This is a genomic window from Gelidibacter sp., assembly GCF_035515035.1.
Lineage (GTDB): Bacteria > Bacteroidota > Bacteroidia > Flavobacteriales > Flavobacteriaceae > Gelidibacter.
Genome location: NZ_DATJCA010000165.1, coordinates 1 through 44,202 on the forward strand (window position 1 = coordinate 1; position 44,202 = coordinate 44,202).

The 44,202-nt window shown below is 39.3% G+C and carries 43 protein-coding genes; 23 read left to right on the forward strand and 20 right to left on the reverse strand.

The annotated features are described in order from the left end of the window. The 9 genes from VLZ86_RS13785 to atpD form a co-directional block, all read right to left on the reverse strand. Positions 1-633: F0F1 ATP synthase subunit gamma (locus VLZ86_RS13785; protein ID WP_325452324.1), on the reverse strand; the 633-nt coding region annotated here is incomplete at its 3' end. Beyond that, positions 626-2,164, reverse strand: coding sequence for an alternate F1F0 ATPase, F1 subunit alpha (locus VLZ86_RS13790; protein WP_325452326.1), 1,539 nt, complete (start codon positions 2,162-2,164; stop codon positions 626-628). The genes VLZ86_RS13785 and VLZ86_RS13790, both read right to left, overlap by 8 nt. After that, a complete protein-coding gene (locus VLZ86_RS13795; protein ID WP_325452328.1) occupies positions 2,151-2,921 on the reverse strand; it encodes a F0F1 ATP synthase subunit delta in 771 nt (256 codons plus the stop codon). Before VLZ86_RS13795 ends, VLZ86_RS13790 begins: the two co-directional genes overlap by 14 nt. 7 nt (positions 2,922-2,928) lie before the next feature. Further along, positions 2,929-3,195: a F0F1 ATP synthase subunit C gene (locus VLZ86_RS13800; protein ID WP_325452330.1), complete on the reverse strand. Its 267-nt coding sequence runs from the start codon at positions 3,193-3,195 to the stop codon at positions 2,929-2,931. Between the two features lie 199 nt (positions 3,196-3,394). Next, on the reverse strand, positions 3,395-4,078 hold the full coding sequence (locus VLZ86_RS13805; RefSeq protein ID WP_325452331.1) for a F0F1 ATP synthase subunit A: 684 nt from the start codon (positions 4,076-4,078) through the stop codon (positions 3,395-3,397). Beyond that, a complete protein-coding gene (locus tag VLZ86_RS13810; RefSeq protein ID WP_325452333.1) occupies positions 4,068-4,379 on the reverse strand; it encodes an ATP synthase subunit I in 312 nt (103 codons plus the stop codon). The genes VLZ86_RS13805 and VLZ86_RS13810 overlap by 11 nt, the downstream gene beginning before the upstream one ends. Further along, a complete protein-coding gene (locus VLZ86_RS13815) occupies positions 4,372-4,695 on the reverse strand; it encodes an AtpZ/AtpI family protein (protein ID WP_325452335.1) in 324 nt (107 codons plus the stop codon). The genes VLZ86_RS13810 and VLZ86_RS13815 overlap by 8 nt, the downstream gene beginning before the upstream one ends. A 2-nt stretch (positions 4,696-4,697) precedes the next feature. After that, positions 4,698-5,084 (reverse strand): F0F1 ATP synthase subunit epsilon, encoded by a 387-nt coding sequence (locus VLZ86_RS13820; protein ID WP_325452337.1) that lies wholly within the window; start codon positions 5,082-5,084, stop codon positions 4,698-4,700. Between the two features lie 18 nt (positions 5,085-5,102). Then, a complete protein-coding gene (gene atpD / locus VLZ86_RS13825) occupies positions 5,103-6,512 on the reverse strand; it encodes a F0F1 ATP synthase subunit beta (RefSeq protein WP_325452339.1) in 1,410 nt (469 codons plus the stop codon). 319 nt (positions 6,513-6,831) lie between these two features. Between atpD and VLZ86_RS13830 the strand changes: the two genes are divergently transcribed. Beyond that, entirely contained in the window at positions 6,832-7,938 is a 1,107-nt protein-coding gene (locus VLZ86_RS13830) for a mechanosensitive ion channel family protein (RefSeq protein ID WP_325452341.1), read from the forward strand. Between the two features lie 82 nt (positions 7,939-8,020). Here the strand turns inward: VLZ86_RS13830 and VLZ86_RS13835 are convergent, their stop codons facing one another. From VLZ86_RS13835 to VLZ86_RS13845, 3 genes are all read right to left on the reverse strand, one after another. Continuing rightward, positions 8,021-8,734: a VIT family protein gene (locus VLZ86_RS13835; protein WP_325452343.1), complete on the reverse strand. Its 714-nt coding sequence runs from the start codon at positions 8,732-8,734 to the stop codon at positions 8,021-8,023. A gap of 91 nt (positions 8,735-8,825) precedes the next feature. Further along, positions 8,826-9,212 carry a hypothetical protein gene (locus VLZ86_RS13840; protein ID WP_325452345.1) on the reverse strand — a complete coding sequence of 129 codons (387 nt, stop codon included), beginning with the start codon at positions 9,210-9,212 and terminating at the stop codon, positions 8,826-8,828. 380 nt (positions 9,213-9,592) lie between these two features. Further along, on the reverse strand, positions 9,593-9,979 hold the full coding sequence (locus tag VLZ86_RS13845; RefSeq protein ID WP_325452347.1) for a hypothetical protein: 387 nt from the start codon (positions 9,977-9,979) through the stop codon (positions 9,593-9,595). A gap of 387 nt (positions 9,980-10,366) precedes the next feature. Here VLZ86_RS13845 and VLZ86_RS13850 point away from each other — a divergent pair, with 387 nt between their 5' ends. Then, positions 10,367-11,524: a hypothetical protein gene (locus VLZ86_RS13850; protein WP_325452349.1), complete on the forward strand. Its 1,158-nt coding sequence runs from the start codon at positions 10,367-10,369 to the stop codon at positions 11,522-11,524. 140 nt (positions 11,525-11,664) lie between these two features. Here VLZ86_RS13850 and VLZ86_RS13855 read toward each other — a convergent pair whose 3' ends face one another. Then, the gene (locus tag VLZ86_RS13855) at positions 11,665-12,471 is read right to left on the reverse strand and encodes an aspartate dehydrogenase domain-containing protein (protein WP_325452350.1); all 807 of its coding nucleotides are present in this window, start codon (positions 12,469-12,471) and stop codon (positions 11,665-11,667) included. A 319-nt stretch (positions 12,472-12,790) separates the two neighbouring features. On the opposite strand from VLZ86_RS13855, the gene VLZ86_RS13860 reads away from it, so the two are divergent. From VLZ86_RS13860 to pgi, 13 genes are all read left to right on the forward strand, one after another. Beyond that, positions 12,791-13,936, forward strand: a complete 1,146-nt coding sequence (locus VLZ86_RS13860; RefSeq protein ID WP_325452354.1) for a hypothetical protein — start codon at positions 12,791-12,793, stop codon at positions 13,934-13,936. A gap of 202 nt (positions 13,937-14,138) precedes the next feature. Continuing rightward, positions 14,139-14,789 (forward strand): ribulose-phosphate 3-epimerase, encoded by a 651-nt coding sequence (gene rpe, locus VLZ86_RS13865; protein ID WP_325452356.1) that lies wholly within the window; start codon positions 14,139-14,141, stop codon positions 14,787-14,789. Between the two features lie 146 nt (positions 14,790-14,935). Then, entirely contained in the window at positions 14,936-15,964 is a 1,029-nt protein-coding gene (locus tag VLZ86_RS13870) for a class I fructose-bisphosphate aldolase (protein WP_325452358.1), read from the forward strand. Positions 15,965-16,034: 70 nt separating this feature from the next. Next, complete coding sequence (locus VLZ86_RS13875) at positions 16,035-16,382, forward strand: phosphoribosylpyrophosphate synthetase (RefSeq protein WP_325452360.1); 348 nt, start codon at positions 16,035-16,037, stop codon at positions 16,380-16,382. A gap of 222 nt (positions 16,383-16,604) precedes the next feature. Further along, positions 16,605-17,906, forward strand: coding sequence for an NAD(P)/FAD-dependent oxidoreductase (locus VLZ86_RS13880; protein WP_325452362.1), 1,302 nt, complete (start codon positions 16,605-16,607; stop codon positions 17,904-17,906). Between the two features lie 4 nt (positions 17,907-17,910). Continuing rightward, a complete protein-coding gene (gene tkt / locus VLZ86_RS13885; RefSeq protein ID WP_325452364.1) occupies positions 17,911-19,920 on the forward strand; it encodes a transketolase in 2,010 nt (669 codons plus the stop codon). 219 nt (positions 19,921-20,139) lie between these two features. Then, positions 20,140-20,613, forward strand: a complete 474-nt coding sequence (locus tag VLZ86_RS13890; RefSeq protein ID WP_325452366.1) for an RpiB/LacA/LacB family sugar-phosphate isomerase — start codon at positions 20,140-20,142, stop codon at positions 20,611-20,613. Positions 20,614-20,874: 261 nt separating this feature from the next. Continuing rightward, a complete protein-coding gene (tal, locus tag VLZ86_RS13895; protein ID WP_325452368.1) occupies positions 20,875-21,966 on the forward strand; it encodes a transaldolase in 1,092 nt (363 codons plus the stop codon). A gap of 3 nt (positions 21,967-21,969) precedes the next feature. After that, a complete protein-coding gene (locus VLZ86_RS13900) occupies positions 21,970-22,590 on the forward strand; it encodes an HAD-IA family hydrolase (protein ID WP_325452370.1) in 621 nt (206 codons plus the stop codon). A 2-nt stretch (positions 22,591-22,592) separates the two neighbouring features. Further along, positions 22,593-24,014, forward strand: a complete 1,422-nt coding sequence (gene gndA, locus VLZ86_RS13905; RefSeq protein ID WP_325452372.1) for an NADP-dependent phosphogluconate dehydrogenase — start codon at positions 22,593-22,595, stop codon at positions 24,012-24,014. 20 nt (positions 24,015-24,034) lie between these two features. Further along, positions 24,035-25,558, forward strand: a complete 1,524-nt coding sequence (gene zwf, locus VLZ86_RS13910) for a glucose-6-phosphate dehydrogenase (RefSeq protein WP_325452374.1) — start codon at positions 24,035-24,037, stop codon at positions 25,556-25,558. A 2-nt stretch (positions 25,559-25,560) separates the two neighbouring features. Then, the gene (gene pgl / locus VLZ86_RS13915) at positions 25,561-26,283 is read left to right on the forward strand and encodes a 6-phosphogluconolactonase (protein ID WP_325452376.1); all 723 of its coding nucleotides are present in this window, start codon (positions 25,561-25,563) and stop codon (positions 26,281-26,283) included. An 82-nt stretch (positions 26,284-26,365) separates the two neighbouring features. Continuing rightward, positions 26,366-28,018 carry a glucose-6-phosphate isomerase gene (pgi, locus tag VLZ86_RS13920; protein WP_325452378.1) on the forward strand — a complete coding sequence of 551 codons (1,653 nt, stop codon included), beginning with the start codon at positions 26,366-26,368 and terminating at the stop codon, positions 28,016-28,018. 54 nt (positions 28,019-28,072) lie between these two features. On the opposite strand, the gene glk is transcribed toward pgi, so the two are convergent. The 4 genes from glk to VLZ86_RS13940 form a co-directional block, all read right to left on the reverse strand. Continuing rightward, entirely contained in the window at positions 28,073-29,149 is a 1,077-nt protein-coding gene (glk, locus tag VLZ86_RS13925; protein WP_325452380.1) for a glucokinase, read from the reverse strand. Between the two features lie 243 nt (positions 29,150-29,392). Beyond that, on the reverse strand, positions 29,393-30,436 hold the full coding sequence (locus tag VLZ86_RS13930; RefSeq protein ID WP_325452382.1) for a hypothetical protein: 1,044 nt from the start codon (positions 30,434-30,436) through the stop codon (positions 29,393-29,395). 38 nt (positions 30,437-30,474) lie between these two features. Beyond that, positions 30,475-31,236, reverse strand: a complete 762-nt coding sequence (locus VLZ86_RS13935) for an HAD-IIB family hydrolase (protein ID WP_325452384.1) — start codon at positions 31,234-31,236, stop codon at positions 30,475-30,477. Then, positions 31,233-32,237 (reverse strand): type I phosphomannose isomerase catalytic subunit, encoded by a 1,005-nt coding sequence (locus tag VLZ86_RS13940; RefSeq protein WP_325452386.1) that lies wholly within the window; start codon positions 32,235-32,237, stop codon positions 31,233-31,235. The genes VLZ86_RS13935 and VLZ86_RS13940 overlap by 4 nt, the downstream gene beginning before the upstream one ends. Before the next feature lie 489 nt (positions 32,238-32,726). Here VLZ86_RS13940 and VLZ86_RS13945 point away from each other — a divergent pair, with 489 nt between their 5' ends. The 8 genes from VLZ86_RS13945 to VLZ86_RS13980 all read left to right on the forward strand — a co-directional run bounded on the left by VLZ86_RS13945 (position 32,727) and on the right by VLZ86_RS13980 (position 41,946). Next, positions 32,727-33,287 (forward strand): helix-turn-helix transcriptional regulator, encoded by a 561-nt coding sequence (locus VLZ86_RS13945; RefSeq protein ID WP_325452388.1) that lies wholly within the window; start codon positions 32,727-32,729, stop codon positions 33,285-33,287. A 234-nt stretch (positions 33,288-33,521) separates the two neighbouring features. Next, complete coding sequence (locus tag VLZ86_RS13950; RefSeq protein WP_325452390.1) at positions 33,522-33,860, forward strand: cupin; 339 nt, start codon at positions 33,522-33,524, stop codon at positions 33,858-33,860. 23 nt (positions 33,861-33,883) lie between these two features. Further along, the gene (locus tag VLZ86_RS13955) at positions 33,884-34,543 is read left to right on the forward strand and encodes a PIG-L family deacetylase (RefSeq protein WP_325452392.1); all 660 of its coding nucleotides are present in this window, start codon (positions 33,884-33,886) and stop codon (positions 34,541-34,543) included. After that, positions 34,540-35,682: a glycosyltransferase family 4 protein gene (locus tag VLZ86_RS13960; RefSeq protein WP_325452394.1), complete on the forward strand. Its 1,143-nt coding sequence runs from the start codon at positions 34,540-34,542 to the stop codon at positions 35,680-35,682. Before VLZ86_RS13955 ends, VLZ86_RS13960 begins: the two co-directional genes overlap by 4 nt. Positions 35,683-35,689: 7 nt before the next feature. Beyond that, complete coding sequence (locus tag VLZ86_RS13965; protein WP_325452396.1) at positions 35,690-36,880, forward strand: glycoside hydrolase 100 family protein; 1,191 nt, start codon at positions 35,690-35,692, stop codon at positions 36,878-36,880. Between the two features lie 103 nt (positions 36,881-36,983). Continuing rightward, positions 36,984-39,215, forward strand: coding sequence for a glycosyltransferase family 4 protein (locus VLZ86_RS13970; RefSeq protein ID WP_325452398.1), 2,232 nt, complete (start codon positions 36,984-36,986; stop codon positions 39,213-39,215). A gap of 593 nt (positions 39,216-39,808) precedes the next feature. Next, entirely contained in the window at positions 39,809-40,672 is an 864-nt protein-coding gene (locus VLZ86_RS13975) for a cupin-like domain-containing protein (protein ID WP_325452400.1), read from the forward strand. Positions 40,673-40,956: 284 nt separating this feature from the next. Beyond that, positions 40,957-41,946, forward strand: a complete 990-nt coding sequence (locus VLZ86_RS13980; RefSeq protein ID WP_325452403.1) for a DNA topoisomerase IB — start codon at positions 40,957-40,959, stop codon at positions 41,944-41,946. Between the two features lie 133 nt (positions 41,947-42,079). Here VLZ86_RS13980 and VLZ86_RS13985 read toward each other — a convergent pair whose 3' ends face one another. From VLZ86_RS13985 to VLZ86_RS13995, 3 genes are all read right to left on the reverse strand, one after another. Then, entirely contained in the window at positions 42,080-43,054 is a 975-nt protein-coding gene (locus VLZ86_RS13985) for an MlaD family protein (RefSeq protein ID WP_325452405.1), read from the reverse strand. Positions 43,055-43,059: 5 nt separating this feature from the next. Then, entirely contained in the window at positions 43,060-43,812 is a 753-nt protein-coding gene (locus VLZ86_RS13990; protein ID WP_325452407.1) for an ABC transporter ATP-binding protein, read from the reverse strand. A gap of 1 nt (position 43,813) precedes the next feature. Then, positions 43,814-44,202 (reverse strand): ABC transporter permease (locus tag VLZ86_RS13995; RefSeq protein WP_325452409.1); only part of this gene is annotated, 389 nt, incomplete at its 5' end.

The window sequence follows — 44,202 nt, forward strand, 5'->3', positions numbered from 1 at the left end:
AACTTGTGGCACATTCTGGGACGGCCATTCCATGGTTGCTATGTCCTCTTCCCATTTCTTATCGGGTGGAAACAACTGTTGGCTTTCCGGTCGGTAATTGGCGCCTTCCGTTGGCGTATTGTGAAAAATATAAAAGCTGTAAAACTGATCTTTCTCACGATAGGCTTCACTTTTAATTAAAATTTGGTTGACCAAAGGAGTGATCGCAGTCACAGAATTTGGGACCGTAAAACGTTTGGTAGGTGAGAATTTCCCATCCAGAAGCAAGCCATACACTCTTTCGCCAACGACCCAAATTTCCGTCTGTCCAGGAAGTTCTTTGATGATGTCTTGCGCATAAGAACTTATGGAATCGTTGAACCGTCCCACCAATCCCTGATCCGATCCAAAAATAATGGCCACGGATTTTGATCTATTCTTATCATGATGATCGGCTATCAACGAAATCCTTTCCTTTTTAAAACAGGCGTGGATCCCAAGGGAAATGGTGCGGTAATAATCCTGTAAAGAGTTTACTGACATCTCGTATTGGGTGATATTGGACGTGGCCATAGCCTTCATCGTTCTGACCACCGACGCCATATCGCCCGCGCTTTGCTGTCTTCTTTGGAGATTGATTAAAGTATCACTCATGGTTCTCGAGTTCAGGAATATTTATGATGGCATCCTTTGCCAATGCGACGAGAGTAGCTTCATCAGTCTCGCTCAAGGCCTCAGAGGCAAAGATCCGTCGCAACACGGCATCAGGTATTTGGGACGATTTCTTTTTTATCAGATGTTCAGCCTTCGTGATTTTATCAAGAGGAACAGTGTCAAAAACACCATGGATCAGCGCCATCAACACCAAAAGTTGCTCTGGTACAGAAACAGGCTCCATTTCAGGCTGTTTAAAAATCAACCGAATTCTTTTTCCTCGCTCAATCATTTTTTGGGTATCGGCATCCAAACGGGTTCCAAAACGCGAAAATGTTTCCAATTCTTCAGATTGGGCGTAGGCAAGTTTCAAATTCCCAGCAATTTTCCGATAAGCTCTCAACTGTGCCTTACCGCCTACCCGAGACACTGATTTCCCGATATCTACCGCTGGAAGTAAACCTAACTCGAACAATTTTGGCGAGAGATAGATCTGGCCATCGGTAATTGAAATAATGTTTGTGGGGATATAGGCCGAGATATCCTGCGCTTGCGTTTCTATAATGGGCAAAGCCGTTAAAGATCCGCCACCATTGGCTTCATTAAGATGGGTTGATCGTTCCAGAAGTCTGGAATGGATATAAAAAATATCGCCGGGAAACGCTTCTCTCCCAGGTGGTCGACGCAGTAAAAGTGACAATTCGCGATAGGCGCGCGCATGCTTGGTCAGATCGTCATAAACAATTAAAACGTCGCGTCCTTGCTCCATAAAATATTCTGCAATACTAGTGGCCGCATAGGGTGTTAAATATTGAAGCCCAGGCGAACTGTTACCTTCAGAAAATACAACCACGGTATAATCCATGGCGCCTTTCTCCTGAAGTTCAGAAATCACTGTGGCAACCGCAGCGGTACGTTGACCGATCGCACAGTACACGCACAACACGTTTTTATCGTGTTGATTGAGAATGGTATCAACGGCAATAGAGGTTTTCCCCGTTTGTCGGTCGCCTAAAATCAATTCACGTTGCCCACGTCCAATGGGAATGATCGCATCAATGACTTTAATTCCGGTTTGTAATGGCGCATTCACGGCTTCGCGACTCATAATAGGTGGCGCAGGCCTTTCAATCGGATAACGGTGTTGAAACGAAATGGGACCTTTATTATCCATCGGATTTCCGAGCGAATCGACAACCCTACCAATTAGACCTTCGCCCACAGGAATATCGGCAACCCGATGGGTTCTTAAAACAGGATCACCTGCTTGGAGCCGATCGTTTCTGCCCAAAAGCACCACGCCTATTTCATCTTCATCGAGATTAAAAGCCATGCCGTACAAATTATTGGGAAACTCCAATAACTCCTCAAAACCTGTTCCCGGTAAACCAGTGACCGTGGCAATACCCGCAGAAATATTCTTTACAACTCCGATCTCACGAAATTGAATCGCGGGATCATAATTTTGCTTGCTGTCGCTTATCTCCAGAAAGGTATCCTCTAATATTTGGTCTAAATCAGTCGATCGCATTTTCTTTTTCCTTTGTGATGATACTCTCTTTTTTTAAGGCTTCCAGATAGGAATCAATAGTCCATGACAATTGGTAACTTGCCGTTTCTATCTTAATGCCACTCACCAATTCCGGTTCCAATTCATATCGAAAATCATTTTGCCTTTCGGTGATTTTTTCCATTGCTTTTTCGAGTTCCTGTTTCGAACTATCCGCTAAATCAAACACACTTTTAATGGTAATGGGACCTTCGTTATTTTTGAGCGCGTCCATAAATTTTGTTTTAGCCGCCCCATCCAAATTCCTTATTTTCTCAATAAATACAGTGACCACTTGTAGCTCAAGACTGACATCCGCAAGATCCGAAAGCGTTTTTCTCGCAATTTCAAAAACGGCATCCTTTGTTTTTCTCTTGAGCCGATCAACTATTTCCTGTTCTTGCTGCTTGAGCGATTCCTCGAATTTCGAGCGCAATACCGTAGATTCCTTTCTCACTTCTTCCAATAGACGTTGCTTTTCAGAATCAATCTGTTCGTGGACTGCATTCATTTTCGCGACACGTTCTTTATCGAAAGCTTCATTCTTTTGACGGAACAGATCTTGATCCTTCTTGGCTTCTGCTTTTTTCGTCGCAGCGTTCTCAAGTTGAGCAGCAATCTTATTTTCCCTAGCATCAATAGCGTCTAATACCGGTTTGTATAAAAACCGTTTTAAGAGCCAAACTAAAATAAGAAAATTGACTATTTGTGCTATGACTGTAAACCAGTTGATTTCCATAAAATGATTATGCTATAAAATGATTCCAAAATGGATTCGCAAAAATGAGAATCATCGACAGCACAAAACAATAAATAGCTGTCGATTCAATCATGGCCAAACCCACAAATAATGTTCTGGTAATTGTTGGTGCGGCATCGGGTTGTTGCGCAATAGATTCCAATGCTTTTGAAACCGCTCTTCCTTCTCCTAATGCAGGCATCATACTGCCAATGCCTGTTGTAATTCCTGCAGTGATTATTGATGCCACTGCGATAATAGTTACGCTATCCATGTTTTATAAATTTTAGTTTCTTGTTTAAAGTTTCTCGTTTAACGTTTTCTTGTTTATCCATGGCCCCACTTCGCTTTCATCTTCAAATTCAAATTCAATTTTGTTCGAGTTAAAGTTCAAAGTTTTTGTGACTCATAGTTAGAAAAATACTTTCTCTACCCTCTCCCACTCCTCACTTCCCACCGCTCCACACTAATCCCTAATCCCCCTCTATCTCCTTCTCCTCCTGCGTAGCTGCCGCAATATACACCGTTGCCAAAATCGCAAAAATATAAGCCTGTATCATTCCCGTCAACAAGCCTAATGCGCTCATGATCATCGGAAAGAAAAATGGTACTATAGAAATCAAAACCGTAGCGATCAAACCGCCACTCATGATGTTTCCAAACAATCTGACCGCCAATGCCAGTGTTCTTGAAATCTCACTGATAATATTGAACGGGAGCATAATAAAGTTAGGTTGTAAATAAGAACGCAAGTACCCTTTGAGTCCACCTCCAGCAATTCCAAAAACGGGAACCGCAATAAATACGGATATCGCCAAGGCTGCTGTGGTAGAAAGCGATCCTGTTGGCGCTTCATACCAAGGCACTATGGTCAACAGATTTGAAACGGCGAGAAAAAGAAATAAGGTGCCGATAAAGCCGATGTATTTATCAGGTTTTTTCAATCCCACTTCCTTTATTTGATCTCGGATCATAATGACCAGCATCTCCAAAACATTCTGCCAGCGAGAAGTCTTAATTTCCGATTTTAAATTTCGGGTGCTCAGCCACGCACCTAGGGCGAGCAGAAGCATCAATGCCCACGTGGTAACGATAGTGAGGTTGATATTAATAAACCCGTACTCCCAAAATATCATTTGATCCGGACTAATTCTCATGGCTAACTTCTTTTATGAATAGTTTTGTCTGCGTGAGTTTTTTTGTGATGTTGGTAATCACAATTCTAGCTATTAAAAAGCCGACGAGACAGGATATCAGTTTTTGCCAACTATCCCCGCCTACAAAATAAAACCCGGTCAGGATAATCGCTATTCTTAATATCAAACTACCAAAAAATATTAGGGTCGCCCTTTTTGAGCCCAAACCTTTATTCACGGTGAGCCAAAGTCCCCCAAAAAATATAACCCCCAATAACATTCCAGCCAATACCGCTGGAAGTAGTCTTAGTATGTCATTCATTTCCATCTTTATTTTTTTTATGAATTTCCTTATTTTCTTTCTGGATCCAGCTCCACGCAATCAAACACCCCAACATCAATCCCGCAACCAAGAGACTCAGGGTCCAAGAGAAATCTTCTTTGGAGGTTTTATCGAGCCAAATCCCCAAGGCCGCACCCAATATCGTGGGCACCGCAATAGACCAACCGATCATTCCAAATAAACCCAGCCCGGACCAAACGCTTTTATTTTCGCGTTGTGCCTGAAGTTTTCGTTCTTCCTTATCGCCGACTACTTTCTCAAAGGAGCGGTTCTTATTTGGTTTTTCCTCTTTCACAATTATCTTCTCAAATTTTGAAAATTTCGTAAAAAGCCAGTTTCTAATTTTGCCATCACATTCCGGGCATGTATTTCCAGTTCATCCAGTTCTACCATTTCTTTTTCAACCATGGCCCTCAACTTTCCTAGAGGTGCATTTCCAATGGCATGCCTAACCGATATCGACACCTGTGCTCCTGCTTTTATCAGAATACCATCGTTCACCGCAATATATTTCTCTCCTTCATCCTCTGTTTCATAAACTAAAATCCCCGTCACCAACGCGGCTGTGCAATCAAGTCTGCGAGGTAAAATACCATAAGAGCCGTCCGTAGTTTCCACCACAATCCGTTTCACGTTTTTTATTTCCGCAAAAACGCCATAGGGTAGTAGAATCTTAAGTTGCATTAAATTAGTTTCCATCATCTATGCGTTTACTGGTTCTTTCTTTTTTACTTCGTCAATTGTCCCAATCATATAAAAATCACTCTCAGGATAGTCATTAAATTCATCATTTAAGATGCGCTCACAGCCATCCAAGGCATCTTTCAAACTCACGTTTTTTCCTTTGTATTGGGTAAATTGTTCTGTTGTAAAAAACGGTTGGGTCAAAAATCGTTCAAGTCGCCGGGAACGGTTCACTGTTTTTTGATCGTTTAACGAGAGCTGCTCCAAACCTAACATGGCGATAATATCCTTAAGTTCTTCATATTCTGCCAAGGTCTGCCTTATTTTTTGTGCAATCGTGTAATGCCGTTCCCCAATAATGTGAGGTGTCGCCATTTTGGAACCCGATTGCAACAAATCGATGGCCGGGTACATCCCCTCACTCGCTCTTTTTCGGGACAAGGTTATCGTGGCAGATAAATGGGAAAACGTGTGTACTGCAGCTGGATCCGTCAAGTCGTCCGCGGGCACATATACCGCCTGAATGGACGTAATCGCTCCTGTTTTTGTATTCGCGATGCGTTCTTCCAATTGCGATAGTTCGGTACTCATGGTGGGTTGATATCCCAATCGGCTGGGCATCTGTCCCAACAATCCGGAGACTTCCATTCCCGCTTGGATGAACCTGAACACATTGTCTATCAATAATAACACATCTTTATGTTCGTCGTCCCTAAAATATTCCGCCATGGTCAGTGCCGCATGGCCTACGCGAAAACGGGCTCCAGGCAGTTCGTTCATTTGTCCGAAGATCATGACCATATCCTCTAAAACACCCGCTTCTTTCATTTCCTGGTACAGTTCCAGACCTTCCCGACTCCGCTCACCAATTCCACAAAACATACTGACGCCTTGATGGTTTTTCACCATATTGTGGATCAGCTCGGTCAACAGAACAGTTTTCCCAACGCCAGCACCTCCAAACAAACCTGCTTTTCCGCCACGTTCCAAAGGCAGTAAAACATCAATGGCCTTAATACCAGTTTCAAAAACTTCTGATGTGGTGGAGCGTTCGGTCAATGGTGGCGGTTGATTGTGAATGCTGCGCCGTTCCATGTTTGGTGGCAATTCGAAATCGTCAAGCGTATTTCCGAAAACATCAAACATATGCCCCAAGGTTTCTGGACCAACCGGCACTTTCAATGGTGCATAGGTCGAAACGGCTTTCATTCCTCTTTCCAAGCCTTGGGTTGGGTTCAACGCGATGCATCGAATATGTTGATCATCAAGCTGCATATGCACCTCAAGAATAATCTCTAGATCCTTCCCGGTTTTTACCACCATATTAATGGAAGGCAGGTTGTTCTCAAATTTTATATCCACCACGCTACCGCGCACAGCAACCACGTGACCTATACTTTTATTTTGAGAAGTGATTTCGTTTTGCATGAGGTATCTGAAATTTTATAAAATGATCAAAATTATAAGTGATAAGGTTTCTGTAACAGCGTTATCAGCTGCCCAAAGAGACCTTAAACTTAGTTTCCATTCAAATTTTATATATGTAAATATATTGAACTTTAAATCCGCGTGAAATGATCTATATCATGTCATACCATTTCGTCAAGGGTTAATTTTGATGGATCCAAGATAAGAACCGAAATCTTCTGAAAATACTGAAGGCGAGGATATCAAAAACCTTATACATTAAAATCTAGTGGTGGAAATAAAGTAACCCTATAAGATTTCAAAAAACTAAATTGTGATTATGAACAAATTTTCAGAAACCTATCAAGCGGATCTAATTTACGCCACAATTGTTATTGCATCCGTGGTGGTGCTTTATCTAATAACACGATTTCTCAGGGGCTGGTTCACCAATAAAATCCAAGAAAAACTTCCGGGAGCATCGGTACGGCCAATAAATCTAATTAAACATATCCTAACAGCACTCTGGGTACTTTTGGGCATAACAGCACTTGCTTTTATCTTTATTGAAGTAGATAGGGAATTTATCTTAAGACGGTATTTTAAGCTATTTCTTTATATAGGGGTGATATCCGTGGTGACCATTATTGCGTTAATGCTCAGTAATTTATGGTTCAAGTATAAAATTCAACAAAAACTTGAAGAAAAAGAAGACCCCACCAATTATAAGTTTTTCCGCTATGTTGTGATCATTCTTATTGGTCTTATTGGCGCTTTAATTGGGTCGTTGGCTTTTCCTTCGCTAAAAGGTGTCGCGCAGACTACTTTGGGAGGCGCGGGTATTATTGCATTGATTGTTGGTTTTGCCGCCCAAGAAGGCTTAGCAAATATCACTGGAGGTTTCTTTATTATTGCATTTAAACCCTTTAGAATTGGTGATCGCGTTAAGGTTTCTGATACGATGGTTGGTACGGTAACCGATGTTACGCTGCGTCATACGGTCATTAGAAATTTCGACAATAAAATGATCGTCATTCCCAATTCGATCATCAATAAAGAAAAATTAATAAATTACGATTTGGGTGAGCACACCTTATGTGAACACATAGAAATAGGGATTTCTTACGACAGTAATATAGATTTGGCAAAAAAGATTATGCAGGAAGAATGCGAGAACCACCCCTTAATTCTTGACACCCGTTCCCAATTTGATATCGAAAATGGCAAACCCTTGGTGAGAACAGCGCTAACTGAACTAAACGATTTTTCAATGACCATTAGGGCGTGGGCATGGGTACGTAACCATTCCGATTCATTTTCGTTAAAATGTGATGTATTGGAAAGTATAAAGAAACGCTTTGATAAAGAGGGTATTGAAATTCCTTATCCATACCGCACGATCGTCATGAAAGCAATGAAGGACAAACTTATTGAGCCTTTAGGATAGCATATCTCATCGGGACATTTATCTGGATCCATTGATTTTGAAACCCTTCACGCCAAGATAACCCTTCACGAGAAATAGTATACTAAGCATCCATTCCGAAGAAATGACCAACCAATGCACTTAGGCCCATTGCTAAAGTACCCCAAAAGGTAATTCTGAAAATGGCTTTCCAAATATTGGAACCTCCGGTTTTTGCAGCAACGATGCCCAAGATTATTAAAGAAAAAATAGCGGATCCATACAAGGTATATTCCATACTTTTTTCAGGAAGAAAGATGGTTACGATAAGCGGAAGACTTCCTCCAAGCACAAATGCCGCACCTGACGCTAAGGCAGATTGCAAAGGTTTTACTTGACTGATTTCATTAATTCCCAATTCATCTCTAACATGGGCTGCTAAAGCGTCTTTTTCTGTAAACTCCCTAGCTACTTGGAGCGCCGTTTCTTTGGCCAAGCCTCTTTTTTCATAAATTCCCGCTAATTCGAGCAACTCCAAATTGGGCATTTCCTCCAATTCCTTTTTTTCTCGCTCTATTTCAGCATTTTCAGTATCTGTTTGAGAACTTACCGAAACAAATTTACTGGCAGTCATGGATACAGCTCCTGCCACCAATCCGGCCAATGTCGCAAATACGATAAAATCTCTCGTATCACTGCCAGCAGCAACGCCAATGGCAATACTGGCAGTGGATAAAATCCCGTCGTTAGCACCAAGAACCGCTGCTCTTAACCACCTGCTGCGTTCTATATACGGCTTGTCTAAAGAAGTATCCAAATCTGTTGATTTCTTGTCCATCTAACTCTGTAATTTAAATTCTTTTCAGCATTATCCAGAGATGGCATATGCGTTCTTAATTGTAGACCTCTTTCGGTTTACCTACAAAATATTATAAGTTTTTCTCTAAAAATCTAAACACGTCTTTTTTAAGCTCGGCATATATTTCTCTTTGGATTTCCATTCGGTTTCTAAAGGCCTTATGTTGTTTGACCAATTCTGAATCGTTTTTTAGTTTTCCAGCATCACTTTGTGCAATTATATACACTTCTTGCCGTTCAAGAGCTTCAAGTAAATCCTCTATCACTCCGCCATGAAAAATAAACTGTTTCTGATAATCTCCTATCCGGTCAAGTACTTCTTTCTCTCCCCAGCGTGTGATAAATTCACTTAATTTGATGTTGAAAGATTTTAACTCCTCTTTCCAAAAGGCAATTTCTCCTTTCCATTGTTGGTGTTCAAACTCTCTATTCGAATTATATAAAATTGGTTTTTCCATGATAAAATGTGTTTAAAGTTGACTTCTCAAAGCTTCAATCTGGCTTTTACTCCTTAAATTCCCCCAAATTAATTTGAGCTAATTTGTAAAATCAATGCTTTAATAAGTCGGTATTTTGAGGCTGAATAAATTTTAAAAAGTCAGTAGTTAACAGGATGATTAAAAATCATCATCGTCTACAATTTCAAAGGTATCTGAAATTGCTATAATTTGAAATGACCCAGGTCACTCTCAATTAAAACTTAAACTGTTTCGGCAATTTCTTCCTTTTATGGATTCTCATTTATTGAAAGAACTGATCCCATCTGCATCTTGTTGTTTTTAAAGAGATAGGATAACGACCATAAACTACAAGAGGTTTTCATCATATAAACTTCCATTTATAGCTTCATGATATCTGTAGGCGTTTCCACTAAAATGGTTTTACTGCCCCGCAAAGCAATTGGCTGTTTCATAATTTCTGGATGGTTTTGAATCATGGTGATCCAGTCTTCACAGGAAAAATCTTGTACGATAAATTTATTTCTGTATTTATAATGCTCCTGATTGACCAAATCTTGAATTTCAATACCTAAGCGGTTTACCAATTCTGCAATTTGAGTACCGGTTATGGTGCATTTTAAAACATCTATTTCCTCTATAGCAAGACCATGCGTCTTGGCATACGCCAACGTTTGTTTTCCTCTTTGGGACTTGGAATTATAAAACAAGGTAATTTGTCTTTCTGATGTGGATATTACACCCTTATGAGCTATAGATTTATTCATTTTTTAATTTTTTATATTAATTAGTAATTCTTTGAAACCATTTTGGATTCATTTTATTGAGATTTTATAACTATTTATAAAACTTATAAAACCTTTTTCCATTTACCAACATACAGCTGAATTTCGGGAATTGAAATGATCAGGGTCAGTCCGCCGACAATTTCCCATTACACACTTTTATTATTCTTTCTCTTCTATAATCCCAACTTAAGCATCTCTTCCCTTTTAAATATGATTCAAGCGCCATCAATATAAGTCTGCACATGACCCCATCATCGATCAACTGACCTAAGTCATTTCACCCTAGAATTTTTAAATGTACCTTGGAAAGTACTAGTAAAGAAGTATTAAGCTTCTAATAATTATTAATCGTTAAACCAAAAGAATATGACACTGATAACAAGAAAGAACATTGCCGAATTACACGACGTAAATCAAGAAAACTGTATTTCAATTTTTATTCCGACACATAGAGCGGGTGAAAAAGTATTACAGGAAGAAGATCCACTATCTCTAAAAAACCAATTGAAAGACGTCAAGGATAAGTTGGCAAAGAAGGGACTTAATGAGGACGGGATCAATAATATAACCCAACCTGTGCAGGACCTTATAGATAATAGTTCGTTCTGGAGAGAACAATCGGATGGCCTAGCCATATTTGCAGCCGATGGTTTTTTTGAAAGCCACACGCTACCCGTCCATTTCGAGGCGTTTAACTATGTATCAAATTCCTTCTATTTAAAACCGTTGATGCCCATGTTTGTAGGCGACGGAAGTTTTTATTTGATAACTCTTGATCGGGATAATGTGAAATTATTTGAATGTATGAGACACAGCTTTACCGAAATTGATATAGAAGATTTGATCCCAGAAACCAAACAAGATCGTGTAGGTTTTGATTATGAAGAAAAAAACCTTCAATTCCGATCAGGCGCTACAGGATCTGGCCAAACCATGTATCACGGACAAGAAGCAGCTACTGGTAAGAGAAAAAATGAAATCAAGAAGTATTTTAGGGCCATAAACGATGGTCTTGTCACTATTTTTAGAGAAGAGACCATGCCCTTGTTAATTGCTGCGCAAAGTCCACTTTTTGATATCTATAAAGAAGTCAATACCTATAACCATCTTATTGAAGAAAGTCTCACCATCGATTTTAGTGACACCGATATGTTCGAGATCCATGAATTGGCATGGGAACGAATGGAACCTGTATTCGATCAAGAACGAAAAGATCATATTGCACGGTTTTTGGATGAACAAGGTAAAGGGACAACGTCAATTGGGATAGGCAAAATTTTACCAGCAGCCATCAATGGCCAAATTGAAACTTTATTCTGTGAGAATCAAGAAGATATTTTTGGACAATACAAAGAAGAAAATGGCGTCATAACGGTTACAGAAGGAGAAGATAATGGTAAAAATATTTCATTAATGAATTTGGCGGCAATAAAAACTTTCCTTAAAGGTGGTGCTGTTTATTTATTGGAGAAGGAAGAGATGCCTAATCCAAACTCAAGGGTAAATGCGCTTCATAGATATTAAGATTGAAAATATTTATGACTAAAAATCATGGTGTTCAATCGCAGTAGATTATTCGGATGGGCGATCTTTTGAAGATCGTATAGATTTATAAGTAAAAAAGGCTGGCTTTTTATAGTGAGCCTTTTTTGGTTGAACGTATCTTAAAAGACAATGGGAGCCACTAAGTTTTTAAGTAAACCAATCACACTATATGCAGCCAATGCACTCGACTTAGGATTGTCCTGAGATGGTGTCGTTTCAATAATTACCTCAATCTTAATGGTTTCTCCTTCGAGTTTGATGGTATGCTTGTTACTTTTAGACCCAGCAATACTATGGATAGCTATTTTAGTATTTTCAACTCCTGTCGTTGCTAAAGCAGTAGCCACAGCAACGTTAACATTTTTAGGAAAATGTTCAATGGCTTCTTTTGCGCTTCCGCTGAAAATAGCTTCTGACTGGTCTTCAGAAAGCTCTCTGCCTTTTAAAAATGGAGCGCCATTTAAGGATTGAGGTGATTTTTCTGTAGTCATACTTACTTTTACCTCGCCCATTAACATCGCAGATCTTAAAACATCAAAGCCACCTACTGCTCCTGATGGGATATGAACGCAACTATTATTTTGTAATGCTGTTTCTTTAACGGTATCATAAAATTCTTGATCAGCAAAAGCACCAATCGATAGGGGAATTAAATGAATCCCATTGGCTAAGATTTTAACCCCGATATCCTTAAACACCTCGGGAGAGGCGGCTTCAATAACATAATCTGGTTTATCGCTAAGAATATCATCCAAGGTTTTATAAGCTTTACAACCTATCTCATCTGCTAATTTTATGGCGTTTTCTAATTTCCCACTTAATACACCTAATATTTTATAGTTTTCACTCAAGTCCTGAGACACTGCTTTTCCAATAATGCTGCCTAATGCACCAGTCCCTATTATGACTAATTTATATTTCTTCATTTTAACTTCTTTATTTTAAGACTTAACCCAAATAAAATCTTCTAAGCTATAGGGTTGTTGATTAAATATACACGTTTTATTTTAGAGATTGAACATTCGAAGAAATAGCAAATTTATTAGTCCTAAAAAAAATTCATCGCTAATTAAAGTTCGCCCTCCTGAATCTTCCAATTTCTAAGCGCGTTATGGGCTTGATAAATCTAATAAACGCTAGCATTTCATTTAGTGTATGTCATATTTGTAATTTTTTTTATGTCTTCAAGTTCTATGAATCACTTTTTATTGTAACTTAACTCTCTAATCTTAAAACACATAGATCATGAAGAAACAAACATTACATAATTTATTGATGGTTTCGTTATGGGCATTCGCTTTAACGTCCTGTAGTAAAGAAGAAATTATCACGCCAGTTGAGCCAGCTTCAACAATTGAAGAAAGCCCAACAATTAATTCTAGAAGTGCATTGCCACAAAATGTTGTCGGCAATATCCATTGGAACATTTCAGAAAATCATGTTCACGATTTTTCTTTCCGTCGATCCACGGCGGTGACACCAAGTGAATGTGGAGATACGCCATTTGATGCTGTAACTTCATATTACAATGATGCCTTAATTAATGGTTTTCTGGAAAACTGGGATTATAATTTTGATGCTATTGATGTGATCTTAGGAGACTATTTTACAATCAACCAAATTGCGGCTCAAATTGAAAACATTAACACGGATACTTTTGGGGCTAATGGAGAGTACACTAACTTTATGAAACAACAAGTAAGAAGCCTAGAAAAATTTTGGGATATGCCTAATTTGATTAGCGTGAGAGGCCAACATACCGCCACCCTACAAGACTTAAGTTTTATCCGGTACGTATATGAAAATTACTCATCGGCTACGCCGCAAGAAATTGATTATCTTATTTCCATTGCACAACATTATAACGATTCAAGCGATCAAATACCTGAAAATCCATTCTATGCCGTAGATGGATTTGCCACATCAACGGGTGTTATTGTTATTGGTGATGGTTTGGTATCTATGCTCGCTGAAACTGGCTTAGATCCTCAGGTAGTGTGGTCAGGAATCCTTGCCCACGAATGGAGTCACCAAATTCAATTCCAAAATCGTGCTCATTGGACGTATCCCGTTCCACCATTTATCGGCATACCCGAATCTACCCGCATGACAGAGTTGGAAGCCGATTTCTTCACCGGATACTATCTCACCCATAAAAGAGGTGGTACCTATAATTGGAAAAGGGTTGAAGCTATGCTTTCTTCATTTTATAACATTGGTGATTGTGGTTTCCAAAATCCCAGTCATCATGGAACTCCAGACCAACGTCTAGAAGCTGCAAGACAAGGTTATTTACAAGCAAGTGCAGTTCAGAAAAAAGGACATCTTCCTGATGCCCAAACCATACATAATGCTTTTATTATGACTTTACCAAGTATTGTTGGGGAATGAAAACTAGTTCCTTTGAAATGATACACTCATACAATCAAACTAGCCATCTCTACGAGGTGGCTTTCCTTTTCAAACCATCTGACCATACGATGGGTTGATTTTTGTTTGGTCCCATTATCCAATCAATCAACAATCCGGGATTGACGCTAAATATCAACACCTTGTATGCTCTTTTTTTTTACCTTGTAGAAAACTTTTCCAAATGTCCACGCTAATCGCTCCTTCAATTCTATCCGGAGATTTTGCCAATCTGGCAAAAGACATTGAAATGCTCAACAAAAGTGATGCCGACCGCATCCATATAGATATTATGGACGGTGTTTTTGTTCCTAATATTTCCTTTGGATTTCCTGTACTCAAGGCTATCAAAAGATATGCATCAAAGCCTCTGGATGTCCATTTGATGATCATTCAACCAGAAAGATATATTAGCCAATTTAAGAAAGCTGGAGCCGACACGTTGATTGTCCATTTTGAGGCTTGCACACATTTGCATAATACTATTCAGGCCATTAAACGAGAAGGAATGCAAGCAGGTGTCGCCATCAATCCTCATACAACCATTTACAATCTCGACGCCATTGTTCAGGACATTGATCAACTGCTTATCATGTCCGTTAATCCTGGTTTTGGTGGACAAAAACTCATAGATCATACCTATATAAAAACTGAACTTGCGCGGGATTTAATTGAGAAAAGTCACTCAAAAGCGATTGTCGGAATTGATGGTGGCGTGGATTTGACCAATGCCAAAAAGCTTATTGCTGCGGGAGCTGACTTGTTGGTATCTGGTAGTTTCATTTTTGGCTCTAACAACCCTACCAAAACCATTTCTGATTTGAAGGTAAAATAAAGCTTACCATATCGGAATTTTCCTGGTATCCTGTTTTTGAAGTGAGAATAATGTAAGTTTTACCTCGGATTGTATAAATTCCGCGAAGGATTGATGTCTATCTTTAAGACGATATTATCTAATAATTCTGTAAAATTCAACTCCATATGATGATTACAAAACTTCTAAAAAACACGATTGAGGATTTATTTGCCAATGGTAAAGGGATTCTTGCCATGGATGAAAGCACCCCAACTTGTGACAAACGTTTTTCGTCCAACGGAATTCCACAAACCTTGGAAATGCGACGCAATTACCGCGAACTCCTCGCTACAACACCAGGACTTAATGAAAGCATCGGGGGTGCCATTTTGTATGATGAAACCATCAGACAACAAACAAAAGATGGGGAGCCAATAGCTTCTGTATTGATGAATGCCGGCATTATCCCTGGAATAAAAGTAGATTTGGGGGCTAAAGATTTGGCTGGTTTTCCCAATGAAAAAATTACAGAAGGTTTGGATGGATTGCGGGAGCGATTGGCAGAATATAAATCCTTGGGCGCCCGTTTTGCCAAATGGCGGGCGGTCATCACAATTGGAGATGGCATCCCAACTAGAACCTGTATTGACGCCAATGCCCATGCCTTAGCAAGATATGCTGCTTTATGCCAAGAGGCAGGCTTAGTTCCTATTGTAGAGCCAGAAGTTCTGATGGATGGAAATCATTCAATGCAACGCTGTTACGACGTTACAGAACACGCGTTGAAAGCCCTTTTTGATCAATTGTACTTCTTTCACGTTGATCTTGAAGGCATCATTTTAAAACCAAATATGGTACTTGCCGGAAAAGATAGCAAAGAAAAAAACAGTATCGAGGAGGTTGCCCAAGCCACTGTAAACTGTTTCCTTTCGTCGGTTCCTGCGGCCGTTCCTGCCATTGCTTTCTTATCAGGAGGACAATCGCCACAACAGGCCTCTCAACATTTAAATGCCATAAACAAAGACTATAAGGAACGCCTTCCTTGGATTGTTGCGTTTTCTTTTGCAAGAGCCATTCAACAACCTTGTTTAGAGGCTTGGAAAGGCCAGAGCTCCAACTTGGAAGCAGCTCAAAAATTACTTTACCACCGTGCAAAGCTCAGTGCTGCCGCAAGACGTGGAGAGTATAAATTGGCCATGGAAGATCATGGGTGATTTCAAATTTCATTAGGCCATATAAAATCAGTAGCGATAAACTTAAAATAAGGAATAAAAACAAAAGACTATGGACTCTGAAAAATTTAACTCTCTTATGGGCAGCATGACCACGCTCTCAGAGGTGACAAACTTGTTGAATGAAAGAGGTTATACTAAAAATCTCAGGTTAGAAACAAACCATCTCGTTTGTGAGGGAACTGAGATCAAACTATTTCCAGGCCAATTTATCGTAGATAAGCATTACCGCTTTGAAGGCCCAACTGATCCTGGAGATGAAGCCATTGTATTTGCCATTTCATCATCAAAACATCATCTAAAAGGCATCTTGATAAACGGCTATGGAATTTCCAGCGATACTATTTCAGATGAAATGATAGAGGCTTTGGATGAAAGGAATACAGAATATAAAACTTAGACGACGGGTTTACTGCTTAATCACAAAAACGCATTTGAGTGGGAATTTTGTAAATTATACAGCGGTTTCTGTAAGTCATTTTGAAAATTATAAAGTATCTTTAGTATTCTTAATTTAAGAATAACGCAGGTATTTATTAATCCGAAGGATTATATATAGATGTCTTCTCGATTGAAAGAATTCTTCTATTTCTTGTTATTCACTGCAGAATAGACTATTTAAATGGCGAAAACACCTAAAATCATTATCGTTGGCGCAGGGTTTGGCGGCGTCAAAATGGTAAAATGCTTACACAAGCAACCGGTAGAAGTGCTTTTGATCGATCGGAACAACTACCACAACTTTCAACCTTTAATGTACCAAGTGGCCACTGGAGGTTTGGAACCTGGAAATATAGGATATCCCGTAAGGCGGATTTTCAGAAAGTATAAGAATGTTGGCTTTCGAATGGCAGAAGTTTTGAAAATAGACATTCAAAATAATACAATCTCAACTTCCATTGGAGAAATGACGTATGATTATTTGGTGCTGGCATCGGGAAGTGAAAATAACTTTTTCAATTTCGAACCCGTTAAACATAAATTACTGACCCTAAAATCACTGCCAGATGCCCTACAAATACGGAATTTGATATTTCAGAATCTCGAACGGGCCTTGGCTGAAAACAGAAAAGAATCCTTAGAAGAGATCATGAATATAGCCATTGTGGGTGGTGGACCGGCAGGAATTGAACTTGCAGGGGCTTTGGCAGAAATGAAAAAATACGTCATCCCCAAGGAATTTCCTGAATTGGAACTCTCTAGAATGAGTCTTAATTTATACCAATCCGGACCAAAATTACTTGCAGCGATGTCAGAGGAAGCTTCTGAAAAAGCCCTTGAATATTTGAAAGAAATGGGTGTGAACGTCTTTCTTAATACTCGGGTTCGTGACTATAAAAACAATGCTATCATTTTGGAAGACGGAAGTCGTTTTATAACCAATACGGTCATATGGACCGCAGGAGTTAAGGGTTCACCTATCGAGGGTTTTCCAGAAGAAGTGATCCTAAGGGGCAACCGTGTATCGGTCAATGAATATAATCAGGTGATAGGAATCCAAAATGTTTTTGCTATCGGAGATGTAGCGGCACATAGCTCTACTGAGGCATTAAATGGACTGCCTATGTTGGCACCTGTGGCGCAACAACAAGGAAAGCATCTAGCGAAAAATATTTTAAGGCATCTAAAAAATGAAGCGATGCTGACTTTTGAATACCGAAATAAAGGATCAATGGCCACAATCGGAAGAAAAAAAGCGGTAGTGGATTTACCGAACTTCAAGTTTCAAGGAGGCTTTGCATGGTTTGTCTGGATGTTTGTTCACGTGTTTTCCTTGGTTGGATTTCGAGATAAAACGGTGACTTTAATCGATTGGGTCGTGAGTTACTTTAACTACGACCAGCCTTTGGGAATGATTTTAAGATCAGGAGAATTTAAACCAGATCCGGTACAGAAAGAAATTAAGGAAATAGAAGAAGTATAAACCCATGGAAACTAAAAACATAATTCAAAAATGCATTGACACCGTAAGAATTCTATCTGCCGATGCAGTTCAAAAAGCAAATTCCGGACATCCAGGGACGCCCATGGCACTTGCGCCATTAGGTCATTTATTGTGGTCGGAAATCATGCATTACAACCCAAAAAATCCTAAATGGGCAAATCGCGATCGGTTTATTCTTTCCTGCGGACACGCTTGCATGTTACAATACAGTTATTTATACTTAACCGGCTATGACGTCACCCTTAAAGACCTTAAGAATTTCAGACAGTTGCATAGCATTACCGCTGGCCACCCTGAATATGGTTTGATGCCAGGCATCGAAGTGACTACAGGTCCTTTGGGTCAAGGGTTTGCCAATGGTGTGGGCATGGCAATTGCCGAAAAATACATGGCGGCACGCTACAATCAGCCAGATTTTAACCTCATTGACTATAAGATTTATGCCATCTGCAGCGATGGGGACCTGATGGAAGGCGTTGCGGCAGAAGCTGCTTCTCTTGCCGGTCACCTCGGTTTGGGTAATATGATCTATTACTATGACAGCAACCACATTACCATTGAGGGCGACACTGATCTCGCTTTTGATGAAGATGTGGCTAAACGCTTTGAAGCTTATGGCTGGCATGTTCAAAAAGTAACAGACATTAACAATTTAGATGCCCTTTCAAAAGCAACAAAAAATGCCCAAAACGAAACCACTCGTCCCTCACTGATTATTGTGAACAGTATTATCGGCTATGGAAGTCCCAATAAACACGGTACTGCTGCAGCACATGGATCACCTTTGGGTGAAGAAGAAATACGATTGGTCAAAAAAATTCTCGGATTTGACCCGGACAAAAACTTTTTTGTTCCACATGACGTTTTAGACCATTACCACAAAACAGCTCAGGAATCTGCAGAACATGAAAAAGTATGGAACGAACTCTATAAAAACTATAAAAACCGACATCCTGATCTTGCCAAAGAATACGCAACCATTAGTGACGGCAAGTTACCTGAAGGATGGGAAGCACAACTTCCCATATTTAAAGCAGGAGAAAAAATGGCCACTCGGAAAGCTTCTGGTAAAACCCTGAATGCCATTGCAGACTACTTACCGCAACTAATTGGAGGCTCCGCCGATTTAGCCCCGTCAACTGATACGAATCTTGATGCTTACCAATCCTTTTCAGAAAAACATCCTGGCGGTCGCAATTTTCATTTTGGTATTCGCGAACATGCCATGGGAGCCGTACTCAACGGGAGGGCACTCAGTAACTACCTCATTCCCTACGGCGCTACATTTTTGATTTTCTCCGATTATATGCGTCCACCATTGCGATTGGCCGCAATTATGAAAATCCGCCCGATAATGGTCTTTACACACGACAGTATTGGATTAGGCGAAGATGGCACCACCCATCAGCCTGTCGAGCAATTGATAGGACTTCGAACAGTACCAAATATGACCGTCATACGTCCTGCGGATGCCAACGAAACCGCACACGCATGGCGTACAGCAATCCTCCACACCGATGGACCCGTTTCCATTGTTTTAACCCGACAGGGTATTCCCATCCTCGATCAACAAAAATATACCAGCGCTAAAGAATTGGAGAAAGGTGCCTATATTCTTTCGGAGGCTGAAGGGAAACCAGAAATTATATTGATAGCCACAGGTTCAGAAGTCCATTTGATCTTGGAAGCACAGGAACAATTGAAAAAAAGTAACATTCAAGCGCGCGTCGTGAGCATGCCTTGTTGGAGTTTATTCGATCAACAAAGCACGGCTTACCGTGATAAGGTTTTACCTAAAAATATACAGAAACGATTGGCAGTAGAAGCTGGTTCGTCTATAGGATGGTTAAAATATACAACGGATGAAGGTGATGTTATCGGGATCGACAAATTCGGAGAATCGGCACCTGGGGATGAAGTTATGAAAGAATATGGTTTTTCTATTGAGAATGTCGTAAAACGAGCGAAGGCCTTGCTTTCAGTCAAGAATTAAACCGCTAAATATGGTTTTTAATGGAAACTGAAAGCTTGTTAAATTTGTGAAAATGAGTAGAAGTTAATGTAAACGCGATGGTAAGTGAAAATGGTTTCGTGAGAATCAGTGTAATTAAAGTCTAAAAAATTTAGAAGCTAAGTCACATAACAATTACCAAATCCATCTTTACGGACCTAGCGTAATCATCTTCTGCCTTTCGGCTAAAAACAAAATGCAATGCAAAAAAAATCACATAAAAAAATAGGAATCTGTGCAGATCACGGCGGATTTGAACTCAAAGAAAAAATTAAAACCTTTCTCATCGAGAATCAATTCCTGCCCGTGGATTTCGGCGCTAAACGATTGGACGAAACTGATGATTATCCCGATTTCGTCATTCCATTGGCCAAATCAGTCGCAGCAAAAGAGGTTTTTCGTGGTATTGCCATTTGCGGAAGTGGTGTAGGTGCCTGTATTGCGGCCAATAAAGTTTCTGGAGTAAGAGCAGCATTGATAACGGAACATTTTTCGGCACATCAAGGAGTTGAAGATGATGATATGAACCTTATTTGCCTAGGCGGTCGGATAACGGGATGTGCCAGCGCAGAAGAATTCGTCTTGACATTTTTAAACGCCACATTCATTGGCGCAGAAAGACATGTCCGACGCTTAGGGAAAATTCAGAAATTGGAAGGAGAGGAATTAGGATGAGGGATTCGAGATTAATGCATCATTATAGATGACGGATGACATTTCAAGGCATGAGTGATGAGTTATGAGTTATGACCGATGCCTGAAAACGAAAAACAGAAGATTGAAGACTAACTGTCAACATTAATCAGGACATTCAGAAACTAAGAACGAAAGCTAATCCAATGCATTCTTTTGTCTAATATCGATTTACAAATTAGATAACTATTCTGGTTTAAAAACGAATAATAATAATAATAATAATAATAATTAATTCAAAATATGAACCCTTTAAATAAAATTCAGCAACACGGTCAAAGCATCTGGCTCGATTTACTCGATCGTGAGATTATGAACTCAGGGAAACTGCAAAGTCTAATTGATGACGATGATTTGCGTGGCCTTACCTCCAACCCTTCTATTTTTGAAAAAGCCATTAGCGGAAGCGACGATTATGATGATGACATGGCACTCCTATTCAAAAAACATGATAATAACTCCGCCATCTTTTTCGATATGGCGATTGATGATATTCAAAGAGCAGCAGATATTTTCAAGCCTGTGTTCGATAAAACCAAAGGTAAAGATGGCTTTGTCAGTTTGGAAGTTTCTCCCTACTTGGCTCTGGATACTGATGGCACCATTGAACAGGCCCGTGAGCTATGGCGAAAAGTAGATCGGAGAAATGTCATGATAAAAATCCCAGGTACAAAACAAGGTCTGCCTGCCATACGCGAATGCATTCGGGAAGGAATCAACATCAATGTCACACTTCTTTTTGGGCTGCCACGCTATCGCGAAATTACCGAAGCTTTTATGGGCGGACTGGAAGATCGGCTCAAAGAAGGCCATTCCATAAAGGACGTCGCCTCTGTTGCGAGTTTCTTTCTCAGCCGAATTGATGAGATGGTCGATCCGATATTGAAAGAAAAAGGAGCCGACCATCTTGTTGGTAAAATCGCTATTGCATCAGCAAAAAAAGCCTATCAAATCTATCTTGAGATGATTTCGAGTGATCGCTTTAAAAAGCTTGAGGCAGAAGGTGCACAAACCCAACGCGTGCTTTGGGCAAGTACAAGCGCCAAAGACCCATCGTTCAGTGATGTTATTTATGTCGAACCTTTAATTGGAAAAGACACCATCAATACCTTACCCATGGAAACCATAGATGCTTTTCGGGATCACGGAAAGGTAGCAGACACGATAACCGAGGACATCGAAAACTCGAATAAAGCCCTAGAAGACTTAAAGAATCTAGGTATTGATATCGATGCCATTACTCAAAAACTGGAAAACGAAGGCATAGAGAAATTCAATCAGGCTTATGATAAATTACTAAAAAGTATTGCCGATCAAAAACACAAAAAGGACTAAGTCATGACCGATTTTGATGTCTCGAAAATAAAAGTGGTGCTAATGGATATTGGTGGCGTATTGCTCACTAATGGCTGGGGACATGAATCGCGTCAAAAAGCAGCACAGATTTTTGGCTTTGATTATGAGGAGATGGACATCTTGCATCATTTTATATACAATGTTTTTGAGATTGGAAGCATATCCTTAGATGAATATCTCGATACGGTACTTTTCAACCAATCGCGCGATTTTACCAAAGTCGATTTTAAACAGTTTATGTATGAACAATCCGAAGAGCTACCCGAAATGTTGCCGTGGGTAAAAACATGGAAAAAACAAACCCAACTACCGGTCTTTGCGCTCAATAACGAAAGCTTGGAGCTCAATGATTATCGTATAGAAAAATTTAAGCTTCATGATTTATTTAACGGCTTTTTTTCATCCTGCTATCTTGGTTTCCGAAAACCGGACCCACATATTTATCACACAGCATTGGAAATTACTCGGGTAAATCCAGAGGAATGTCTTTACTTTGATGATCGTCCAATGTTGGTAGATGTAGCGAAAAAGCAGGGTATACAGGCTATTCTTCATGAGAAATTTGAAAATACCAAACAGATTCTCGAAAATTTAAAAATATAATAATGAACACAGTACCTAAAAACGCATTTGGAATGATTGGTCTTGGCACCATGGGTTCCAATCTTTTACAAAACATCGCCGATCACGGTTATAAATGCGCGGGTTATGATATCAGCGCTGATAAAGTAGCCGCACTCAATCAACTGAACCCTAAGGTCATTCAAGGTTTTACAGATATGACCGAGTTTACCGATAGTTTGTCTTCGCCAAAAGTTGTGATGCTACTTGTTCCAGCAGGTAAAATTGTTGATGGCGTCATTGAAGAGTTACTTGAGGTTCTTGACAAGGGAGACATCATTATCGATGGTGGAAATTCACATTTCATCGATACCGATCGGCGATTTATGGACTTGGAGCAAAAAGGCTATCATTTTATTGGCATGGGCGTCTCAGGAGGTGAAGATGGTGCACGACGGGGACCGAGCATGATGCCAGGAGGCGATAAAAATGCTTATGAGATTGTGAAACCTATTCTCACCAAAATTGCTGCGCAGGTCAATGGCAATCCTACTGTTGCCTATATGGGCGAACGGTCGGCGGGGCATTTTGTAAAAATGGTTCACAACGGCATCGAATATGCGTTAATGCAATTGATTTCTGAAACCTATGAAGTCTTAAAAAATGGTCTGCACATGAAGCATGACGCTATACATGCCATCTTTAAGAAATGGAACGAAGGCCGATTGCAATCCTACCTCATAGAGATTACCAGAGATATTCTTGCCTACAAAAAGAAGGGATCAGACCATTTATTACTCGATGATATCAAAGATGAAGCAAAATCTAAAGGCACGGGTAAATGGACCTCACAAGCGGCCATGGACCTCAACCTTCCCATCCCCATTATTGATATTGCCGTGTCCATGCGTGACCTTTCTAAGTATAAGGATTTGCGAACCAAAGCCTCAAAAATGTATCCAGATTCGGAAGAAATCCACTATCGGGACCAAAATGATAAACATATCACCAAACTTGAACAGGCCTTTTATTTTGCCATGGTATCTGCTTATGCCCAAGGAATGCACCTTCTCCACCGCGCCAATGAAGAATATAACTATAAGCTCAACCTCGATTTAATTGCGAAAATCTGGCGTGGCGGCTGTATAATCCGTTCAGCTTTTTTGGAAGACATCTATGCAGCCTATCAAAAGGATTCAAAATTGAGACACTTATTTTTAGATAATGCCATTCATCAAAATCTGCTAAAAAGCATTCCAGGAATTCGAACCGTCGTTTCAGAGGCTTCCAAAAACGGTATTGCCGTACCGGCTTACGCTGCGGCGTTAGGCTATTTTGATAACTTCAGAAGTGAAGACATGCCTGCCAATCTCATTCAGGCACAACGTGATTATTTTGGGTCACATACCTATGAACTCAAAGGAAAAGAAGGCACTTTTCACACCGAATGGGAAGCTGGTAATTAATGAATTTTAAATAAAAACATATGGCAAAGACAGCAAATAAAAAAGCAAATTCTACAATTTTCATCATTTTTGGTGGTACGGGAGATCTGACCAAACGAAAGATAATGCCGGCACTTTACAATCTTTTTCTTGATGGTTGGTTGCCCGAAGACTTTGCAATAGTTGGTAGTTCTTCAAGTAAAATGAGTGATGAGAAGTATATATCTGAACTGTTGACCGCCGTGAATCAATTTTCCCGAAACGGTAAAGCCAAAAAAGAAGAGTGGGATAAATTTGCATCGCATATTAGTTTCTTGTCTGCTGACCTAACTGATCATGCCACCTTTAAACGTTTTGGTACCGTTATTGAAAAATATAAAAAAGAATGGGAACAGAAGCCGTCCATAATTTATTACTGCGCTGTGGCACCACATTTTTTCTGTACTATTGCTGAAAATATTGCCAAAAGCAAACTCGAAAACGACCCTCAAACAACCCGGATCATTATAGAAAAACCTTTCGGAAGTGATCTGGAATCGGCAAAAGGTCTAAACAAAAGACTCCTCAGTATTTTTGATGAAACTCAAATTTACCGTATCGATCATTATCTGGGCAAGGAAGTCGTTCAAAATATCATGGCGTTCCGTTTTGCGAATTCCATTATGGAACCCCTTTGGAATCGAAATCATGTGGAACATATTCAAATTTCGGTCACAGAACAGCTGGGCGTTGGAAGTCGTGGCAATTATTTTGATCGAGCAGGCGTGTTGCGCGACATGATCCAAAATCACCTGATGCAATTGCTGTGTATTATTGCCATGGAACCACCTATAAATTTTGATGCCGACGAAGTGCGCGATCGAAAAGTGGATGTGCTCAAAGCCATGCGCAAAATTGAACCTGGAAAAATTGAATCCATTTCAGCCCGTGGACAATACAGTTCGGGTTGGATAAAAGGACAGGAAGTTTTGGGTTATCGGCAGGAGAAAAATGTAGATCCAAATTCCAATACCGATACCTATGCCGCATTAAAACTTTATGTGGATAATTGGCGCTGGCAAGGCGTCCCTTTTTATTTGCGAACAGGCAAGCGTCTCTTTAAAAAAGCATCCATCATTACCATCCAATTTAAAGAAATTCCACATAATATTTTCGTTTCTGAAATCTCTGGAGTACCCAAACAAAACCGACTGGTCATTAGCATCCAACCCGATATGTCCATTCGGTTTCAATTACAAAACAAAAAACCTGGTCTAGAAATGACCTTAAATACGGTGGATATTGCTTTTGATTATTTTGATAATAAAAAATCCGATTCTCCAGAAGCTTATGAAACCCTTCTCCTCGATGCCATTACAGGGGATCAAACCTTATTTATGCGTGCCGACCAGGTTGAAGCCGCCTGGGAACTCATTATGCCCATTCTCAATTATTGGGAGAAAACTACCGATTCTAATTTCCCAAATTATGCCGCCGATTCATGGGGCCCAGAAAACGCCGAGGCTCTTATTGCCAAAGACGGCTTCCATTGGTTTAACCTTCCAGAAAAAAACAAAAAAGACTAATTATGAATATTAAAATTTACGATAACTCTAATGATTTAATTAATGCTTTAGCACAAGCCGTTTGCGATGCTGCCAAAGAAGCTATTTCTGACCGTGGACAATTTAATTTTGTGTTGTCGGGAGGAAGTTCACCGAAAAAACTATATAAGTTATTGGGGACAAAACCTTATAAAAAGCAAATCGATTGGGAGAAAACCTTTTTTTTCTTTGGAGATGAACGCTTTGTTCCAAAAGACGATGCCCAAAGGAATTCACTTATGGCCAAAAAAGCTCTTTTCGACCCTTTGAACATTCCAAAATCCCATATTTTTAAAGTGGACACCACCGGTTCTCCTGAAGAGGCCGCTGAAAAGTACGCGAAATCCATTGCCAATCATTTTCAAAAAACACCGGTAGAATTCGATTTTCTCCTTTTAGGAATTGGCGATAATTCACATACCGCATCACTTTTTCCAAATACGGATGTACTGAATGAAACGGAAGCGACCATCAAATCCATATTTGTAAAAGAAGTGGATATGTATCGGATTACGATGACCGCACCGCTTATCAATCAGGCCAAAAATATTGCCTTTCTGGTTTTTGGGGAAGATAAATCAGAGGCCGTGTTTCAAATTCTGGAAGGTAAAACAGGATCGGCAGCACAATATCCCGCACGATTGATCAATTCAGACGACCATAAGGTAGTGTGGTATTTGGATACGGCGGCGGCTTCAAGATTATAAAATTTTCAAGACCTTACAGGTTTTGGAAACCTATGAGATCTGGACAATAAAACGATTTAGAAATTAATTAAAACATCAAATTATGTTCCCAAAAATAAATCCCACCGACACTGCTGCTTGGAAGGCATTAACAGCGCATCAAAAAGAAATGAGCGACGTCCAAATGAAAGACCTCTTCAAACAAGATCCAGAACGATTTGAAAAAATGTCCATTTATTTTGGCGATCTTCTTTTTGATTATTCCAAAAACATTATCACCGAAAAAACTCTTGAAAAACTTTTGCAATTAGCGAATGATTGCAAATTGAAAGAAGCACGGGAAGCCCTGTTTGGAGGAAAAAAAATCAACCAAACTGAAGATCGTGCCGTGATGCATCCCGCATTAAGAAGCTATTCAGATCAACCAATTATGATTGACGGCGAAGACATAATGCCGGAAATCATGGAGACGCGGGAAAAGATGAAAGCGTTCTGTAAGAAAATACATAGTGGCGAATGGAAAGGATATAGTGGCAAAAAAATAAATACCATTGTAAATATCGGCATTGGTGGAAGCGATTTGGGTCCCGTTATGGTTACAGAAGCTCTAAAACCCTATTGGATAAATGGCATCAATGCGCATTTCGTTTCAAATGTGGATGGCACTCAAATCGTGGAAACATTGAAAGGTTTGAATCCCGAGGAAACGTTGTTCACTATTGCTTCGAAAACGTTTACGACTCAAGAAACCATGACCAATGCCCACACAGCGCGTGATTGGTTTTTGAAATCTGCCAAGGATGAAAAATTGGTGGCCAAGCATTTTGTGGCTCTGTCAACCAATGAAGAAGGTGTCAAAGATTTTGGAATTGCGCCAGAAAACATGTTCGTTTTTTGGGATTGGGTTGGCGGACGCTACAGTCTTTGGAGTAGTATAGGGCTTTCGATTGCACTCACCATAGGCTATGATAATTTTGAGAAGTTGCTGAAAGGTGCCGAATCGACCGATACCCATTTTAAAACGACCGATTTTAAAGAAAACATTCCGGTGATCATGGCGCTTATCGGAGTATGGTATACCAATTTCTTTGGCTCTGAAACCGAAGCTATTTTGCCTTATGACCAATACATGCACCGTTTTCCTGCCTATTTCCAACAAGGAAACATGGAAAGCAATGGTAAACACACCGACAGAAATGGAAACGATGTCACCTATAACACCGGACCGGTGGTTTGGGGTGAACCTGGAACCAATGGGCAACACGCTTTTTATCAATTGATCCATCAAGGAACACATATAATTCCCTGTGATTTTATCGCACCAGCCATTAGCCACAACCCGATTGGAAAGCACCATCCCATTTTGGTTTCTAATTTCTTTGCGCAAACTGAAGCTTTGATGAATGGAAAAAACGCCGATCAAGTAGCGGCGGAGCTGAAAGAGGATTCAATGGATGAGGCACAGATCAAGAAATTGATTCCCTTTAAGGTTTTTAAGGGAAATAAACCTACCAATTCCTTCTTACTCAAAGAGATCACGCCGTTTTCATTAGGCTCACTCATCGCTCTTTATGAGCACAAAATATTTGTACAGGGCGTTATTTGGAATATTTTTAGCTTTGATCAATGGGGTGTAGAACTTGGGAAACAGTTGGCCAAAAAAGTATTGCCAGAACTGGAAAATGATAAAAAAATTGAATCGCATGATGGCTCCACCAATGGATTGATCAATGCGTTTAAAAAGTGGAGAGCTTAGAAAGTTTTGCTAATCGGATTTAAACCAGACAAGTTTTTAAAACCTGTCTGGTTTCTAATTTTCAATTCCCATAGCTGCATAATAAGCGGCGCCCATCATAGGCGTTTTATCATTCAGCACAATCTTTACCGGAATGGTTTTCAATAAAGTTTCCATACGTCCAACTTCAATAAAAGTATTATAAAACTCTTTTTTATCGAAGAGATCGAGAATTTTAGGGACAATTCCGCCACCGATATAAATTCCACCTGTAGACTTATTCTTTAGTGCAAGTTGCGCGGCTTCAATACTCAAATATTTTACAAAAAGTTGCATGGTTTGCACACTAACAGGATCGCTTTTTTGTTGGGCCGCAGTAGATATGACCACCGCCGGATCTTCCTTAATAAATTGTTTAGTTAGCCATTCCGGTTCCTTTTCCCCTTTATATATTCGCAAGAATTGATAGATATTATAAATGCCCTGTCCAGAGACTACCCTTTCCCAGCTGACATGGCCAAATTTCGCATTCAAAAATTTCCACAGATCAACATCTATTTGATCCCTCGGACCAAAACTACAATGTCCACCTTCGCTGGCATAAGGATGGTAATGCGAACCGTCCCAATACATTCCAGCTTCTCCAAGCCCGGTGCCAGGTGAAATAATTGAAGCATTCCCCTTATTTCTCTTTCCTTCTGTAATAATCTCAAAATCTTTCTCTTCCAAGGCTGAAAGTCCATAAGCATTGGCCTGCAAGTCATTGATGAGATGAATATGTTTAATATTCACGTCGGATTGCAGCTTTTTAGCGTCAATCTCCCAAGCAAAGTTGACCCCTCTTACTTTATCGCCGTCCACTACGCCGGCAACACCCAAGCAAGCTGCATCAATTGTTTCAGTTTCACCGATGCGAAATTTCCGGATGGACTCTACAAACGACGTGTGATCTGTGGTGGCATACCGTTGTTTTTTGATTGAAATTAATCTTTTATTTTCAATTTTGAAAAGGGCAAGATCTGTTTTCGTACCGCCTACATCTGCTGCCAACACCATCCCTGAATGGGGCAAGTGCTTCTTCTTTGAAGGATACGCCATAGGTAAATTGGCATCTGGAATATCCGGTAAGGAAATGGATTTGAATTTTTCCATAAAGAATTGAAGTTTGATTTGAGACTGTAAAATACTCTTATTATTACAAATCGCAAATCTAGATTGAAAAAACAAGAATCAATTTTCAAAACTGGATGATTGTGTATTTACCTCAAAATTTGAGTATGAATTGGGAGAAAAATCACACAGAGTCATGGAGATAAATATTTGATTAAAAAAAAGATGGCATCGAAATAATACTTTTTCGGAATAAGGAATTGAAAAATAAACCAAGAAGGGTTTTCAATTTTCAGGTAAACGATCAGGGATTTCCATTTTGGCGACGCCTATTTTGTTATCGGCCATGCCGTAGTAAACATCAATCCGATTGGGTTGGCCAATATCATCTCTACGGTCCGTACCCGTCGGAAATACAACATTACCAACTGTTCCTATTCTTTCCTCAGGCAGATCGGGAATTAAAATTGGTTCAGGAGATCGGTAGAGAATTTTTTGAGGTTTTTTTTCCGACAAAATCATGGCGCCCGCAGAGTAATAAAATGCAGGTTGATCTTTAGTACACTCTTCATGTTTTTGGACGCCATGATAAACCAACAACCAACCGTGTTTTGTTAGAATTGGCGGTGCACCACCACCTATTTTTAAATTTTCCCACGCATATTCCGGGTGCGCCAAACAATGATGAGAAGTGAAGCGAGCATTTTCCAAAGACGTATCATTTCCTTTTTTCAGGTTGACATAAGATATCCAAATACTTTCTTTAGGCTGATCATTTTCATGAATATCATCGTTTTGTACAATTTCTTCTGGTCGCGTCTTAGGAAATAGCGGCCGATTCAACATGCCCAAAGACCTATGTTGATGCGGACTTGGCAGATCAATCGGAAAAAAGCTCGCGTCCTTGTTATCAATACCGTTAAAATCAACATCTTCATATGGCGTAAAGCATACGAGTCCCAGACGTTCCCAAATAAAAAGGTCCTTAGATCGGGCCATAGCAATACGTGGTCCTTGTGGTCCATAAGCGGTGTAGGTCATGATATAATGATCAACACATGCCACATAGGCAATTCTTGGATCCTCACAGCCACCTGCGCCATTCAGCCGTTTTTCATAATCCATTTCGGGTTCCAAAACAACGCCCAATCGCTCTACTCCTACTGGATCTCCAATTTCATTGAATTTTACTCTAGCAATGCCAATTCTCGAAAAATTATTCTTGGCCACCAAACGCGGAAAGATATAAAGTTCTCCATCAGGACCTTGGGTTACTGCAGGATTAAGCACGCCTTCAACTTCAAGTTCGTTTCCCGCTTCGGGTTCCATAATCGTGCAAATTCTTTGTAACTGGAATGGCATCATAATTATTTACTTATTTCTGGTTCTTTTGAGCACATAATAATGGTCTGTATGATGCTTTTGGTTTCTTCAGGATCTCTCACTTGCATGCAATCTACCCCAGTTTTACGTGCGGGATAATCGTTGCCACCTTCAAATAGGGCATCTCCAATAAAAAGCATTTCAGCAATTCCCAGCCCTAAAATTTCATTAAGTTTACGGATTCCATAAGCCTTATCAATTCCAGGTTTTACAATATCTATGGAAGTGGTTCCGCCCATACCAATCGAAAATCCTTTTAAAGGGGTTTTGAGATGCTCAACCACTTTTTTGCGTTTTACAAAATCGGGATCCCAACCTTTTTTTTCTTCGAGCGGTGCCTGTTGCCCAAGTGCTGAAAAAGTGATCTGACTCCCGCGATCTTCGATCTGTTCGCCCCAGGTTTTTTTGATATCTAAATCGGAAGCTTCGAGAGCTTTATTTAAGCTGTCCAATATTTTCTTTCTTTCCTCGTCGGTAAAATTTTCTGCATACAATTTATCCCATTCCTGATGGTATTGATAAAACTTGGTACCGCAAGTAGGCAAAATGGCCAATTTCTCCAATAATGTATTTTTGGGAAGTTGATCCAATACCTGTTTCTCAAATTGCGGCCAATCGCCACCAGAAATAATAGCCACTTGGACCACCTCAAGTAAACGCTGAAACAGTTCCGACATTTCTTGGTCAATGGGCGATTTACTTTTGGCCAAGGTGCCGTCCAAATCGAAAATAATTAAGTTTTTCATGACTTTTTAATACCGTTCATATTTGGAATTGCTATTTGTAGCATTCTGATTTTCGAATTAGGACGAAGCTCAAGTTGCCCAACAATAGCTGGTAACAACATTACTTCACCTTTAGAAATAGAATAGTCTTTTTTTTGATAATTCATAATTCCTTTGCCTTTAACACAAACCAAAATAACCGGTTCCTCATTAAAGCCTACCGTCAATTGTTTTTCACTCTCCATACGCCATAGTTTAAAGTGTTCATTGTCGAATAGCAACTCTGCATTATCAACTTGAGTACTTTTCACGGGAATAATTGGGCCAATTTCCACCTGATTGTAATCAATACAAGCAATAGCTTTTTCTACCTGAAGTTCGCGTGGTTTTCCGGTTTTAGGATCTTTTCTGTCCCAATCGTAAAGTCGGAAGGTGACATCGCTGTTTTCCTGAACCTCAAAAACCACGGCACCACCCAAGGTATGCACAGTGCCTGAATGGATAAAAACCGCATCATCAATTTTAGGGATAAACCTATGTAGTTGATCTGAAACCGAATTATTTTTGATTGCTGCAATCAAATCCTCCTTGGTAGTCCCCTTTTTCAAACCTGAGTATATAATACTATCGTCCACAGTTTCCAAAACCACCCAGGCCTCTGTTTTTCCAGTATCGCCTTTTGGGATATAATCCGTTTGTTCATCAGAAGGATGCACCTGTACCGATAAAACTTCATGACAATCTAAAAATTTCAATAAGAGCGGAAAACGGTCAACATGGCTTCTATTTTTACCCATTATTTCCACCGGATAATTTTGCATCAAATTCGTAATGGTTTTTCCTTTTAACGATCCATCAGTGACCTTACTCGCAAGATCTTTCCGATCACTCAATAGCCAAGCTTCTCCTACAGGTTCATCTTTCGGGAGCGGTTTTGACAGCAAATGAGCCAATCGTTTTCCTCCCCACAATCGGTATTGATATATCGGCTCAAATTTTAAAGGATAAAGTTCTTCGATCATCACATGTCATTTTTAAATTATGGTACTGAATTATTGTAGGACGTCTTTTATCACTTCTAAACATCCCGTTTTTAGGATTTCAACTTTTTATTCTTATTTCCTGTGGTTGAATTTCACTTTTATTTTAGGTTTTGGTTCCACTAATCAAACAGTAGCATAAAGTTCCGACGGAATCATCGGTTTTTTACTACATAAATGTTATCAATCATTACATATATCACAGATTCAAATTCAATGACCCAGATTGTTAAAATAGGTGGAAATGCGTCAAAGATGTGAGGGTCAACGTTAATACTTAATTTGATAAAGCAATTAAGTTGTAGATATATTTTGTAATTTTATTATCCTAGATAATGATTTTATATTATGTATACAGTTCTTACTCAGGCATTAACATGATAGTCGTGAGTTGTTTATACAAAAAAATCCTGTCTATGTAATTGGTTAATTCATAGATCAATATAGAATTAACTTTAAAAGGAGATATTCATGTTCTTATACGTCAAATACATGGTGAGTTTACGTTGTAAAATGGTCGTCCAACAAGAACTTGAAAAGATAGGATTACACTGCTTAAAAGTGGACCTCGGAACTATTGAAATTAAAGAAGACCTATCAGATTCATTGAAACAGGTCCTCCAAAAAAACCTGAAAAGATATGGGCTTGAACTCCTTGATGATAAACGAAATATTCTGATTGAAAAAATCAAGGCGGTGATAATCGAAATGATACATTACTCGAAGGAGATGCCCAAAATGAACTATTCAGATTATATCAGTGAAAAACTTGGATATGATTACACCTATTTGGCCAATACATTCTCTGAAGTAAAGGGGATCACCATTCAGCAGTATATCATCAATCACAAAATTGAACGAGTCAAGGAATTGTTACTTTATGAAGATTTAAACTTAACCGAAATATCCTATCAATTGCATTATAGTAGTGTTGCACATCTCTCCAATCAGTTTAAAAAAATTACAGGTCTTGCGCCGTCCTATTTTAAAACTTTAAAAAATAAAAAACTTAAGAATTTGGAGGATCTTTAATGAATAAAACCTTCTTTGAACGCCTATATGTCTTGCTGGTGGCACGCATACATGATTCATGTTATTAAAGTTACCATACCAAACCACAAGTAATAAGCTATAATGTGGGAATCTTACAACTCTTGACACCTCCGATATAACACATTGTCTTTAAGAATTCACGAATTTTAAAATGCTGATTTTGTCAAATAAAATCGACACTAATTCAAATACTTACCTCTCAATTTAACTAAGATGGACCCTTCTGAATTTGAGAAATCGAAAATCTTTTTCCTTGTAGGAATGGATCACTATGTTGATAATGGCGTTTTCATTAAATCGATTTTAAAAAGACCAACTGGTAATGTAAGTGCCGTTTTTATTGATCGCGGAGAACAGATTAATGAAAATTTATCACGTTTTGATCACTTTATTCAAATTATAGAAGGAAAAGCCGAAGTACAGATAGACGACCATAACTTTACTCTTATGGCGGGAGAGGCCATCATTATTCCTGCACATTCCAAAAATAGCATTAAAGCCAACGAGCGTTTTAAAATGATATCTACAATTATCAAAAGTGGTTACGAATAATTTGACCCATAAAAACGACACGTATGGAACTTAATAAAAACAAGGCTGTAATAGTAGCGCACCCCGATGATGAAACGCTTTGGTGCGGTGGCGAGATTTTAATGCATCCAAAAGACCACTGGTTTGTGGCAAGTCTTTGTAGAAAAAACGATCCTGATCGCGCTCCAAAATTTAAAAAAGTGTTACTTAATTATGGGGCAGATGGTGTGATGGGCGATTTGGACGATGGTCCAAAACAGCTTCCTTTAACATCAAAACAAGTTGAAGATGTCATATTAGACCTGCTACCGCAAAAAGAATATGACCTCATCATCACCCATAGCCCTTTCGGGGAATACACTAGACATCTGCGTCATGAGGAAGTGGGCAAAGCAGTCATCAGCTTATGGCACAAACACAAAATAACCACCAATGCACTTTGGCTCTTTGCTTACGAAGATGGAAATAAAAGCTACTATCCGCGGGCAATTGAAGAAGCGGATTATTGTAAAAAACTACCACTAAAAATATGGTTAGAAAAATACCGGATGATCACTCACATTTACGGATTTGAGAAATCAGGATTTGAGGCCAAAACTACGCCCGAAAAGGAAGCTTTTTGGCAATTCAAAACTGCGGAAACGGCAATAAAATGGTTAAATATAAACCATACAAAAAAAAATCCATTAACACATCACTTATGAAAGTACTTGTTCTTTACGACTATCCTCCTTCCCCTGGCGGGCTTGCCACCCAAGGTGACATGCTCTATAGAGGTTTGCTTGAGTTGGGCGTAGATGCGCATGCAGTTCATTTTGAGTCGGCTCAAGAAAAGGAATGGTATTACCGTTGGTTTGAACCGGATGTTGTAGTTGGTGTTGGCTATTGGGGCCATACACCTCATCTTGTCCTCCATCCTCAGCGTTATGGGATTCTCGCGGTACCATGGTTGGTTGCTGATGGGTATATCGCCAATTATCAAGAAGTTTTAAACGAATTGCCACTTATTTTGGTCACCTCCAATTGGGTTAAAGAAATGTATGTACGTGATGGGATCCATCCTGATAGTATCGAAGTTCTTCCCGTTGGAATCGATACTGATGCCTTTAAGCCTTTGCCTAAGACAAACCCTAAAATTGTGGCGGTACGTGAGGCCTTGGGCATTTCGCTAGATCAGGTCATGATTTTGACCGTGGGTGGTGATGCCGCATCTAAAGGCGCACAGGAAGTTATGCAGGCTCTCGCAATTATAGACACGAAAGCTCCCGATTGGAAATACATTTGTAAAGTATGGCCACAACCCCGGACCATTGTCCAAAACATGATTGACCTTAAAATGGCAGAAACCCTCGGTCTCGAAAAGAATATTACCTACGCTACCAATACGGTGTCCCGAAATTTTATGCCCTATTTAATTGGCGCCTGCGATATTTACGCTGCACCTTCACGTCTAGAAGGTTTTGGTATGCCACAGGTTGAAGCCGGTGCATGTGGCAAACCTGTTATTGGAATTAATGCGATGGGCATGCTGGACACGTTGATTCATGGCAAGACGGCCTATTTAGCGGACGTTGCGCAAAAGATCGTCGTCAACGAAGTTGTCTTAGGTGAAGAATCAGGTTTTGAAAATAGCCGAAAAATACATTTCGATATTCCCAGGACGGTAGACTATCGCGCCAATACACAAGATATTGCCAAATATTTACTCAAGCTCATGGCCGATGAAAACCTCCGAATAAAAATGGGTACGGCAGGACGGGAACGTGCCGTGGAGCATTTTGATTACAAAGTCGTGACCAAGAGGTTTCTGCAAATTCTACAAGATAGATTAGGAATTAAATAGTTTTTAAATGGATCCAGAAGACAACAAATTAATCGTATCGGCAAAAAAAGCAGCCATAGATGTGCTTTTGCACAATGCCCATGGCACAATTGCCAATTTACCTCGTACCGCTGGATGGGGCTATCCTGAGCCTTATACCAGAGATCTTTTGATATCTGTATTGGGAATCGCAACAACAGGAAATAAGCAGCTTATACAAAGTGTAAAAAATGTCCTTCAGACCTTAGCTACAAATCAATCAGAACTCGGACAAATCCCCTCATTGGTTCATGATAAGACAAACTTAGGTTCAAGTGACACGACGCCACTTTTTTTGATAGCGGTGGGAATTTTCAGAACCTTACTTGATGAACCACACTTTTTAGATGTTGCCGTGGAGAAAGCACTCCTTTGGATGGACAACCAATGCCCAACCAATCATTTTTTAATAGCTCAACAACCTACCAGCGACTGGCGTGATGAACAATGGGTGCTTGGGTACGGACTTTTTGTAAACACCCTCACCTACAGTGGTCTTAAATTTTTAAAAAAGGAAGCAACAGCCAAAAATCTAGGCGATGCCATAGGGCGATTGACTTATGCATCGGATAAATCGCATAACTGTCCGCATGAAGGCCTTGCTATTAATGACCAACCGTATTTTGCCTTATGGTCTTACAAAGTATATAGCAGTGATCGGTTTGATTTATTGGGCAACAGCCTCTCCATTTTATCGGGATTGGCCTCCATGGAAAAATCCAAGGCCATGGTGAAATGGATAGAAAATGAGTGCGCGGCCATGGACCGCAAAAAAGATTTAGTGTTGGATCTCACTCCTAATTTTTTCCCTTTTATACAACCTGAAGATGCGGACTGGTTACCGAGATATTACGATTTTAATAGGCCAGGAGATTATCACAATGGCGGGATATGGCCGTTTATCAGTGGATTTTATATCGCCGCTTTAATTGCAGCAAAAGAGTATGATTTGGCCGAGAAAAAACTTTTAGCCTTGACCAACCTTATCAAAAAGGGAAGAAATAAAACTTTAGAATTCAGTTTTAACGAATGGTACAAAGCCCAAACCGGCGAACCCATGGGTCAGGATTGGCAAACTTGGAGTGCTTCTAATTATTTGTATGCTGCAACCTGCGTGCAAGAGCGGTCCACACCTTTTTTTGATACCATTCGTCTAAATTCACATCGACAACCAATGTAAAAGTAGGCCACGGATTTGATTTCCTCAATGGACTACTTAATGTTTAAATAGGATCTGCATACCCAAAAGATTTATAAAAAAACAGTACAAAACCCTTACAATAATGAAAATTGCCTTTGTAGCGACATACCCACCAAGACAATGCGGAATAGGCACATTTACACACAGCCTTGCTCATGCCATGAAAAAGAATGGCGATAATAAAAATGAAATCATCATTATAGCCATGGCGGATAACCATGAAGTTTACGCATTTCCTCCAGAGGTAAAACTGATCATCCATCAGGAACAGCAAATAGATTATTTAGCTGCTGCGGATTTCATAAATCGGAGTGGTGCAGAAATTTGCATTCTCGAACATGAATTTGGCATTTATGGCGGACAGAGCGGAGTTTATATCCTACCACTGTTACATCGGTTGCATATTCCGCTAATTTCCACCTTGCATACCATCCTTGAAAATCCGTCCTACACTGAAAAGGCCATTTTGCAACAGATCTGTAAAATGTCTGATAAATTGGTGGTCATGAGCCATAAGGCCATTCAATTTCTTGAAAGTATTTATTATGTTCCTTTAGAAAAAATCATCAGAATAGAACATGGGGTTCCCGATATTAAATTTGATAAGGAAACATCGAGAGCCAGATTTAAACTAACAAATAAGAAATTGCTGTTGACTTTTGGTTTCTTAGGACGCAATAAAGGCATTGAAACCGTCATAAATGCGTTGCCTCAAATCATTGAAAAACACCCTGATCTCTATTATATCGTTTTGGGAAAAACGCATCCAAATGTGCTCCGAAGTGCTGGTGAAGAATATAGAAACTATCTGCAGCTGCTCATAAAAACATTGAACCTCGGCAACCATGTCCTCCTGCTAAACGAGTTTGTTGAAGAAAAAGAACTCTTTAAATATCTGGCCGCTTGCGACATTTATATTACACCTTATCTCAATGAAGCTCAAATTACTAGCGGAACCTTGACCTATGCAATGGGTTCTGGCTGTGCGGTAGTATCGACCCCATATTGGCATGCCGCCGAATTACTCACCCAAAATAAGGGACGTTTATTTGACTTTAACGATGAAAATGGATTGGCAAAAATTTTGAATGAACTTTTAGGGGATCCCGAGATGCTGAAAACAATACAGAGAAAAGCGGTGGTGTATGGTCAGGACATTACCTGGCCAAAAATTGGTGAAAGATACCTTCAACTTGCAGATCGTTTAATTTCTGAGCCTGCAAAACCGCAACCAAAAAAAGAAAGCACTATTGACCTTTTGCTATTACCAACATTTTCATTGGCACATATTAAAAGACTGACGGATGACACAGGGATAATTCAACATGCAAAATTTGGAATTCCAAATCTAAAGGAAGGTTATTGCCTGGATGATAATGCTAGGGCATTACTTATGGTTTGCATGGCGTATAAACAGAAAAAAAATGAGTTGGCTTTAGAATTAATGCCAGTATATATGAGCTACATCCATTATATGCAAAATACGGATGGCACTTTCCGCAACTTTTTGAGCTTCAATAGGAATTTTTTGGACGAAGTAGGTTCTGAAGACTCCTTTGGAAGGACCATTTGGGTCTTGGGATACCTTATGGTCCATGCCCCTAACGATGCCTATTTTCAAACGGCACGCTTATTATTCTTCAATGCTGCACCCAATTTTGAAAAACTCAAATCCATTAGAGCCATAGCTAATACCCTCATTGGCATGTGTTACTATCTTAAAACAAATCCGTCAGATGAGGAGATGAAACTACGTTTACTGCGAATGACGGAGATTCTTGTAGTGCATTTCGAACAAAACCAATCAGAAAACTGGAACTGGTTTGAGTCGCTTTTAGCTTATGACAACGGAATTTTACCACTTGCTTTACTTCATGCCTCTCAGGTATTAGACAATAAAAAAGTAAGAACCATCGCCTTCAAGGCCATGGGTTTTCTGACCTCCCATACCCTCAAAGATGGTTACCTCTCAGTAATCGGAAATAGACAGTGGTTTGTAAAAGATAAAGAACGTTCCATCTATGCCCAACAACCCATTGATGCTATGGCAATGGTACTTATGTATCATCAGGCATTTGTTTTGACGCGTGACAGAGCATATTTGGAGAAACTTTTCACGTCTTTCATGTGGTTTTTAGGCGAAAATGACTTGCGTATGAGCCTTTACGATTTTGAAACTAAAGGCTGTTGCGATGGTTTTGAAGATTATGGCGTCAATAGAAATCAGGGTGCCGAAAGTTCCTTGGCCTATCTAATTTCCCATCTTACCGTTCTTCAAGCTTATGAAGATTCCTACCATGGCCATGAATTATAAAATTCCACTTCCTAAAATGTTATTTGGTACTTGGATGGACAACAAAGAAGCGATTGCTACGTATATTATTCCATCTTTCCGATTTCCAACAATTATTTAAACCTTAAATAAAGTTGTATAAAAATTTGACATTTAGCTGTAGGTTACTCAGGAAATCTTCCATATTCGAAAGATTTTTATTGCATGGTTAAACTAATTTCTTTTGCGAGAAAAATCTCACAACTCATTAATTTTCAAGGTATTAAATAATATTTATTAAGAAAATACTTTATAAAAAAGAAGAAAGTCAGGATATTATCGTCTATATTTATAGTGATTTTTTGACCCCCTATATTAACATATAGGTCTCTCCTATTTAGGACACTGTTGTACACTCTACCATTAGAGCTTATGCTGTTTTAGTAGGAATTTCCCCAAAGCGATCCGAGGAATTATAATAGCAACTTTTAATTTTTATTGATTTTAAGGGCTGAGCATTGAATAATGCTTCACTCTATTCCTATTTATACTTTTCAAACCTAGGAAATAGTTGAGTTGTCCCCTATATAAAAGTTTAAATATTTTTTGACTGTATAATTAAAAACAAACGAACTATGGACCCTCAGAAAAAAATATCCAAAATAGAAAGATGTAGTGGTCTTTCAGAAAATGAATTTTATAATACCTATGTAAAAAACTCTGTACCAGTAGTAGTTACTGACAAAGCAGAATGGACGTCTTCAGAGAAATTTACACCAGAATTCCTTAAATCAAATTATAATCATCTAGAAAGGACTATAGATGGAAAAACATATACATTATCAGAAATAATTGATTTATGTAAAGCATCAACACCTGAAAATAGAGCGCCCTATCCAAATATCTATGATCTGAATCGAGATTTTCCTGATTACGTAAAGGACATCCCACTAATAGTTTATGGTAAATCCAACCGGTTGTTCAGTCGTTTGTTACTGAATACATTCGCCAAACGAACTAATCAACGCCAATTATTTTTTGGCGGAAAAGGATGTTCCTTTCCCATCTTGCATATTGATTATCTTGGCGTACATACCCAATTGACACAAATAATAGGAGAAAAAGATTTTATCCTTTACTCACCCGACCAAACTCCTTACTTTTATCCTGATGAAGTACTTCGAAATCAAAGTCCAGTGAATATTAATGATCCTGATTATGACAAATTTCCATTATTTAAAAATGCTGAAGCCATCACGACCACTCTGAAACCGGGAGAAACCCTATTTATACCATCTGGTTGGTGGCATACAACCTATATTCATAATTTCAACCTTACCTATGCAATTGATCATGTCAATGCTTATAATTGGAACACTTTTATGGATGAAATTTATTTGTCTGCCAAACAAAACCACCCAAATCTTGCTTGGATCATAAAAGGTTATAAAGTGATTATGGGTAGAGCATTTAATTTTAAAGAGTCTTTATTGAATTAAAAGGTTATGTGATTCAAGTAAATTTCCTAGAATATTAAATTTCAGTGCACAATATAAAAAATGCAAACCTTGTTAAATTTTCTCTTTATCTGCTGAAATTCTAATAACAACAAGTTTTCAGCGCCTCAACCGTTTGGTTTTTTAGCACAAATCACAAATTCATTTAACATCTTCTTTTCAGCGAAAGAAATCCATTTGAGAATTTTTGCAAAACGATTAAAAATTAGAGGTATTGAGATGACGCTGGTAAAAGTTTTGATTTACTTTTAAACAAAAACTCACCTATGTACCATAGAAAAAGACACGGGAAAGGTTTTACCTATCAGGATAAACATGGTAAGACTATCAAAGATGAAGAAATTCGTAATTGGATAAAATCGCTCGTTATTCCACCAGCATGGACTGATGTGGAAATAAGTGAAAACAAAAAAGCAAATCTTTTGGTAACCGGTCGGGATGACAAGGATCGGAAACAATACATCTATCACCCACATTATACTGAAAAACAAAATTCGAAGAAATTTGATCGTATTATTAATTTTGCCGATCAATTAGAACATATGCGACGTGTTACAGGACAGCATTTGCGCAAACGAAAGTTGGATCGTGATAAAGTGATGGCCACCATGCTCAGACTGTTGGAATCTGCATTTTTCAGACCAGGGAGCGAAACGTATTCTAAGGAGAATGCAAGCTACGGACTCACCACATTGAGACACAAACATCTTACTATAAATGGAGATGAAATCATATTTAAATACATCGGCAAGTCAGGACAAGAACAAGAAAAACATGTCGTTGATAAAAAACTGGCGAAAATAGTTCAAGAAATTGATGATATGCAAGGCTATGAAATTTTCAAATATCTTGATGAGGATGATAATATCATCGATGTTAAAAGCTCCGATCTGAATGCCTACATACATGAGGTTATGGGTGAAGAATTTTCAGCAAAAGATTTTAGAACCTGGGCCGGGACCATGATTGCTGCCATCGCATTGGACGAACTGGGCGTGGTGGACAAAAAAGATCAAAAGTCATTGGATAAGAACATCAAGGAAGCGGTTAACCGTGTCTCAGAACGATTGGGCAACACACCGTCGGTAGCGCGAAGCTCCTATATCGACCCCAGAATTATTGATGACTACACTCAAGGACGCACCTTGAAATATTTTGAAAAGGAAATAAACACACTACTCAAAGACGCTGAAAATCTATCCAAAGAGGAAATTGGAGTATTGTGCATGCTTCGCAATCGTTTAAAAGGAAAATAAAGACTTCACAAGCTAGCATTAACTTTACCGCCACTCTTTGGATTTCATGTTAGATTTCACCAATTCAGAACCTTAAGCAAATTAATCCATAAGAACCATCTTCTAGTGATAGGAAAATTAGTTCATTTTCAAATTACTCTTGTTCGCTTTTCTTGGCATCCTTGCGTTCCTGACGTTCCTTTTTCTTGAAAAAACCGCGGAAGAAAAAGTTATGCTGTAAAGCCTCCATGTTTTCGTTCAATTTTTCCGAGGCTTCTTTTATTTGGATCATCGTAGAATCTATTTCCTTTACAAAAGCCTCATCTTGTGTAAGATGATTGAGCGCGCCCTTTCCTGATTTTATTTCCGATATATACGCATCTATATTTTTTGTGATGACATTAACATCTTCGCTGGAGCTTTCCAGATTGGCAAAAACTTTTCTTATTTGATTTGCTGCTGCTGTATCGCTTAAAATTACTGCCGCGGCACTTTCGTCATAGTTGATTTTAGAGATTATTCGATTAATTTTTGCCATCGCCAAACCAGTACCTTCGGAAGTTTTTCGGAGCTCAACCAAGGTTTTCTGGATATTCTGTGCCATAATTGTATCGTTAATCAACACCCCTAATGCGCCTTGACCCATCAAAATTTCATTGGTTATTTTTGATAGATTCTCACTGGTAACACTTAAAGTTCCCATCATATCGTCCATACTCACTTTACTTGAGGTTTTAATGAAATCTCCAGAAACCACATTTACTTCGTCCTTTTGATTTCCAGGCGTGATATTCACAACCATGCTCCCAACTAAACCATCTGAACTAATAGATGCCACAGCATCTTTTTTTATAAAATAAGCCGCTTTTTCTTCCACCGTCATCTCGATAGTGATCTTGCCAACTTCCGTCATTTCAATTTTGGTTACCGTCCCAACATTGATGCCTGAATAGCGTACATTATTGCCTAATATGAGTCCGTTTACATTATCAAAAACAGAATATAATTGAATGTTTTTGGTGAAAATATGTTGTCGCGAGCCTATAAAATATAGGGCGCCTACGAGAATTATTGTGCCCACGACCACGAAGATCCCCACTCTTACTTTTTGTGAATTTGATTTTGCCATAAAAGTTAATTTTTAAAAAATGCTCTGGTCTGTGGATCGCTTGAATTTGAAAGCTCCTCAAAAGTGCCTTCAGCATAATTGATGCCATCCACCAATAAGATCATCCGGTTTGAAATGACACGTGCACAATCTACATCGTGTGTAATAATTAATGATGATGTATTATATTCTTTTTGAATGCTACGCATGAGCTGAATGATTTCATTTGCCGTAATGGGGTCCAATCCTGTCGTGGGCTCATCATACATAATGATTTTTGGTTTCAGGATCAATGCCCGTGCCAAGGCGACCCTGCGTTGCATTCCGCCCGACAATTCTGCAGGCATCCTGTCTATAGCGTCCAAAAGCCCCACACTTTTAAGCGCTTCGTGAACCGATGCTTCAGTACCCTGAAAATTCTCAATTTTATCCTTATGACGTCGAAGTGGAAATTCCAGGTTTTCTCTCACTGTCATGGAATCGTATAAGGCACTTCCTTGGAAAAGATAACCGATTTCGGTCCGTAAAAAATCCAATTCCTTTTGGCCCATGGTAATGATATCCTGATCCTTAATCCTGATACTGCCGCTATCGGGCTGGATCAAACCCACAATACACTTCACCATCACCGATTTCCCAGAACCCGATTTTCCCATAATGACTAGGTTTTCGCCTTCATGAAGAGTCAAATTGAATCCTTTGAGCACATGGTTATCCCCAAAGCTTTTTTTAATGTCTTTTAGTTCTAGTACTGGCTTTTTGTTTTCTTCGGATTTCATTTTATAGGGTGTAAAATATATCGGTTACAAAAACGGCAATAAAGTCAATTATAAATAGCAACATAGATGTATATACCACCGCGGAATTTGATGCTTCTCCCACGCCCACAGTTCCTTTGGCGCAATTATAGCCTTTGTAAGTTCCTACAAGACCAATGGCAAATCCAAAGAAAAACGTTTTGACCGTAGCGGGAAAAACGTCACTAAATTTTAAGGCATCAAAAACCTGATTAAAATAAAGTGTGTAGGACACACCTCCTTTTAAGTTTTCTACTATTGCTGAACCCACAAGCGCAACTGCATCACCCAAAATCACCAATAAAGGCAACATTAACGTGACGGCAAGAATGCGGGTCACTACCAAATATTTAAACGGATTGGTACCTGAAA

Bases quoted from the DNA above. Each gene is read 5' to 3' on its own strand.
- VLZ86_RS13875 (WP_325452360.1), top strand. From the start codon at position 16,035: ATGGACTCTGAAAAATTTAACTCTCTTATGGGCAGCATGACCACGCTC.
- VLZ86_RS13890 (WP_325452366.1), top strand. From the start codon at position 20,140: ATGCAAAAAAAATCACATAAAAAAATAGGAATCTGTGCAGATCACGGC.
- VLZ86_RS13965 (WP_325452396.1), top strand. From the start codon at position 35,690: ATGGATCCAGAAGACAACAAATTAATCGTATCGGCAAAAAAAGCAGCC.
- VLZ86_RS13860 (WP_325452354.1), top strand. From the start codon at position 12,791: ATGAAGAAACAAACATTACATAATTTATTGATGGTTTCGTTATGGGCA.
- VLZ86_RS13855 (WP_325452350.1), bottom strand. From the start codon at position 12,471: ATGAAGAAATATAAATTAGTCATAATAGGGACTGGTGCATTAGGCAGC.
- VLZ86_RS13805 (WP_325452331.1), bottom strand. From the start codon at position 4,078: ATGAGAATTAGTCCGGATCAAATGATATTTTGGGAGTACGGGTTTATT.
- tkt (WP_325452364.1), top strand. From the start codon at position 17,911: ATGGAAACTAAAAACATAATTCAAAAATGCATTGACACCGTAAGAATT.
- VLZ86_RS13835 (WP_325452343.1), bottom strand. From the start codon at position 8,734: ATGGACAAGAAATCAACAGATTTGGATACTTCTTTAGACAAGCCGTAT.
- atpD (WP_325452339.1), bottom strand. From the start codon at position 6,512: ATGCAAAACGAAATCACTTCTCAAAATAAAAGTATAGGTCACGTGGTT.
- VLZ86_RS13880 (WP_325452362.1), top strand. From the start codon at position 16,605: ATGGCGAAAACACCTAAAATCATTATCGTTGGCGCAGGGTTTGGCGGC.
- VLZ86_RS13940 (WP_325452386.1), bottom strand. From the start codon at position 32,237: ATGATCGAAGAACTTTATCCTTTAAAATTTGAGCCGATATATCAATAC.
- VLZ86_RS13975 (WP_325452400.1), top strand. From the start codon at position 39,809: ATGGACCCTCAGAAAAAAATATCCAAAATAGAAAGATGTAGTGGTCTT.
- VLZ86_RS13930 (WP_325452382.1), bottom strand. From the start codon at position 30,436: ATGGAACCCGAAGCGGGAAACGAACTTGAAGTTGAAGGCGTGCTTAAT.
- pgl (WP_325452376.1), top strand. From the start codon at position 25,561: ATGAATATTAAAATTTACGATAACTCTAATGATTTAATTAATGCTTTA.
- glk (WP_325452380.1), bottom strand. From the start codon at position 29,149: ATGGAAAAATTCAAATCCATTTCCTTACCGGATATTCCAGATGCCAAT.
- gndA (WP_325452372.1), top strand. From the start codon at position 22,593: ATGAACACAGTACCTAAAAACGCATTTGGAATGATTGGTCTTGGCACC.
- tal (WP_325452368.1), top strand. From the start codon at position 20,875: ATGAACCCTTTAAATAAAATTCAGCAACACGGTCAAAGCATCTGGCTC.
- VLZ86_RS13845 (WP_325452347.1), bottom strand. From the start codon at position 9,979: ATGAATAAATCTATAGCTCATAAGGGTGTAATATCCACATCAGAAAGA.
- VLZ86_RS13985 (WP_325452405.1), bottom strand. From the start codon at position 43,054: ATGGCAAAATCAAATTCACAAAAAGTAAGAGTGGGGATCTTCGTGGTC.
- VLZ86_RS13990 (WP_325452407.1), bottom strand. From the start codon at position 43,812: ATGAAATCCGAAGAAAACAAAAAGCCAGTACTAGAACTAAAAGACATT.
- VLZ86_RS13950 (WP_325452390.1), top strand. From the start codon at position 33,522: ATGGACCCTTCTGAATTTGAGAAATCGAAAATCTTTTTCCTTGTAGGA.
- VLZ86_RS13935 (WP_325452384.1), bottom strand. From the start codon at position 31,236: ATGAAAAACTTAATTATTTTCGATTTGGACGGCACCTTGGCCAAAAGT.
- VLZ86_RS13800 (WP_325452330.1), bottom strand. From the start codon at position 3,195: ATGGATAGCGTAACTATTATCGCAGTGGCATCAATAATCACTGCAGGA.
- VLZ86_RS13810 (WP_325452333.1), bottom strand. From the start codon at position 4,379: ATGAATGACATACTAAGACTACTTCCAGCGGTATTGGCTGGAATGTTA.
- VLZ86_RS13795 (WP_325452328.1), bottom strand. From the start codon at position 2,921: ATGGAAATCAACTGGTTTACAGTCATAGCACAAATAGTCAATTTTCTT.
- VLZ86_RS13850 (WP_325452349.1), top strand. From the start codon at position 10,367: ATGACACTGATAACAAGAAAGAACATTGCCGAATTACACGACGTAAAT.
- VLZ86_RS13790 (WP_325452326.1), bottom strand. From the start codon at position 2,164: ATGCGATCGACTGATTTAGACCAAATATTAGAGGATACCTTTCTGGAG.
- rpe (WP_325452356.1), top strand. From the start codon at position 14,139: ATGTCCACGCTAATCGCTCCTTCAATTCTATCCGGAGATTTTGCCAAT.
- VLZ86_RS13870 (WP_325452358.1), top strand. From the start codon at position 14,936: ATGATGATTACAAAACTTCTAAAAAACACGATTGAGGATTTATTTGCC.
- VLZ86_RS13980 (WP_325452403.1), top strand. From the start codon at position 40,957: ATGTACCATAGAAAAAGACACGGGAAAGGTTTTACCTATCAGGATAAA.
- zwf (WP_325452374.1), top strand. From the start codon at position 24,035: ATGGCAAAGACAGCAAATAAAAAAGCAAATTCTACAATTTTCATCATT.
- VLZ86_RS13960 (WP_325452394.1), top strand. From the start codon at position 34,540: ATGAAAGTACTTGTTCTTTACGACTATCCTCCTTCCCCTGGCGGGCTT.
- pgi (WP_325452378.1), top strand. From the start codon at position 26,366: ATGTTCCCAAAAATAAATCCCACCGACACTGCTGCTTGGAAGGCATTA.
- VLZ86_RS13945 (WP_325452388.1), top strand. From the start codon at position 32,727: ATGTTCTTATACGTCAAATACATGGTGAGTTTACGTTGTAAAATGGTC.
- VLZ86_RS13820 (WP_325452337.1), bottom strand. From the start codon at position 5,084: ATGCAACTTAAGATTCTACTACCCTATGGCGTTTTTGCGGAAATAAAA.
- VLZ86_RS13840 (WP_325452345.1), bottom strand. From the start codon at position 9,212: ATGGAAAAACCAATTTTATATAATTCGAATAGAGAGTTTGAACACCAA.
- VLZ86_RS13830 (WP_325452341.1), top strand. From the start codon at position 6,832: ATGAACAAATTTTCAGAAACCTATCAAGCGGATCTAATTTACGCCACA.
- VLZ86_RS13900 (WP_325452370.1), top strand. From the start codon at position 21,970: ATGACCGATTTTGATGTCTCGAAAATAAAAGTGGTGCTAATGGATATT.
- VLZ86_RS13955 (WP_325452392.1), top strand. From the start codon at position 33,884: ATGGAACTTAATAAAAACAAGGCTGTAATAGTAGCGCACCCCGATGAT.
- VLZ86_RS13970 (WP_325452398.1), top strand. From the start codon at position 36,984: ATGAAAATTGCCTTTGTAGCGACATACCCACCAAGACAATGCGGAATA.